We start from the raw sequence: 57,671 nt of genomic DNA on the forward strand, positions 1-57,671 counted from the left end.
GCCCGCTGTTCGAGGGTCTCCGTGCTCAGGCTGCCGTAGGGAGAGAAGTCCGGATCCATGGCCAGGACGAGGTCCGCGTCGGGAGCGAGGTGGAAGAGTGCATCGGCGGTGCCGAGGAGTCCGAGTCCGGAATCGAGCAGACCGATGCGCGTCATGAAGCGTCCTTCGGGTAGGCGAACTCCCGGATCTCTTTGAGGTGGGCCTTCGTCAGGCCGTGGGCGAAGTGCGGGGCGATGAGTTTGAGTCGGTTCGTCGAATACCGGCTGAGGAAGTATTCGCGCGTGACCGGCCAGGCCAGGTCGTCGTCGATCCAGATCGCGCGGCCGTGTTCGTGCGTGGACAGCCAGTCCTCCATGGCGCGGGCCTTCCACCACTGCTGCGGATCGTGAGCGAAACGGTTATGGGTCTCATCGGGCATTTCGATGACGTCGAAGGAGTTGCGCAGACCGAATTTCGGTTCGAGTTCGGACTTGCACCGCTTTGACCAGGTCGAGAGCCAGACGACGTCGACGTCATGGGTTTCGACGATGCGATCGAAGAATTCGACGACGGCCGTTCGGTAGTGGAGCTCGTAGTTCCACGCCCGCAGCTTCTTCCGGCCTTCGGTCATGATGCGCAGTTTGGGCACCGGATAGGAGTTGAGGACGCCGTCGACGTCGAGGAAGACGGTGACATGGCGTGCTCGCCGGCGAGCCGAGACCGGCGACGGGGATGCGGCAGCCATCATTCCTTCCTGTTCGCTTCGCCGTCCGGCCGGACGCGAGACGAGCGCGCTATTCTGGGGGCAGACCGCTTCCGCCCGCACCAGATTTCGTCTCCGAGTTTACCGCCGACCGCCGAGGAGAGCCGAGTCCGTGTACCGACAGACCCACATCCCCCGCTTGCAGGCGAGCCTGTGGGTCTCGATCGGGCAGACGCCGGGGGAGTCGCTCATCGTCCCCGACGGATGCATGGACCTCATCCGCATCGGACCGACGATCATCATCGCCGGCGCCGATTCGACCGCTCGCGGCTTCGCCGGCACCCCAGAACCCGTGATCGGACTCCGCTTCGGTCCGGGTGTGCTTCCCCAACTGCTGGCCACCTCGGCGGCGGAGCTGGCCGATCGCGTCACCCCGCTCGAGGCAGTCGTCGCCCCGGGCATCGTCGCCGCCGCCCAAGCACGCGCGGCTGGGATCGACGAGCCGGGTTCGCCACGACGGCGGGCGGGGGAGGCCGCAGCTGAGCCGATGAGTGCGCACGCCCGTGAGCTGCTCGCGATCGCGACGGTCCTGACAGACCGCACCGTCTTCGACCGGCGCCCCATGGATATGGCCGGCCTCCTCGGTGCCGGGATGGCCTCACCGGCAAGGACCGTCGCCGAGGTGGCCGCGGACTTCGCGTACTCGCCCCGACAGCTGCGCAGGCTCTCAGCGGAGTGGTTCGGGTACGGGCCGAAGCATCTGACGAAGGTCCTGCGCTGGCAGGCGGCTCGCGCATTCCTCACTGCCGGCCACACCCGCACCGCGGCTGCGGCGCGCGCCGGCTACGCGGATGCGGCGCACCTGTGGCGCGATGAGCGCTCCCTGCTCGGGCGGTGACGGGGCCGGCGCGCCTACCCGAGACTCGCGAAGAGGTCGACCTTGTTGCCGTCGGGGTCGGAGACCACGGCATAGCGCTGTCCCCAGAAGGCGTCCCAGGGTTCGTGGACGACCCCGGCCACGGCGGGCCCCGCCGCTTCGCCGGTGAGTTCGGCGAAGGTCGCGTCGACAGCCTCGGGCGTGGAGCAGTCGAAGGCCAGGGACATCTTGTGGCCGCCGGTCGGCCACGTCCAGTCGGGGTCGATGCTGTGCATGACCGCCTCGGTGTCGAGGAGGATGCGGAGGCTGCCCGAGGAGAATTCGGTGTGTGGCGCCTCCGGACCGCCGTCGGTGAGCTCGAGTCCGAGCGCGGAGTAGAAGGTGACAGCTGTGGGCATATCGGCAGTGATGATTGAGATCGCGTCGAGTTTCATGCCTTCAGGCTATGCGGGAGCGCGGCTGGTGAGCATGAACAGATCGGCCATGTTCGCACCATCACGGTCCGTGTGGGCTCGAAGCGCCCGGGCAGTCTCGGTGAACCTCGGGCGAGCGGAGCAGTCGCCGCTGCGGCGAGGCTCAGTCCTGCAGGTACTCCCCGAACACGGCGCGCAGATCGGACGTCAGCGGGGTCGGTTCGGAGGTGTCCCGGTCGATGTGGACGAGCACGCAGTCATGGTCGAAGACCTGACGTCCATCCTGGTCTCCCCGGGTGTTGACGGTGAACGAGGAGTTTCCGAGCTTCTTCACCGTCACGGTCATCGTCAGCTTCGGTCCGTACATGACGGGCACGAGGTAATCGATGGACTGGTGGGCCACGAGCAGACCCCCGCCGGTGATGTGACCGGCCCGGATCCCATGCATCCACCGCACACGGCACTCTTCGACGATGGTGATCAGCCGTGCGTTATTCACGTGCCCGAGCATGTCCTGATCCGACCAGCGGACCTCGGGCGAGTATTCGAATGTCTTCACGCATGCCTCCATGTCCGCTGCGGCAGCCGTGAGCGCAGCGGTGCTCGAACTGAACGATCGTTCCACAGTTAATCAGGAGAGAGTTCCGAATGGGAAATCCCGCCTGGCCCGTGACGGCCCACATGGAGGAAGCGAGCCTCAGCCTCGGCGGTTGCGGATCTCCTCGTTGACGGCGCCGACGACCTCATGGAGATCGCCGATGATCGCGTAGTCCGCGCGCTGGACCATGGTCGCCTCTTCGTCGGTGTTGATCGCAATGAGGGTCTTCGCGCCCTCGATCCCGGCCATGTGCTGGATGGCCCCGGAGATCCCGCAGGCGATGTAGACATCGGGTGAGATCCGGCTGCCGGTCTGCCCGACCTGCTCGGCGTGCGGCCGCCAGCCGAGCCCCGTGACCACCCGTGAGACGCCCAGAGCTCCGTCGAGGTGGTCGACGAGTTCGAGGACCTCGACGAAACCGTTCTCCGAACCGACCCCGCGTCCGGCACCGACCACGGCCCGTGCCTGAGTCAGTCCGGAGGTGTCGTCGGCGGCCTCGGCCTCGGTCCGTGTCGCTCGGGTGCGCAGGTCCTCCTCGGTGACCTCGAGCTCGTAGTCGTAGATCTGCGGTGTCGTCGGCGCGGTCTCCTCGGGAGAGCAGGCGTGACCGGCGACCGTGAGGACCTGCAGGTCGCCGTCGAGCCGGAGCCGTTCGAACGCCGTCCCGCCGTAGACCTGCCGCAGCAGCCCCTCCTCGTCGACGGCGATGACATTCGCCGCCATCCGCTCACCGGTGCGCACCGCGACGTGGGCCATGAGCTCCATTCCTCGAGGTGTTCCCGAAGCCAGCAGTGTGCCGGACTCAGGGGCGATGTCGACGATGGCCTGCGCCCAGGCCGCCGCCGAGTACTCCTCGAGATCGGGATGCTGGAGGTGGTGGATGACGCTCACCCCCAGCCGCCCCAGCTCGTCGACGGCGGCGTCGCTGAGCGGCCCCACCACCACCCCTTCAGGACTACCCGACGGCGTCCCAGATACCTCGCGCGAGGTTGCTGCGCCGCCGTCGGGTAGCAAGGAGGTGAGGGTGGCGGCGTGGATGCGGGCGAAGGTGACCGCCTCGGCGGAAGTCAGCTGCACCGCACCGGTCTCATCTGTTTCGACGAATACGAGAGTCATCACCGAAGCACCCCGATCTCTTCCAGAACATCGACCAAGGCGGGTGCCGCATCGGGGCCCTCGCCGAGGATGGTCACCGCACTCGTCTTCTCCGGCGGCAGCTCGAGCCTCATCCGTGGATTGCCCGCTCCGGGATCGGGTGCGTCGTATTCGGCGATGGGCGCCTTCTTCGCCTTCATCCGCCCGGTGATCGAGGGGTAGCGGGGGTCGACTCCGCCCTCCTGGACGGCGATGACGGCGGGCAGGTCGACGGAGAAGAGCTCGGCACCGGCCGGCCCGATCCCGCGGGCCTCGATCCCGCCCGAGGCGGCCGAGCCATCCGTGGGGCTCAGTGTCTGGATGCTCGTGAGCACCGGGTATTCGAGTTCGTAGGCGAGCCGGATCGGCACTTGGAAGTCGCCGGTGTCGGCAGCATCATTGCCCAGCAGCACGAGATCGAACTCCTGGCCCTGTTCGGCACGATCGCGGACGACATCGGCGATGACCTGGGCGATGTCCTCGGGTCCGAAGGCATCGGGATCGGCCGTTTCGATGAGGATCCCGTCGTTCGCACCCACGGCTGCCGCCGCACGCAGCTGTTCGACCGCCTCGGCAGGGCCCAGGGTGAGCACGGTGACCTTGCCACCGGTGGCCGCGGCGGTCTGGATGGCGAGCTCGACGGCGCATTCCTCATGGGAGGACATGGTGTGGCCGAGACCGGATTCGTCGATGCCGGTCTCCGCACCGTCAAGGGTGACCTGCCCGGCGATATCGGGGATGCGTTTGATGCACACGAGGATGTTCATGGCTATCTCCTGATGCACTCGTTGTCGGGGTCGAACAGCGGCGTCGAATCGACCGCTGCCACGGTCACCGGGTAGAACTCCTCCATGTAGACGACCTGGAGACGGTTGCCCAGCACCGCCTCGGCGGGTGGGAGGAACGCCACGAGGACGTGCTTTCCGAGGCTCGGAGCCGAACCCGCCGAAGTGACATAGGCCCGGCGGCCGTGACCGTCGACCAGCGGCTGGCCGTCCGCGGAGACGATGGGTTCGCCTCCGAGCATGTAGCGCTTCTCACCGCTTGAACTCGTGTGATCGTCGACGGTGAGTGAGCAGAGCACGGTTTGCGGGTCCTCCTCGCGGTGGCGCAGGTGGGCGGCCCTGCCGATGAAGTCCTGGGACTTGACCTTCGGCCTGCTCATACCGACTTCGACGACGGTGCGTTCGGAGTCGAGTTCGGCGCCGAAAGCCCGGTAGCCCTTCTCGATTCGGCCGGTCGTACTGTAGACGCCGAGACCGACGGGCACGAGCCCGTGCTGCCCACCGACTTCCATGAGCGCGTCCCAGAGCTTCAGCCCCGACTCCATCGGCACATAGAGCTCCCAGCCGAGGTCGCCGACATAGGAGATGCGGGAGGCGAGCACCTCGAGCGAACCGACCTCGATGGTTCGTGCGGTACCGAACCTGAAGCCCTCATGAGAGACATCGGCAGTGGTGAGCGCGCCGAGGATGTCGCGAGAACGTGGCCCCCACAGTCCGATCGTCGTCCACGAACTCGTGAGATCGGCGATCTGCGCGCCGGTCTCGGGCAGCCGGTCGGAGAACCACTTCACATCGACCATGCCGTGGGCGGCACCGGTGACGACGCGGAATCGGTCGTGGGCCAGGCGCATGATGGTCAGGTCCGAACGGAAGCCGCCGCCCTCATCGAGGATGGGGGTGTAGACGACGCGACCGACGGATACGTCCATCTGCGCCAAGGCGATGTGCTGGACCGCATCGAGAGCGGCGGGTCCGAAGACGTCGAAGATGACGAAGCTCGAGAGATCGACGAGGCCCGCGCGTTCACGCATGGCCAGGTGTTCGGCGTTGATGATCGGTGACCACCAGCGGGCGTCCCATTCGGCCGTGCGCTCCATGACGGCGTCACCGAACTCGTCGAGCAGCGGCGCATTCGATTCGAACCACTGCGGTCGCTCCCACCCGCCGGCTTCGAAGAAGACCGCTCCGAGGTCCTTCTCCCGCTGCCACATGGGCGAGCGGCGGATATTGCGGTCGGAGGCCCACTGTTCACCGGGGTGGACGATGCCGTAGGTCTTGTTGAACGCTTCCGAGGTCCGGGCCCGCACGTGTGCGCGGGTGCGCTGGTGGGAATGGAAGCGGGCGATGTCGGCGGCTTGGACGTCGATCTCCGGCAGCCCGGTCGTCATCCATTCGGCGACGGCCCGACCGACTCCCGGTCCTTCCTTGACCCAGACGGCAGCCGCCGACCACAGGCCCTTGACCTGGGGAGATTCGCCGAGGATCGCGGGACCGTCGGGAGTCAGCGAGAGCAGTCCGTTGATGGCATAGCGGATCTCGACCTCAGGGTTCGACAGCACCTCGGGCATGAGTTCGAGTGCCTGCTCGAGCTGCGGATCGAAGTCCTCGTCGGTGAAGGGCATCTCGGTGGGAGAGAGCTTCGCGGCCTCGATCGAGGGGATCTCATCGGGCTCGTGGAGGATCGCGCGGTGGGCGTAGGAGCCGATCTCCATGTCCGAGCCGTGCTGACGTTCGTAGCAGAAGGTGTCCATGTCGCGCACGATCGGGAAGGTGATCTCGCCGGAGGTCTCGGCCAGCTGCGGCACCGGGCCGACACTGATCATCTGGTGCACTGCGGGCGTGAGGGGGATAGCGGCGCCGGCCATGGCCGCGATGCGCGGACTCCACACACCGCAGGCGACGAGGACGCGGTTCGTCTCGATGGCGCCCTTCGACGTGTGCACGCGGACGATCTGACCGTCCTCGACTTCGATATCGGTCACCTCGGTGTTGGGCGAGACAGTCAGGGCACCCTTGGCCTGTGCGGATTCTCGCATCATCGTCCCGGCACGCACGGAGTCGACGACTCCGACCGTCGGCGTCCAGAAGGCGCCGACGATGACATCGGGGTCGAGGAACGGCACCTTCTGAGCGACCTCGGCGGGGCTGACCAGCTCGGATTCGATTCCCCACGCTCGCGCCGAGGCCATGCGCCGTCGCAGTTCCTGCATGCGCTCTTCGGTGCGGGCGACCTCGAAGCCGCCGGACTCGGTGAAGACGCCGAGCTCCTTGTACTGGCGCATGCTGTCGAGGGTGAGGTCGGTGATCTCCCGAGAATGGTCGACGGGAAAGATGAAGTTCGAGGCATGCCCGGTCGATCCGCCGGGATTCGGCAAGGGACCCTTGTCGACCTGGACGATGTCGGTCCAGCCGAGTTCGGCGAGATGATGGACGAGACTGTTGCCGACGATGCCGGCTCCGACAACGACGACGCTGGCTTGGGCGGGGACGGAAGCCATGGGCTGGCTCCTCTCTGAAGGCTACTCTGCCTTCACCTGCGATGTTGCGAACTGTGCAACTTGATGCGCTATGTGGAACTTCGTACCCTGATCGTCCCCCTGCCGAGACGAGCCTGTCAAGGGGTCGCGTTGACTCATAGAAAACCTCCGCGTAACCAGCATCGTTGCCTCATTTGAAAACCTCCGGCACGGACGAGTCGTTGACTCAATGAAAAACCTCCGCCACCGGAGTGGCTCCACACCATCGGCGTCGATGACGAGTACGCCTGATTTTCATGGAGTTGACAATGAAGCAACGACAAGCCGTGACGAAGAAGAAGGCCCTCGCCTACAAACACGCCGACCGTGCCGGCAAGTCCCGGATCCTCGACGAACTCGTCGACCTCACCAGTTGGCATCGTGACTACGCCCGCGCAGCGTTGAGGAACGCGCTGACCCCGACAGTCGTCAAACCCAAACCCGGCCGGAAACCGGTCTATGGCCCCGACCTGATGCCAGCACTGATCACGTGCTGGGCCGTGCTGCGAGCACCAGCAGGACGTCTCCTGGCCGCGATGCTACCGACTCTGGTGCCGATGCTGCGTCGCGACAAAGAACTCGACATCACCGACGACCAAGCAGACCTGTTGATGAAAATGAGCGCGGCGACCATCGATCGCAAGCTCGCCGGCGAGCGGAAGAAGATGCTGCCCAAGGGCCGGTCCCACACCAAACCCGGATCCCTGTTGAAGTCACAGATCCCGATCCGCACGTGGGCCGAGTGGGACGACGCAGTACCCGGATTCGTCGAAATCGACCTCGTCGGCCACGAGGGCGGAAACGCCGCCGGCGAGTACTGCTTCACCCTGACCGTCACCGACATCAGCACGGGCTGGACCGTGAACAGGTCGGTGAAGAACAAGGCCGCGAAATTGGTGTTCGAAGCCCTCGAGCACGTCATCAGCGTCTTCCCCTTCCCGATCATCGGCATCGATTCCGACAACGGGTCAGAGTTCATCAACGAACACCTGTTGGTCTACTGCACCGAACACGAGATCACGTTCACCCGGTCGAGGGCGGGCAACAAGAACGACGGTGCCCACGTCGAGCAGAAGAACTGGACCCGAGTCCGCGAACTCGTCGGCTACCTCCGCTATGACACCCCCGCCGAACTCGAGCTGCTCAACCAGATCTGGGAACTCGATCGGGTGTTCACGAACTATCTGCTACCACAACAGAAGCTCATCTCCAAGACTCGCCACGGAGCTAAAGTCTCGAAAAAACACGATCGACCGAAGACACCCCACCAGCGAGCGATCGCGCAAGAGAACATGCGCAAACGCCCGATCATCACGATGAATGCGGCGTTCAAACGGGTCAAGCCAGCGGCCCTGGAGCGACAGATTCTCGACCTCACTGGTCGGCTCGAGGCACTATCGGTGGCGAAGAGCCCGGCCCGGACCAAGCCTGTGCCCCACCGGTTCTGGGAGCACGGGTAAGCCTCCGGAGATTCTCCCATGAGGCAACGACCCTGCCGTGCCGGAGGTTTTCATCTGAGGCAACGATGTTTCTTTCCCGGAGGTATTGCAATGAGGCTTCAGGGGGGGGGTCCTCCGGCGGAAAGCGCGGTGCGTTTGGAGCGATTATGTGCCTCGAAATTTGCTTAAGAAAGGCGCTCGACGAGATCTGAGTGTTTAGTTTGCTCGCAGTCCTTGCGATAGTTTCGTATAGTCGCGTTGATAGAACCCAGTGTTGTTTGATCGGAGTCGCAAGTGGATATACATCGAATTGAACCATGGGATCCTCCCCGCCCGCCAAAGCGAAAAATGAAACGAGAGACCTGGGGTAAAGCTGTCGCAGACTCGCCGGATCATGGACCTCGGGCTGGTGCGCTTCCCGAGGATCTGGATGGCCTTATTGGCCGTGACCTGGAGTACCTCTTGATCAATGTGGAAAGTGAAATTCTTACTGCCAAGATCCTTTCGAGCGATGAAGACAAGGTGTCGGCTTTTCTGAAGAATCCAGGAATCGCTCTGTTTGGCGCAATGATTCCCCTGGCAATCGCTGGCGCATCTTCTAGCTTGATTGCTTTGACCGGCATGGCTGGGCTAGTGCTCTTTACGATCGGATCGCTCAACATCAGAGTAAGTAAGCGTGAAGCGGCCCTTCAAGCGCGCAACTTTGATCGAGAGCGCATTTTACGAGCAATTGAACGCAAGGACGGCGAGAGCGGGTCTTCAGCTGAGCGCAGGGGCGGTCAGGCCGGGCCGACCGAGTGAGACCTTTGAAAATCATTGCCGAACGAAGTGCATGCGGTCGATTGCGCTCGTTCTAATTATCGGAAGTTGTAGTTCGGCAAAGACTTATCGTCCGCTTTGCGGATCAGGCAGAGATGCCTGCCGAGTAAATTGAAGCTCGCTGTCAGCGTTCGCGCCAGCCGAGGCGGGTGGAGATGTCGGCGGCGGCCGAGGTGAGGAGCTCCCGGGCGGAGCGGACCTTCTCCTCGGTGAAGCGGAAGCTCGGCCCCGAAGCCGAAATGGAAGCGATGACATCGCCATGCGCATTGCGCACGGGAGCGGAGACTGCGGTGAGCCCGACCTCGAGCTCATCGATGACGACCGAGGACCCCCTCTCGACCACCTCGGCGATCTCTGTCATCAACCGGGGCAGCGAGGTCACGGTCTGAGGTGTGTAGGACTGGAGCCGGGTGCCGAGGACGGAGCGGATGCCGGCTTCGCTCAGGCCCGAGAGCAGGACCTTGCCGTTCGAGGTCGCGTGCAGGGGAATGCGCTGGCCGACCCAGTTGTGGCTCTGCACCGAGGACGTGCCTGAGGCCTGATCGAGATAGAGGGCGGCGCCGTCGGAGAGGACCGCGATGTTGATCGTCTCCCCGGTCTCCTCGGCGAGCATCTTCGTGATCGGTCTGGCCTCCTGGACGATGTCGAGGCGCGCGGTCGTGGCACCGGCCAGCCGCAGGATGCCCAGGCCGAGTCGGTACTTGCCGCGCAGCTGATCCTGCTCGACCAGTCCCCGGGCCTCGAGGGTGGAGACGATGCGTGAGGCCGTCGACTTGTGGACGCCGAGTTCCTTGGCGATCTCGGTGACTCCTGCCAGCCCGGTGCGGGCGATGATCTCGAGGATCGTCACCGCCCGATCGACGGACTGGACGGAGCCCGGCGCCGAGGTGGGAGTGGGCTCGGGTGCGGGGTCCCGGCGAGATGCGCTGTTGCTCATTTCGAAACTGTAACGCACGTGGCACAACCCGAACAGACTCCTGCGGGCGTGGGGTAGGGTGAGTGCGGTCGGCAGGACGAGAGCCCGCCGGCCTACTTTCCCCGACGGAGTTGAGCACGATGACCAATGGGACCCAGTCGATCGACCGGGCGGCAGAGATCCTGTCGCTGGTGGTGAAGGCGGACGAACCGATCTCCTACACCGAGGTGGTGGGGGCCACGGAGCTGGCCCGTTCGACGGTCTCCCGTCTGCTCTCCGCGCTCGAGCGCAATGGTCTGGTCGAGCGTGACGGTGACGGCCTCTATCGCGGCGGCTCCCTCTTCGCCACCTATGCCTCGCGTTTCGATCGTGTGGAGAACCTCGTCTCCGCCGCCGATCCGACCCTGCAGCGCCTCAGTGAGGAGACCGGCGAGACGGTCAACCTGGCCGTGCCGAGCGCAGACGGGGTCGTGCAGATCGCCCAGGTCGATTCGACCTTCGTCCTCGGTGCGACGAACTGGGCCGATGTCGATGTTCCGCCGCACTGCTCAGCACTGGGGAAAGTCATGTACGCCTTCGACATCATTCCGCTGCCGACCGGTCGGCTCGAGCGTCGCACCGAACGGACCTTGGGTTCGCGCAAAGAGCTCACCGATGACCTCGCCGAGGTGCGCGAGCGCGGATACGCGATCGTGCACGAGGAGTTCGAGATCGGCCTCGACGCCCTGGCGGCACCCGTGTTCGGTGTCGACGGCGACGTCGTCGCGGCCGTGGGGATCTCGGGGCCGACGATGCGCATCGCCGAGCACCATGACCGCCTCGGCGCTCTGCTCGCCGACGAGGCGGGGCTGCTGTCCCGCAGCCTCAAGCGCAAGGTCACCCACCATTAAGAGGGCGGCGCAGCCGATCCGACCCGCATCTACTGCAGGCTGGTGAATTCCTCTGCCCCTCCGAGGGGCGCGAGCTGCTTGCGCCGCCAGATCTCCGTGTCCTTGATCTGATTGAACGTGTAGATGTGCAGACCCGCCACGCCCATGGCCGGGTCATCGAGAACCGGAGCGAGCTTGTCGAGGAACTTCCGCGGGTTGTAGCCGCCGGGCTTGGCCATCCGTGTGAAGGTCGCGGTGTTCTTCCGCAGGAACCGCGTGGACTCGCCCACCCCGATCTTCGTCGCCACCCGAGCGAGCTTCGTCAGCTCGACTTTGCCGGCGATGCCGAGCATGAGCGGCAGCTCGATGCCGCGCGCCCTCACTCTGGCCACCCATGATGCGACGACCGCCGGGTCGAAGCACAGATTCGACACGAGGTGCGTGGCGTAGTCGCGCTTGTCCCACATCGCCTGGATGGTCACGTCATCGGCGATGACCGGATGCGATTCCGGGTAGGCGCTGACGCCGATGTGCTGGAACGGGGCGGCCATGCTAGAGAGGTCGACGAGGAGGTCGTGCGCTCCGACGTACCCGCCGGCCGGGGGAGTGGCGTCACCGGCGGGGACGAAGATCCGGTCGACCCCCGCCTCGGCGAGTCGATCGACGATCTCGGTGAGCTCGGATCGGCCCTGGATCATCCGTGCGGCGATATGGGGGACGGCGCGAAAGCCGAGGGCCTGGAGCTGCTCGGCCGTCGACAGGGTCGCTTCGAGGGTCAGCCCCGTCGATGCGGTGACCGTGATCTCGCGGCCGGGCGCGACGTACTCGCCGACGCGTTCGACGATTCCCGCCGTGGGCAGTATCTCGTAGCGAGCGGTGCTGAGAAGTGTGCGCAGCGTTTCCTGTGACATCTTCGTCTCCTTCGCGGAGGTCGATTCATGAAACTCGGATTCCGAGTCCCTTGCGTCCCGGTGTCTTCGATCCTACACTCATTATACCCATGATATGGGAATTGAGTTCCATAATATAAAACTGTGCGAGCAGGGGGAACACCATGGACAACAACGTCCCCACAGTGGACCAAAGCGACAGACAAGTCCCGATCAACCTACGTCAATCCGGCCCGACCCCGGTCGAGATGCTCATCGACACCCGCGTCCGCAAGTCCCCGTACTGGGAACTGTCCATGCAGCAAGGATGCTGGCGGGCATCGATCTACAACCGGATGTACCACCCACGTGGCTACATTCCCCGCGAAGAGGGCGGGATGATGGCCGAGTACCAGTCCCTCGTCAACGATGTGACCTTGTGGAACGTGGCCGTCGAACGGCAGATCCAGGTCAAGGGTCCCGACGCCGAGGCGTTCGTCAACTTCGTCATCACCCGTGATGCGACGAAGATCCCCGTGATGCGTGCCCGCTACGTCATCCTGTGCAATGAGGCAGGCGGCATCCTCAACGATCCGATCCTGCTGCGGGTCGCGATCGACGAATTCTGGTTCAGCCTCTCCGACACCGATCTCATGCTCTGGCTGCAGGGGGTCAACGTCGGCCACCGCTTCGATGTCACGATCCAGGAGATCGACGTCGCGCCGGTGCAGGTCCAGGGTCCGAAGTCCGTCGACGTCATCGCCGATCTCGTCGGCGAGGAAGGACGGAACCTGCCGAGCTACGGCCTCATGGAGGCCCAGGTCGGCGGCCACGACGTCATCATCTCCCAGACCGGGTTCACCGGGGAGAAGGGCTACGAGATCTACCTCAAGGACGCGACGAAATACGCCGAGGACATGTGGAACGCCGTGCTCGACGCCGGTGAACCCTACAACCTCAAGGTCGTTGCGCCCAGCCACCACCGCAGGATCGCCGCCGGCATTCTGTCGTGGGGCCAGGACATGGACTTCGAGACCCTGCCGTTCCAGGTCAACCTGTCCTACCAGGTGCCGCGGAAGAAGGAGGCCGGCTACATCGGCAAGACCCGCCTCGAGGAGGTGCGTCGGCTCATCGAAGCCGGAACTCCGCCGTATCGCACGCAGCTGGTGGGTCTGCTGGTCGGTGGGAAGCCGATCACGGACTATGCGCCCGACTTCTGGCACGTCAGTGCCAGTGCCGAGGGTGAGGCCGTCGGCTACGTGACCTCACCGTGGTACTCACCGGAGCTCGAGGCGAACATCGCGATGGCGCATGTGCCCGTCGAGGCGTCCGCGCTCGGCACCGAATACTGGGTGCATCTGCCGGAGCCGTTCGCAGACACCCCGGGGGTTCCGGTCCGCGCCGAGGTGGTCGAGATGCCCTTCCGCCCGAGCGTCAACCCCAACCAGCGCGAACGTCTGAAGATGCGCGGCCTCGACGCCGCCGTCTGAGGCGACTCTCGCTCTCGAGACCGAACGCGGTCGCCGTTGCGCACAGCCGGCGGCCGCGTTCGCATGCCAGCAGCCCCTTCATCGCTGCCGCCCAGCACCACTGGCAGACTGCGACTCCGCGACTTACTTGCCGCGCAGGGCCTTGACCTTCGCGAGGAGTTCGTTCTCCGCGTTCGGGCCGGCCTTGATGCCGGTGGGCAGCCGGAACATGAACCAGATGCCGACGAGGAGCCAGACGGCGAAACCGACCCACGACTGCCATTCCAGCTGTGCGGAGACCGGGGTGATCGGGATGTAGAGGATGAACAGGATGAAGGTGAGCACGGAGGAGATGACTCCGATGACCAATCCGCCGTTGCGCGCTCCGCCGATGCGCAGCGGACGTTCCATGTTCGGCTCGCGCTTGCGCAGGACGAGGAAGCCGATGCTGACGAGGAAGTAGGCGATGACGATGGCGGGTGAACCTGCGTCGACGATCCAGCCGAGCGCCGCGGTGCCGAAGAACGGGGCGATGGCGGAGAGGAGACCGATGAAGATGATCGCATTCGACGGGGTGCGGTACTTCGGGTGGAGCTTGCCGAACCACTTCGGGATCATGCCCGCGGCGGCCATCGCCCACATGAGTCGCGAGGAGCCCATGAGGAAGGCGTTCCAGGAGGTGATGATTCCGGCCAGGCCACCCGCGATGACGATCTTGCCCCAGATGGCCGAGCCGAACATGACGGAGAGTGCATCGGCGGTGACCAGGTCGTGCGTGCCGAGCTGAGCGGCGGGCATCGCCATCGACGTCGTCCCGATGATGATCACGTAGAAGGCGATGGCCATGACGACCGACAGCACCACGAGCTTGCCGATCTTGGCCGGTGGGAGTTTGACCTCCTCGGCGGACTGCGGGATGACATCGAAGCCGACGAAGAGGAACGGAACAACGGCCATGACGCCGATGAAGCCGGCGCCGCCTCCGGTGAAGAACGGTTCGGTGTTCTCGATCTTGCCGCCGACGAAGCCGCCGGTGAGAAGCATGAGGCCGACGATGATGAGGAACCACACGACGAAGGTCTGCACGAGAGAGGCGACCTTGACGCCGCGGATGTTGATCCAGGCGATGACGATCGCGGTGATCGTGCCGACCAGAGCCCACGTGAGGTAGACGTCGAAGCCGGCCACGTTCCAGAGTTTGATCTGCTCGAGGTTCGGGAACAGGTAGAGGGCGGTCTTCGGCACCGACACCGCCTCGAACATGACGACGCTGATGTAGCCGCCGGTGATCGCCCAGGAGCCGAAGAGGGACACGCGTGGGCCCATCGCTCGGATGAGGTAGTTGTGCTCGCCTCCGGCGTGCGGCATGGCGGCCACCATCTCGGAGTACACCGTGCCGACGAAGCACATGATGATGCCGCCGACGATGAAGGCGAGGATCGCGCCGAGGGTGCCGGCGCCGTTGAGCCATTCCCCGGTGAGGACGACCCAGCCGAATCCGATCATCGCGCCGAAGCCGATGAAGAGGGCATCGACCGTGCCGAGCGCTCTGACGAACCCGTGGCCTCTGTCGTCCGTTTCAGTGTGGGTCTGACTCATGGCACGCCTCTCGCAGTCCGTCATTACTGAGATGCACAGTAGCAGGATTCTGAGCGTTTCCGGTCAGTGAACTTCACACTGTCTCATTGGACGAAAGCGCACCGGTCGCCTCGGAGCAGACGTGGTCTCTGCCCCGAGGCGGATGCTCATCAGTCGCCGAGGTCGACGACCTCGAACTCGAGGAGGTCGGCCTGCTCGGAGACCGGCTTCTTCCCGATGGATTCGTGGGCCGGAGAACGGTTGGCCCTCCAGTTCTCGAAGTCCTCACGGGTCGCCCACTGGGTGTAGACGAAGTACTTGTCGCCGCCGGCGACCGGGCGCAGCAGTTTGAAGCCTTCGAAGCCCGGGGCCTCATCGACGGAGTGTTTGCGGTCGGCGAAGCGCTTCTCGAGTTCGGCGCGGGCCGGTTCGGGGACGGTGAGGGCGTTGATGGCGACGACTGACATGGGTGCTCCTTTTCAGCAGTGTCTGCAGAGACGTCATTTGTCGGCGAGCCCGGGTGCTCGAAGGCTGCGATGGACGAGACGCTTCGGATGAGCATCGAACTCACTTCGACCCTACGACGTCGACCCGAGTCCCGGCTGAGCAGTCCGGCAGTTCGCACGGGCTGTCTCAGGAACGGTGCCGGAACGCGGACCGTCGGCGCGCAGAGAGCAGCCGCGCAGGTCCGCTCGGAATCCATCACGGATCGACCGAAACTCCACGGCCAGTCCTATTCGACGACCTCGAGCTGAGTGAACTGCAGGCCGGGAGAGTGGATCTCGGCTGCGCGCCGGATCCGTTCGGCGGTGAGTTCGCTGATCGTCGGGAAAGCGCGGTCGGCCTTGTCGCCGCTGTCGGGTGTCGCCCGGCCGCCCGTAGAAGCAGCCCTGCCCGCAGCACCAGTCTCACCCGCATAAGCAACCTCAGCAGCAGAAGCGGCCTCACCCGCAGCCACCACGGCGCGGGCGTTCTTCGATCGCAGCGGCTCCGGCGTCTGCACGAGCACGAACGACCGCGACCCGGAATCCCGTTCGTTCGCGGCCATCACTGCCTGGGCCGTCGTGCCGGACCCGGCGAAGAAATCGAGAACGATCGCCTCGGGATCGAAGAAGGTCTGCGAGGCGACCAGTGCCTTCACCAGCTCCACCGGCTTCGGATAGCTGAACACCCCGCCGAGGCCCAGAGGCTCCAGGTCGTTCTGCCCGCCGAGCGCCTTGATGATCGAATACATCTTCGAGCTCGCCTTCTCGGCCGGAGTCACTCGCACCACCGCGTGCTTGCCCGCCTTCCCCCACGGCCGCAGGATGTACTCGCCCGATGCCAGCTTCGCGTCCACCTCGGCGAGCTTCTTCGCACCCTTGACCTCGAGGATGTCCTCGTACATCAGCCGCCGCTCCGAGCCTCGGGCGTAGCGGCCGAATCCTGCCCGCAGCACATCGGTCTCGACGAGCATGCGCCGGCCGTCGATCATCTCGAGCTTCGCAGGTGACTTCTTCTCCGTGAGGAAGGGCCCGACCCGGCTCGCATCGCGCCCCCACACGTGGATGTAGTCGTGCCCGCGCACGAATGACGGAGCATTGCCCCCGCCCTTGGCGCGCTGATGGATGAGCGTGCCCAGCGCATTGTCCTCGCCGAAGATCTCGTGCCCGAGCAGCTGCGCCCACGCGCTTTCGACATCGTCGAGGTGGAGGAAGAGCACCCCGTCTTCGCGCAGCAGCTCGCGAGCCAGCAGCAGCCTCGGCGCCATGAAGGACAGCCAGCTGGCATGGTCGTGCCCGTGGTCCTTGTACGTGTGCGCATTGCCCGTGTTGTACGGCGGGTCGATGTAGATGACCTTGACCTGCCCCCGATGCGTGGCGAGCAGGGCGGTGAGGGCCGGCAGATTGTCGCCGACGAGAAGGAGGTTCTCACGCAGATCCGGGGTCCGAGGGGTGCCGTCACCGTCGCGCAGCTGCGCACCGCGATCACCGGCGCCGAGGCGGGGGCCGGGTCGTCGTGTGCCCTCGGCCGACGAACCCTCACCGAGGCTCCTGCTGGTGCCCTCGGAGACGAGGCGACGGCCGAGGGTGAAAGCCGCGTGCTTGCCGGGCCAATCCAGGACGGTCGTCATCCTTCTCCTTCGTCTCGAACGGTGACAAGATTGCTGTATGAGTATTTCACGAGTGGCCGTCGTCGGCGCCGGCATCCTCGGCGTCGCCACGGCGAGGGAGATCGCAGCGCGGTTCCCCGACGCCGAACTCACTGTCATCGACAAGGCGGATGACGTCGCTGCACATCAGAGCGGTCACACCACGGGAATCGTCGACTCGGGGCTCGACCGGATTCCCGGATCGGCCGAGGCCGAACTCGCGCACCGAGGCGTCGAGCTGCTGGTCCCATTCGTGTCCGAACGCGGCATCCCCTACCGCGAGTGCGGGCAGCTCATGGTCGCCCAGAACACCGACGAGGCCGATCGGCTCGAAGAGATCTTCGCTCGCGCGAAGGACAACGGCATCCCCGGAGTGCGGCTGCTCGAGCGCAAGGAGATGAGCGAGGTCGAACCCGAGGCCAGGGGCGTGCTCGGACTGTACTCGCCGCACGCGGCAGTCACCGACTTCGGTGCCCTCACCGGGGCGCTCGCCTCCGACGTCAGCGCCGCCGGCGGCACATTCCGCTTCGCCACCGAGGTCACCGGATTCGACATCATGAGCAATGAGGTGCGGATCAGAGGGCGGGCGACGGCTGCCGATGAGCAGGTGGACGAGGCACCGCGGACCTACTACGGCAATGAGGATACGCGACCGGTCGTCGACTTCGGCGAGGAGCTGCGCAGCCGGTTCGGAGGCCAAGACTGGTTCCGGCAGGTCGAGGGCACCCTGCACGACTGGACGGAGAAGTTCTCGAGCTCCTGGTCCGGTGGCGGACGCGGTGAGGACCATCGGGGCCCGGCTGACCAGGACGGATCCGGCGGGGGAGCAGGCGCCGACACTCGAGGCTCCGGAGACGATTCGACCGGATCGGGCAAGAGGGCGCGCCGCGAGATGCCCGAGACGACGATCGGCACCTTCGACCTCGTCTTCGTCTGCGCCGGACTGCAGGCCGACCGCCTGGCCGCAGCCGCAGGATTGGAGGCCGATCCGCGCATCGTGCCCTTCACCAGCGACTATTACGAGATCCCGGCGGCCTCCGCCGAGGCGGTGCGCGGCATCATCGGCTCCGTTCCCGATCCGGATGCGCCCTTCGCCGAGACCGGGATGGTCAGAGGGGTCAACGGCTCGCTGATGCTCGGGCCCAACACCTTCGTCTCACTCGGTCGGGAGAAGTACGACAGGCGCGGCTTCGACCTCGGCGATATGGGGTCGACCGCGAAGTTCACCGGCTTCTGGAAGTTCGCTGCCCAGACCGCGCGCACCGCCGCGCACGGGGCGAAGACGACAGTCAGTCGGAAGGCATTCATCGACAGCGTCGAGAAGTACGTGCCGACGATCGACGGGGACTCCGTCGAAACCGGGCCGCGCGGCGTCCGGGCGCAGGCGATGAACTCCGATGGCGAGCTGCTCGATGAACTCATCATCGCCACTCGCGGGCGGCTGACCGCGGTCAGGGCAGTCCCACGCTGGGGAGCCACCTCGGCGCTGGCCATCGCCGAACGGATCGTCGGTGAAGCAGCGGGGGCACGCGGGCGCTGAACGTCAGGGTCTGCTGGGAGCGGACGAGCGCAGGTCGCTTCTATCAGCCGACCGATGAGGAATGGCGCGGACTGCGCTCGGTCTCGGCCCTTGCTCTGCCGGAGCTCGCGGAGCCGATCGCCGCGAAGCTCGAGAAGTCGACGAAGCGATGATGGGCAGACTGTGCTCCTGGACCGATCACGGCGATGACTGGTCGCTGCGCCTGAGCCTGCCCGCAGGCGCGGACATCGCCGAGGCGAACGCCCCGTCTCTGAGGTCCGATCAGGACCTGTTCGCTGCTCTCAACGGCATCACCGACCGTCGGCGTGTGCCCGAAGGAGTCATGGCGTTCGAGCAGACGGACAGCGGTCCGGCCCACATCGTCGACCTCCGCGTCCCCCGCGGATTCCGGGGCAGTCTCACCTTCATGCCCGTGCCCCGCGGCATCGAGATCGCGGACCGGGACACATGGCTGGCAGCCTACGGGAATGCGTTCCTCCCGGCCGGCACCGGGCTGCGCACGGTTGCAGACCTGTTCGGACGCCCCGTCTTCGAGGTCTCCGCACCCGATGCCAAACCCCTCATCTGGACTGCGGAAGCGGCCCCTGACGCCGAGGCGGCCGACGGAACTTCGGGCGGCGACGGGAGGCCGCCCCACCTCGGCGAACGGATCGAAGTGCTCGACGGCACCGCCAGGCGGGTTCTCACGTACCAGCCGAAGCGGGCATCCGCCTCGGCGCCGGTGCTCGTCGTCTTCGACGGGAAGGCCTTCGTCGACGGCGGTCTGCTCACCACGATCGACGAACTCGTCGGCCCGCCCTCGCTCGTCATCGCGGTCGATCACGCACCGATCGACACCGCAGCGGACAGCGGGGCCGACCGGGGTGAGGCGTTCGCCTTGCGGGCCTCTGACCTGGTGATGAACCCGAGATTCTGCGACGACGTCCTCACCCTCGTCGCTTCGCTGGCGCCGAATGCCCGCGATCGGACGATCGTGGCCGGGGCCTCCTACGGCGGACTGGCCGCGACCTACTTCGCCCTGAGGCATCCGGAGGCGTGCCGCGCGATCAGCCTCTCACCCTCGTTCTGGGCCTCTGATTCGGAAGAGAAGCGAATCTGGGAGCACTTCCGGACAGGAACCAGTCCCGAATTCCTCATCCACCACGGCGCCTTGGAATCGGAGATCGCCCGTTCCGTCACCGAGGCGAGAGCTGAGTTCACCCGTCGCGGGCTCAGCCCACGATGCGACACGTTCTCCGGAGGCCACGAGTACCTGTGGTGGAGAGAGCTCCTCCCCGGCCACCTCGCCGAGCTGCTCGCCGAAACCCGGGATATGAGCACACTGTGAGCCGCGGCCGCGTTCAGTCGGAGTGCCGTTCGAGGAACTCGTAGACCTCGGTGTCGTCGACGCCGGGCACCGCACCGGGCGGGACAGCGGCCAGCAGCGAGGCGTGCATGCGCGCTGACGGAAGCGCCTGATCCTCCCATTTCTCCGCGAGGTCTGCCGGTGCCTGCCGGCAGCAGGAGGGGTCCGGGCATTCGGACTTCGAGCGGATCGATGATTCGCGGCCTTCGAACCACCGGACGTGGGCGAACGGGACGCCGACGCTGATCGCGAAATCACCGCCGGGCAGAACGCGGGCAGTGCACCAATACGAACCGTGCGGAGTGTCGGTGTACTGGTAGTAGGGGCTGAAGCGGTCGGCGACGCGGAAGACCGTGCGTGAGGTGAAGCGTTTGCACGCGAACTGACCCTCGATCGCGCCGAGCGGATCGGTGGGGAAGGGCAGGCCGTCGTTCGAGTACGCCTTGTGGATCGTGCCCGAGTTGTGCACCTTCATGAAGTGGACGGGCAGGCCGAGGTGTTCGGTGGCGAGGTTCGTGAACCGGTGGGCGGCCATCTCGTAGCCGACGCCGAACATATCGCGCAGGTGCTCGACCGAGAGCACCCGCTTCTTCTTCTCCTCTTCGAGGATCGGCACGGCCGCAGACTCGGGCAGGAGGATTGCGGCAGCCAGATAGTTCGCCTCCACCCGCTGCTGGAGGAACTCATGGAAGTCCTTCGGGGAGTCATAGCCGAGCACGTGCGGGGCCAGACTCATGAGCAGGTGGGAACGCGGGTCGAAAGCGGCATCGGAGTTGGGCAGGTAGAGCCGTTTGTTCGCGGTGTCCGAGATCGACCGGGTCGACTCGGGCAGATCCGAGACGTAGTGGAGGCTGAATCCGAGCTTCTCGGCGATGAGCGCCGTCTGCCGCTGCGAGACCGTGCCCGATTCGTAGCCGACGAGGTCGAGCAACTCGGCGGCGGTGGCCTCGAGCTCGGCGAAGTAGTTGTTCTTCTCCTTCATCCGATCGCGCAGCTCACGGTTCGCCCGCCGCGCTTCTTCGGGGGTGGCCGCGCGACGTTCGAGGACCTCGCCGAGCTGACGCTGCAGACCGACGATCGCCTCGAGCGCATCCGCCGGCAGCGATTTGATCCTCACCTGCGGAAGTCCCAGGGAGGAGTACATCGGCGAGGCCTGATTGCGTTCGGCTTCGAGTTCGAGAGCCTGCCGGTCGTCGATCGGGGCGGGATCGATGAGGTCGGCGACATCGGTCTTCAGGGCCTTGGCGATGGCGGCGAGGAGCGTGACAGAAGCTTCTCGCTTACCGTTCTCGATCGTCGAGATCTGCGAGGCTGCACGCCCGACTTCCTGTCCCAGCTCATTCAGTGTCAGCCCGCGTTGTTTTCGAAAAAACCGTATTCTTCTGCCGATGCTCAAGGGATCGGTCTGCTGTTCCTCGTCTTCGACTTCCGCTCTAATGCTGACCAAGGCGGCTCCAATCGTTTCTGTGCGCTGGTTCACATGCGTGAAAATCAGTATGACAGAACGAGGAAATTTCTGAAACCGGAAATTTCGCACTTATTCATCCGAAAATCCCCTACCTGAACCCTTGCGGCCCCCGCAGACTGGATACATCAACAACCCCGAACGAAAGGGAAAGTGAAGGACAATGACTGAGAACACCACGCAGAACAGCTTGCATGATGCTGAGGCGATCCGCCGCGACTGGGCGACCAACGCCCGCTGGTCGGGAATCGCTCGCGACTACGAGCCCGAGGACGTCGTCAAACTGCGCGGGTCTCTGATCGAGGAGCACACGCTGGCCCGTCACGGTGCCGAGCGCCTGTGGAAGCAGATCAGCTCAAGCGACATCAAGTCCGGCGAATACGTCAACGCACTCGGTGCGCTGACAGGCAACCAGGCCGTCGAACAGGTCAAGGCCGGTCTCAACGCCATCTACCTCTCCGGTTGGCAGGTCGCCGCCGACGCGAACGCAGCCGGCCAGACCTACCCGGATCAGTCGATCTACCCGGCCAACTCGGTTCCGCAGGTGGTTCGCCGCATCAACAATGCGCTCATGCGTGCCGACCAGATCGAGACCTCGGAAGGCAACAAGCAGGTCGATGACTGGTTCGCTCCGATCGTCGCCGACGCGGAAGCAGGCTTCGGCGGTTCGATCAACGTCTACGAGCTCATGCGTTCGATGATCAATGCCGGCGCGGCCGGTGTGCACTTCGAGGATCAGCTCGGTTCTGAGAAGAAGTGCGGCCACCTCGGCGGCAAGGTCCTCGTTCCGACCTCGCAGCACATCCGCACGCTGAACGCGGCGCGTCTGGCTGCCGACGTGGAGAACGTGCCCAGCCTCGTCATCGCCCGCACCGACGCCGAGGCGGCCACGCTCATGACCTCGGACATCGACGAGCGCGATCAGCAGTTCGTCACCGGTGAGCGCACCTCCGAGGGCTTCTACAAGATCCGCAACGGCATCGAAGCAGGCATCGCCCGCGGTCTGTCCTACGCTCCCTACGCGGATCTGCTGTGGATGGAGACCTCCACCCCGGACCTCGCCGCCGCGAAGGAATTCGCGGATGCGATCCACGCGGAGTACCCGGACCAGATGCTGGCCTACAACTGCTCGCCGTCGTTCAACTGGAAGAAGCACCTCGACGATGCGACCATCGCGAAGTTCCAGCGCGAGCTCGGAGCCATGGGCTACAAGTTCCAGTTCATCACCCTGGCCGGCTTCCACGCCCTGAACTACTCGATGTTCGATCTGGCCCACGGCTACGCCCGCGAGCAGATGAAGGCCTACGTCGAGCTGCAGGAGCGCGAGTTCGCCGCCGAGGATCGCGGCTACACCGCAACCCGCCACCAGCGCGAGGTCGGCACCGGCTACTTCGACCTGGTCTCGACCGCGCTCAACCCGGAGTCCTCGACGACGGCTCTGGCCGGTTCGACCGAGACCGCTCAGTTCAGCTGAGTCCGACCGGCTCTTCGGAGCCCCGCCCGCCCGGGCTTCGCGGCCCGGGTGCGGCACCGGCCATTGGCCGCTTGGAACCCGGCGCGGATCGGCAATGTTTTCACGGGGTTTGCATTGTCGGTCCGCGCCGTCACACCCACCGATGGCAGCGACCACTTACTACACGGCACGAACCCCCACAGCACCACACAAGCACCGCATCACTTCCACTGCAATGACACCTTCCGGCAGCACTGACACTCCGGCAGCACACTACGACGGGTGAGGAGAAGCCCATGTCTTACATCAAGATCAACGCGCCGCTCGAAACCGGCTTCGGCACCGTCCTCTCGGAGCCCGCTCTGACGTTCATCGCCACACTCCACGACGAGTTCGCCGGCACCATCGCCGATCTGCTGCGGGCACGCCGCAATCGCCAGGCCGAGATGAACGGCGGAACCCTCCCGCGCTTCAAGCCGGAGACCGCCCGCATCCGCGCCGACCGGTCCTGGACCGTCGCCGGCTCGGCAGGAGCTCCCGGACTCGAAGATCGCCGCGTCGAACTCACCGGCCCGGTCACCGAGACCGAAGTCGTGGCCGCGCTGAACTCGCAGGCGAAGGTGTGGCTGGCCGACCTCGAAGACGCCACGAGCCCCACCTGGGCCAACATCATCGGCGGTCAGCTCAATCTCTACCGCGCCATCCGCGCCCAGCTGCCCGGAGTGAAGAACCCGAACCAGCAGCCGACGATCGGGCTGCGTCCCCGCGGCTGGCACCTGCCGGAGAAGCACCTGCTCTACGTCGACGACAGCGGCAGCGAATTCGCCGCCTCCGGTGCACTGGTCGACTTCGGTCTGTACTTCTTCCACAACGCCCGCCACCTCATCGACGCCGGCTCCGGCCCGTACTTCTACCTGCCGAAGCTCGAGTCCTCGCAGGAAGCACGTCTGTGGAACAAGATCTTCGTCCGTGCGCAGAACATGCTCGGCATCGAGCAGGGCACCATCCGCGCCACCGCTCACATCGAAACGATCACCGCGGTGTTCCAGATGGAAGAGATCCTCTTCGAACTGCGCGAGCACTGCGCCGGTCTCGAGGCTGCCGGCTGGGACTACCTGTTCTCCGTGGTGAAGAACCTGCGCAACGCCACCGACTACGTGCTGCCCGACCGGGAGCGCCTGACGATGGACCTGCCGCTGATGAAGGCGTTCACCGATCGTCTGGTGGCGACCTGCCACCGTCGTGGTGCGCACGCCATCGGCACGATGTCGAACCTCATGGCCGACCATCCGGACGAAGCGTTCGTCGCTGCCGAGTTCGAACGCATGCGTGAGGACAAAGCTCGTGAGGCCTGGCAGGGCTTCGACGGCACCTGGGTCGCCGACCCGGCGCTCGTGCCGGCCGCTCTGGCCGTGTTCGACGCGGCTCTGGGCTCGAAGCCGCACCAGCTGGAGAACATGCGTCCCGATGTGCAGGTGACCAGTGAGAACATCCTCGACGTCACCGGTCTCGAGCCGATCGTGACCGAAGAGGGCGTGCGGGTGAACATCCGTGTGGCCATCGGGTACATGAACGAATGGCTCGGCGGCAACGGTCACGTGGCGCTGGAGAACCAGCTCGAGGATGTCTCGACCGCGGAGATCTGCCGCTCGCAGATCTGGCAGTGGATCCACCATGAGGTGACTCTCGACAATGGGCAGAAGCTGACCCGTCACCTGGCTGAGCGCTACCTCGGCGAGGAGCTGGCGGCGATGGATCGTCGTCCCGATGATCACCTCGACGAGGCAGTGGAGATCTTCCGCACGACGGCCCTCGACGAGCCCTTCGCGGAGTTCCTCACGATGCCGGCCTACACCGAGCACCTGGTCGACCGGGTGTCGAAGAAGGCCGCGACCGAGGCCTCCGTAGCCTGACCAATTACTACCCGACGGCGGCCCAGCAACCTTGCGCAAGGTTGCTGGGCCGCCGTCACGTAGTTCTGGGAGGGGCGAGTGGGGGCGTGAGCACTCAAGTGAGGGCGTCAGTGACGATGAATCTGACCTTGCGATGGTCCCGAAGTGAACGAATCATCGGAGAGTCCATATACTGGGGGCCATGACGATTCTCATTGGCTACCTACCTGCTCCCGAGGGTGAGGCTGCTCTGCGTGCGGGTTTCGCGGAAGCCAAGCTGCGGTCGAGCACTGCCGTCGTGATCAACTCGCAGCGACGAGGTGCCAGCGGGACGCCGACGGAGATCGGTGAGGACGAGATCAAACGGATCGTCGACCTCGGCAGGGAATCCGATATCGACGTCGAGGTGCTCCAGCCCGATCACGAGGACGATCTGCCGGGCACGCTCAACGATCTCGCCGTCGAACACGAGGCTCAGCTCATCGTCATCGGGCTGCGCAAGCGCTCGGCCATCGGCAAGTTCATCCTCGGTTCCCAGGCTCAGCGCATCCTCCTCGAAGCCGAGGTCCCGGTCCTCACCGCGAAGGCCTGAGCGCACTTCGCCGAGGCGGCGCCGCCGTAAGCGTCGAATCGACCATCCGCGTCGCCGAGGTGCAGATCCGCTCTCGCCGAGGCGGCGCTTCGCCCGCGCTAACGGCGCGGTTCCAGCCCCCACCCCCAGGCGATCAGCTCGGCCAATGACACGCCTTCGGCGTCGCTGAGATCCGTGATCTGAGTCCGGCACGAATACCCGTCGGCGAGCACGACCTCCAGCCGTGAGTCGTCCGTCCCCGCTTTGCCGCGCTTTCGCAGCGCCGGCAACAGTGCCACCTCGGCGACGGCGACCGAGGTCTCGTAATGCCCTTCCTCGACGCCGAAGTTCCCGGCCAGGCCACAGCAGCCGCCGATGAACTCGGTGCTGGCGCCGGTCCGGGCCAGCAGCTCTCTGTCCGCAGCGGTGCCGAAGATCGCCGACTGATGGCAGTGCGGCTGAACGAGTGCGTCGACCCCGGACAGATCCGGCAGTTCGGCACCGATGCTCAGCAGATACTCGGCAAGGGTCTGCACGCGCGCAGCCACCCGACGCGAGGTGTCATCGGCGAGCAGCTTGGCCGAATCGTCCTTGAGCGTGGCCAGACAGGAAGGTTCGACGCCGACGATCGGGACATCACCGGTGGCGTCGAGGGCAGTGATCGTCTCCGCGAGATTCGCCTTTGCCGCATCGAGCTGCCCGGTCGAGATGAGCGGCAGGCCGCAGCACACGGTCTGATCGATCACCCGCACTGTGACGCCGGCGTGCTCGAGCACGGCCACGGCTGCGGCGAGGATGCGCGGAGCAAAATGGTTCGACCAGGAATCAGCGAACAGGATCACCTCGGCGTTCGGACGCGGCACCAACCGCAACTCGTCCGACTGCGCACCCGATGACTGCGCCCCGGATGACTGCGCACCCGAATTCTGGGCCTTCGCGCTGGGCGCCGCGTCCGCGCCCGAACGCGACTCCGCCTCGGCGCTGGACGTCCACCATCTGCGGAACGTCGTGGCCGCGAACTGCGGAATCGACCGGCGCACATCGATGCCGGAGATCCGCTTCGCCACGGTCGACAGACCCGGCAGCCCCGACACCCGATTGAGCACCGGCGCCACCGGTGTGACCAGGCGCGCAAGCTGCGGAAGGAACCCGAGCGAGTAGTGCTTCATCGGCCGCAGCTTGCCCTTGTAGGACTGGTAGAGGACCTCGGCCTTATACGTGGACATGTCCGTTCCGGTGGGGCACTCGGTCCCGCAGGCCTTGCACGACAGGCACAGGTCAAGAGCTTCGTGCACCTCAGGCGAGTCCCATTTCGGTTCGAGCAGATCGCCCGAGACCATCTCCTGCAGCACCCGAGCGCGTCCCCGGGTCGAATGCCGTTCATCGCGTGTGGCCTGGTAGGACGGGCACATGATGTCGCCGGCGGCCGCCGAATCCGCGCGGCATTTGCCGACGCCGGTGCACCGATGCACCGCCGAGGCGAAGCCCGCGGACTCACCCTCATAGGCCATCGCCAACTGTCCCGGAAGCTCCTGCCGCAACGGCAGCTGCGTCAGTCGGAGCGACTCATTGAGCGCATCCGGGTCGACGATGACACCGGGGTTGAGCAGATGCTGCGGATCGAAGAGCTTCTTGACCTGGGCGAACAGATCGATCGCCGCCGGTGTGTACATGAGGCTCAGCAGCTCCGAACGTGCCCGACCGTCACCGTGCTCACCGGAGACCGAACCGCCGTAGCGGGCGACGAGCTTCGTCGCCGCGACCATGAAGTCGCGCATCACCTGCGGTCCGGTCGGGTCCTCGAGCGGGAAGTCGACCCGCATGTGCAGGCAGCCGTCACCGAAGTGACCATAGGGGATCCCCCAGAGGCCGTGTTCGTCGAGCAGAGCCATGAGATCGTGCAGATAATCGCCGAGGTGGTCGACCGGGACCGCTGAATCCTCCCACCCGGCGTGGGCGTCGCGACCATCGGGGGTGCGCGAGACCAGACCGGCGCCGTCGGCGCGGATCGCCCACACCTCGGCGGCGGCCGCGGCGTCGAGGACGGAGGAGTCCAGGGCCTGCGACTCGGCGATGAGGCGCTGGGTCTCCTGCTCGATTTCGGCTTCGTCCTCACCGGTGAGCTCGACGACGAGCCAGCCCGCGCCCTCGGGCAGCGTGGGGACCGCCTCGGCGCCCTTGGTGTCGATGACTCGGTTGAGCATGCGTGAGTCGAGGCCTTCGCACGCGGCTACGGGGAAGTCCTTGAGCAGCGGCGCATCATGGGCGGCCGCGACCATGTCCTCGTAGCCGAGCACCACTGCTGAGGTGAAGCTCGGGTCTTTGACCAGGCGTATCTTCGCGGCGAGGATGACACCCCAGGTGCCTTCCGTGCCGGCGAAGGCACGGCGGAGGTCGAAGCCGTTCTCCGGGAGGAGCGACTCGAGCCCGTAGCCGGAGACCTGTCTGGAGAAGGTGCCGAAGTTCGTGCGGATGGTGCCGAGGTTCTCGGCGACGAGTTCGTGCAGACGCGGGAAGGTCGCGGAGGCGTCCGCGTCGTCGAGGGTGACGACGGTGCCGTCGATGAGCATGACCTTGAGCGCGAGGATGTTGTCGCCGGTGCGTCCGTAGCCCAGGGCGCGGGGGCCGCAGGCGTTGTTGCCGATCATTCCGCCGATGGTGCAGCGGGTGTGCGTCGACGGATCGGGACCGAAGCGCAGACCGTGCGGTTTGGCCTTCTCCTGCAGGTGGGCGTGGATGCAGCCGGCTTCAACCCAGGCCGACTGTGCGTCGGGGTCGAGGTCGAGGACGGTATTCATATGGAGCGAGAAGTCGAGGACGATGCCGCGGCCGATGGCATTGCCGGCGATCGAGGTGCCGGCTCCGCGGCTGGTGATCGGCACGCCGAGGCGGCGGGCGATCGTGAGGACGCCACGCACCTCCTCTTCGTCGTGGGGAAAGACGATGGCGGCGGGCACAAGCCTGAAGAGCGAGGCATCGGAGGAGTAGGCGGCACGGTCCGTGTCGTCGATGCTGAAGTCGCGGATGCCGACTGCGCGGAACTCGGTCGCGAGGGTGGCGGGAAGCGTTGTCGTGGACTCGTCTTCGTCGACGGTCGCCCGATTCGCTCCGGTGGGATGGGCCATAGTCGTCATGTTCGCATTGTGCCACTTGGGTTGCCGGAACATCGAGACCCTTTCACTCTCGAGATCCTCCGCCCACACCTGCAGGGTCGTCAGGGTCATCGGGCAACACCGGAACCGTTATCGTTTCGTTATCAGACAAGCTCAGAACGACGGCTTTGTGGAGTTTGAGTTCCTATATCCGGGAATTCTTGGTGTATTGACATATTCGTGGTATCTAATGGGACTACACCAATTCGTGGCAAGGGGCCACTACATGAATGCAAGGGAAGAAGCCATGTCTCGTCGAGCTCGTGAATTGACAGTAGATCAGGCCGCATTAGTCGGGGCGGTCAGAAAGGTCGCTCGGCAGCGATCGAAAATCAACACCGACTATGTGATGGCGATTCTTCGGGCGCGCGAAGAGGGCGCGACTTTCGGGGCGATCGCCGAGGCGGCCGGCACCTCCTCGCAGGCGGTGCAGGAGATCGTGCGTCGGCACGGACCGGTCAAGCGCAGCGAACCGAAATCGGAGGTCGCAGACCCCGTCTGAGCCCGGAATCAAGGGGTCGAGGCAAGAAGCATCGACTCCCCGGACCTTCATTCTTCCCGCGCTCGAACAGGGGCGGTGATCCATCGGCGAGATGGGGTCACCGCCCTTGTGTATTGCATGGGCGGTACCTGACCGTTGTATGGCCGATTCTCGGAGCCGTTCGGCGACAGGAATTTTCATTGTGCTGACAATGGGGCAGGTGGTGTGTAATGACGGGAACCGGCAGTTCGGCCCATATGGATAATCATGTTTTGATTCGCTCGATCTGTCGATGCGAAACTGAAGTTCCCCGCGACCGACACCGGCAGCTGCGGGCGGGTTCGTGGGCAGGTCAATTGGTGAGCTCCCACGGCATGATGCGGCTATCAGCGGCTTAGATACAAGAACGACATACTCGCCGCAGTATTGCAGTCTTGTTACAGGCGGACCGGTTGTTCACGCCCCGATAGCGGGCGTTCGGCTGCACCGCGGGTCCGGGGCGTTCGGCGTGCGGCCGACCGGACTCCGGACCCGCAGGCGTGGTGAGAGGCGTCTTGTCTAGAGTGGCGATATGAACTCCGAGCCCGAATCACTGCCCGCTGAGATCGTCGACCTTCCCCTCATTCGCATCGCGTCCGACCTGTCTGTCATGGCCTGGGAGCAGATGCTCGCCTGGAGGTCACTGCTCGGAGCGAGCCTCGATGCGCGGGTCGTCGACACGAAGACCTCGCCGAACGACCTCGTCACCAAGGCCGATGCGCAGATCGAGGCACTCGTCCGCGGGTACCTCTCGCGGGTCAGGCCCCACGATCTCATGGTCGGCGAGGAGGGGGCGGACGCACTCGACCCGGTCGAATTCTTCTCGGCCGATATCCTTCGCCGGCTCCATGCCTACGATGCCGAGGCGCGGCTGCTCGCCGACCTCAGCGACGACGGCCCGGCGCTGGAGTGGCATGTCGACCCCATCGACGGAACCGTGAATTATGTCCGGAACATCGAACACCATGCTTTCTCTGTCGGTGTCTGCGAGAAGCCGGACACCGATCCCGGTCTCGGTCTCGGCGGCTGGCGCATCGGGCTCGTTGCCTCACCGGGGCTGGGTGCCACTTGGCTGGCGGCCGAGGGCCTCGGCGCCTACCGGGTCGAGGGTCGACTGGCCGACTACGGAACGGCCGCCTCGGCGAATATTCCCGCCCGCCGGCTGCGGGGTACGCCGAGCGGGCTGTCCGGACGGCTGCTCGCCACCGGGTTCGCCTACACCGGGAACAATCGCGGCCCACAGCTGGCCAAACTCGAGAACCTTATGAGCGGTTACGACGATCTCCGGCGCTGCGGCGCGGCCTCCATCGACCTGTGCATGGTCGCCGAAGGCCGCGTCAACGGCTACGCCGAACGGGGCCTGGGCATCTACGACTACGCCGGCGGTGCGGTCATCGTCGAAGAGGCAGGACTCAAGGTCAGCCGCGGGGGAGCAGGCGGTCCGACCGCCGCAGCCGACGCCCAGGCCGAGGTCGATCGGCTCGTCGCCGCCATCTGAACCGACCTCGCCCCGCCCGCGCCGGCCGAGCCGCGCTGGGCTCTCTGCGCCGCAAACCGCTCATCAGGTGTGATGCAGATAACGTCATATTTCTTTGACTTTATTTTCAAAGCATAGGCTAAGCTTACTTTCAGTGTGTGCACACGTTTCTCTGATTCGTTCATCCCAGGAAGTAGGACCCCATGGTTTCGACTCGCCTTCAACTGAGCGCCCTGGCAGGCGTTGTCGCTCTTGCTCTGGCCGGCTGCGGCTCCTCTGATTCCGATTCGGCACAGGCCGACGGCGCTGACACCACGATCGAGGTCGAAGACAACAACGGCAAACAGACCGTTGACTCCCCGCCGGAGTCCGTCGTCGCCACCGACAACCGCACGTTCCAAACTCTCAGCGACTGGGGCGTCGAACTCAGCGGCGGAGCCGTGTCCCTCATGAGCGACGACCTCGACTACACGAAGGACGAGTCGATCCTCGACCTCGGCAACCACCGCGAACCCGACCTCGAGAAGGTCGTCGAAGCCAAGCCCGACCTCATCATCAACGGCCAGCGCTTCGCCCAGTTCCACGACGATCTGGCCAAGCTCGCCCCTGAGGCGGTCGTGCTCGAACTCGATCCCCGCGACGACGAGGACTTCGACGACGAGCTGCGCCGTCAGACCACGGTGCTCGGCGAGATCTTCGGCAAGCAGGACGAAGCGAAGAAGCTCGTCGATGATTTCGACGCTTCCATCGACCGCGCCAAGTCCGCCTATGACGGTGATGACAAGGCCATGGGGCTGATCACCTCGGCCGGTGACATCGGCTATGCCGCTCCCTCGGTCGGACGCACCGTCGGGCCCGTGTTCGACATCCTCGACCTCGCCCCGGCCCTCGAGGTCGAGGACGGCACCGAGGACCATCAGGGCGACGATGTCTCCGTCGAAGCGATCGCGAAGTCGAACCCCGACCTCATGATCGTCCTCGACCGTGATGCCTCCTTCGCGCCGGAGAAGCGCGATGAGGGCTCGGCCCCGGCCGCCGAGGTGCTCGAGGACTCCGAGGCGCTCAAGGACGTCCCCGCGATCAAGGACGAGAAGATCGTGTACTTCCCCGAGGACACCTACCTCAACGAGAGCATTCAGACCTACACGGAGTTCTTCAACGACTTCGCTGAGAAGCTCGAAGACCAGAAGTGATGACCATCGCCGAGGCGGCCCGACGTCGGAAGGACTCCCGAGGCAACCGGCCGGATGAGTCTCCACGTGGGGCCGCCTCGGCGAAGGGACCCCTCTTCGGATGGCCGCTGCTGCTGGGCGTCCTCGGGGTCGCCCTCCTGCTCGCGGTCTCGCTGTTCACCGGTGTCTACGACATCTTCGGCGGTGACGGCGGTGCTCAGATGTTCCAGATCACGCGGATTCCGCGCACCATCGCCCTCGTCCTGGCCGGAGCGGCCATGGCGATGTGCGGGCTGGTCATGCAGCTGCTCACCCAGAACCGCTTCGTCGAACCGACGACGACCGGCACCACCGAATGGGCGGGCCTCGGGCTCATGCTCACCGTCATCGTCTACCCCGATGCCTCGATCGTCGCGCGGATGGTCGGAGCGATCATCGCCGCCTTCGTCGGCACCCTCGTGTTCTTCCTCTTCCTCCGGCGAGTGTCACTGAAATCCTCGCTCATCGTGCCCATCGTCGGCATCATGCTCGGCGCCGTCGTCGGTGCCGTGTCGACCTTCGTCGCCGTTCAGACCGATATGCTGCAGAGCCTGGGCATCTGGTTCGCAGGCAGCTTCACCTCGATTCTGCGCGGCCAGTACGAGACCCTGTGGATCGTCGCGGCCGTCGTCGTCGCGATCTTCATCCTCGCCGACCGCTTCACCGTGGCCGGCCTGGGCAAGGAGATCGCCACGAACGTCGGCCTCAACTACAACCAGATCCTGCTGCTGGGAACCGTCTTCGTCGCCGTCGCCACAGGCGTGGTCACCGTCGTCGTCGGCAACCTGCCGTTCCTCGGACTCATCGTGCCCAACATCGTCTCACTCGTCCGCGGCGACGACCTGCGCTCGAATCTGCCGTGGGTGTGCCTGCTGGGCATCGCCATCGTCACTGTCTGCGACCTCATCGGTCGGATCATCGTCATGCCCTTCGAAGTCCCCGTCTCCCTCATCCTCGGCGTCGTCGGCGCTGCCGTGTTCGTCGCCCTGCTGCTGCGTCAGCGGAAGGTCGGGTGAGTGCCGTGCGCGCAAAGGACGAAATCCCCGCAGACCCCATGACGAACACCGACGCCGAGGCGGCCGGCCGGGCCGCTGCGGACGTGCGGGACGGTGAGCCGCCTCGGCGAGGTTCCGCCGCTGCTCAGGGTGCCTCTGCTCAGCGTGCGTCCGGACCGCTGCCGACGGCCAGGTCGGTGCGCCGATATTGGACGATGATCATCGTCCTCGCGCTCGCCTCGGCGGGTATCGCCGGCGGCATCCTGGCGTGGGACAATCCCATGCCCATCAACGACCCCGGCTTCTGGCTGATCGCGAAGCTGCGGCTGACGAACCTCGTCGTCATCGTCATGGTGGCACTGTGCCAGTCCTTCGCGACCGTCGCCTTCCAAACGGTGACGAACAACCGGATCATCACGCCCTCGATCATGGGATTCGAGTCCCTGTACGTGGCGATCCAGACCTCGGCGATGTACTTCTTCGGGGTCACCGCGATCGTCGAACTCAAGGGGCTCGTCCCATTCGTCGTCCAACTGGCGCTCATGGTCGGGCTGTCGCTGGCACTCTACGGGTGGCTGCTGTCCGGTCGGCACTCGTCGGTGGCACTCATGCTGCTCATCGGCGTCGTCATCGGCGGGGGACTGGGCTCGGTCGCGACATTCATGCAGCGGACGCTGACGCCGAGCGAATTCGACATCCTCTCCGCACGGCTCTTCGGATCGATCTCGAACTCGGATTCGAGCTACCTGCCGGTGTCGATCCCACTGTGCGTGCTCGCGTGCCTCGGCCTCTACCTCAGCTCGTCGCGGTTGAACGTGCTCGCGTTGGGTCGGGATATGACGAGCAACCTGGGGCTGAACTTCAAGGGCGAACTGCTCAAAGTGCTCTTCTTCGTGTCCATCCTCATGGCGGTGTCCGTGTCGATGATCGGCCCGATGGTCTTCCTCGGATTCCTCGTCGCGATGCTCGCCTACCAGTTCGCCGACACCTATGACCACAAGCGGCTCTTCCCGATGGCGGCCCTCATCGGGTTCGTCGTCCTGGGTGGAGCGTATTTCGTCATGAAGAACATCTTCTACGCCGAGGGGGTCGTGTCGGTCATCATCGAGATCGTCGGCGGCGGCGCCTTCCTGCTTGTCATCCTGCGAAAGGGGCGCCTGTGATCACGCTGGACTCGGTCCGCAAATCCTACAGCGACGAGGTCTCGATCGGGCCCGTCGACCTGCAGATCCCGGCCGGAGGAGTGACCGCTCTGGTCGGCCCCAACGGCGCCGGAAAGTCGACGCTGCTGACGATGATCGGCCGGTTGCTGGGCTTGGACTCGGGGTCGATTTCGGTGGCCGGTTTCGACGTCAGTTCGACGAAGTCGAAGGACCTGGCGAAGATCGTGTCCATCCTGCGTCAGGAGAACCACTTCATCACCCGTCTGACGATCAGGCAGCTCGTCGGGTTCGGGCGCTTCCCGCATTCGCAGGGGCGTCTGACAACCGCCGATGAGGAGATCATCTCCCAGGCCATCGACTTTCTCGAGCTCGGTGAACTGGAGAACCGGTTCATCGACGAGCTCTCCGGAGGGCAGCGGCAGCGGGCCTATGTGGCGATGGTGTTGGCGCAGGACACCGACTATGTGCTGCTCGACGAACCGCTGAACAACCTCGACATGAAGCGGTCCGTGCAGATGATGCAGCACCTGCGCCGAGCCGCGGCCGAGATGGGCCGGACCATCGTCATCGTCCTCCACGACATCAACTTCGCCGGTCACTACGCCGACCACATCTGCGCGGTGAAGGACGGCGAGGTCGTCGAGTTCGGCACTCCCGAGAAGATGATGACCGCCGAGGTGCTGTCCGGGGTGTTCGACACCCCGGTCGAAGTCATCGACGGTCCGCGCGGGCCGCTGGCCGTTTACTACTGACACGTTCGGCCGGTCTGGCCGGTTAGCTGGCTGGTGGCTGGTGGCTGGTGGCTGGTGGTTGGGTGGGGCGATCCACAGCGGGGCGGAGTGTCACCCGGCGTCGGACGGCGACGGGACGGAACGTCACCCTGCAGCGGGCCGCACCGTCACCCAACGACGGACGGCGACGACGAGCGTGGTGACGAGGCCGATGATGAGGAGCCCGTCGGCGGCGATGTAGAACAGGTGCAGGGCCGATCCGCCGTCGTCGGTGCCGGCGAGCACGGCATTCGTGCGTTCATTGAGCAGGGGGCGGATGACGATGACCTTGATGATGAGGATGCCGATGAGACCGCTGGTCAGGGCTCGATAGACACGGTCGACACCGGTCTTCAGCATCGCCCACAGCAGGATCACCGCGATGACGAGCTCCACCCAGTTCATCGCCCCGAAGACCAGACGCCCGATGCCCAGCCCCAGCGGAATCGTGATCCCCGGGGCGGTGAACTTCAGCGGCGCCTCGATGAGCGAGATACCGATGATGAGCCCGAGCCACACCGCCGGCAGAAGGATGCGTGCTCCCGCCGCGAGCCGGGTGTCCTGAGTGCTGAAGAAGTTGGCCATGCCCAGCATTCTACTCCCGGTAGAAAGGCTGCTCGTGGGGGAGCTGAGGCGGCACTTAGACTGGTGCCCATGCGTCTGTTCTCCAACGCCGTTGTGCGCACCTTTGCGCCCGCCGCTCGCCCCGACAGTGCCGATCCCCACCCGGACGATGCCGCTCGCCCGGACGAATCCACTCACCCCGCGACCGCCGGCCACCCGGATAATGCCGCCCACTCCGACGATACCCGCCCATCCGTCGCACCCGATGCGATCCTCGTCGACGGTGAGACCATCGTCGCCGTCGGCACCCGGGCCGAACTCCTCGACATCGCCGCCGCGGAATCGTCGACGACGGCGGCGCTCGCCTCGGCGGGCGGGGTCGGAGCGACCACGGTCATCCCCGGCCTCGAAATCGACGAGATCGACTGCGGCGGGCAGGTCATCCTCCCGGGATTCGTCGACGGGCACATGCACTCGATCATGTACGCCGATTCTCTGACCGACCTCGATCTGTCCCAGACGAAATCCCTCGCCGAGGCGGTCACCGCCATCCGCGAACGAGCAGATTCCCTCCCCGTGGGCACTTGGGTTGTCGGCTCCGGCTGGGACCTCAACAAATGGGACGACCCGTCCTGCCCGGACCGGACGCTGCTCGACGCCGAGGTGCCCGACCATCCCGTGGCGATGTGGTCCCTCGACCTGCACACCCTGTGGGCCAACGCCCACGCCCTCGAGATCGCCGGCATCGACGCGTCGACCGAAGATCCCTCAGGCGGCAGCTTCGTCCGCGACGATGACGGGCAGCTCACCGGCCTCGTGCGCGAAGACGCCACCGACCTCGTCGCCCGCTTCATCCCCGAACTCAGCCGTGAGGAGCAGGTCGAACGCCTCGCCGTCACGCAGAAGCTGTTCCTGTCCCAGGGACTGACCGGCATCCACGACTTCGACGGCATCGCCTCGACGCTGGGATGGAACGACCTGCGCGAAGCCGACCGGCAGGACATGCGGGTCACGCTCTTCCTGCGCGGACCCGAAGTGCCGTGGGCGATCGAAACCGGCTGGCACACCGGCGACGGAGACGACTGGCTGCAGAGAGGCGGGCTCAAACTCTTCTCCGACGGCGCGCTCGGCTCCCACACCTCGCACATGTCCTCACCGTTTCCCGAAACCGACGGTGAGGCGGAGAACTTCGGCATCGCACAGATGACCGAGGACGAACTCTTCGACCAGGCCCGCATCGCCACCGAGGCGGGCATCTCCGTGGCCATCCACGCCATCGGCGACCAAGCCAACCACCACGTGCTCGAAGTCTTCGAACGTCTGCGCGAGATCACCGCGGCCGCCGAGGAACGCTTCGACCGGCCGTTCCGCCACCGTGTCGAACACGCCCAGTTCATCCAGCCGGGCGACGTCGCCCGCTTCGCCGAACTCGGAGTGCTCGCGTCCATGCAGCCCCGGCACTGCATCTCCGACCTGCACCTGCTCCACCTCATCGACGAATCCGCGCAGCTGGCCGCTTATGCTTGGCCGGATCTGCTCGCTGCGGGTGCCCAAGTGATCTTCGGCTCCGATGGGCCCGTTGAACCTGCCAACCCGTTCGCCGCGATCTACGCGGCGATGACCAGGGCGAACATCTCAGGGGACGCATCGACGAGCTTTCAGCCCGCGCGTCGGCTCAGCGCCGCCGAGGCCATCCGTCTGCACACGCAGGGGCCGGCTTTCGCCGCCGGTTTGGAATCGCGGCGCGGCTATCTGGCACCGGGCATGGACGCGGACTTCATCGTCGTCGACACGGATCCGTGCGCGGCCGACGGGCTCAACGCCGACTCCTGCCGGGCCGACGGGTTCAACGCCGACTCCTGTGCGGCCGAAGGGGTGAGCGCCGAGGCGGCTGTGCAGGGAACATCGACACGACCGGATCGGGCGGAGGTCGACGGAACCGACGGGCTCCTCGGCTACGATTCCGAAGAAGCGCTGTTCGCCCACGCCGAGGCGATCCGCGACACCCGTGTCGCGCTCACCGTCGTCGGCGGCGAGATCAAATACGAAGCCTGACCGCTGGCCCGGCCGCCCACGCCGAAACCGGCCCCGCCCGGCCGGGCCACTGATTCGGCCAGGCCGAAACCGGCCCCGGCCGCTGACCGTGAAGGATCCCCGCTCATGCCTCGTTCGTTTCTGGCTCAGGCTCGCAAGGTCGATGAGGCCACCCCGGATACCCGCAGCCGCGAAGTCGACTTCCTCCGCGCGGCCGCGATCACCGTCGTCGTCCTCGGGCATTGGACGATCATCGCCGTCAGCGTCGGCGGCGGCATCAACCCGCATGGTCTGCTCGATCAAGCCCGTTGGACGCACCCGCTGACCTGGGTGTTCCAGGTGATGCCGATCTTCTTCCTCGTCGGCGGCTACTCCAACGCTCTGTCGTGGCGCTCGGCGAGGCGGCGGAACATCGGGTATGCCGAGTGGCTGCGAGCTCGCCTGCGCCGCCTCGGCCTGCCGCTCATCCCGCTGCTGCTCGTGTGGTTGGTCACCTGCGTCATCGCCGTGGCCGCAGGGGCCGAGCCCGCGGCCGTGCAGCTGGCCTCCCAGATGGCGTTGGTGCCGACCTGGTTCCTCGCCGCGTACCTGCTCGTCGTCATCGTCGCCCCACCCTGCCTGATCCTGTGGGAGAAATGGGGATGGTGGTCGATCATCGTCGGCATCGGCCTCGCCGGAGTCATCGATGTCATCAGCATCGCCACCGAGAGCACACTCGCCGGCTACCCGAACTACCTGCTCGTGTGGGCGAGTTTCCACCAGTTCGGCTACGCCTGGCTCGATGACCGCCTGACCAGCCTCAAACGCTGCGCGGCGCTCTTCGCCATCGGCGCGATCGGCCTCGGGCTCCTCGTCGGATTCGGCCCCTACCCGGTGTCGATGATCACGGCAGGCACCGATGCCATCTCGAATTCCTCGCCGACCCGCGTGACCATGGCCTTCCTCGGCATGGCCCAGGCCGGCATCGTCCTCATGCTGAGGCGCCCACTGGCGGCACTGCTGCGCAGCCCCGGTCTGTGGTTCGTCACCGTTATGGTCAATCAGCGCATCATGACCTGGTTCCTCTGGCACCTGACCGCGCTCACGGCACTGGCCAATGTGCTCATCGGCCTCGACGCCGACGCTGTGCTGCCCGAACCGCTGACCGGGATCTGGTGGCTGACCCGGCCGCTGTGGGCCATCGCGCTGCTGGCGATCACCGGAGTGCTCGTGGCGATCTTCGGTCGCTTCGAATCACCGCAGCCCGACGACCGTCCCGCACCCCCGACATGGATGCCGATCGCCGCTTCGGCCGCGATCTGCGCGGGCCTGGCGATCATGGCCGATACCGGGATGGTCGACGGGCACGGTGTGACCTGGATCTGGCCGCTGCTGCCGATCGTCGGCATGCTCGCCTTCGGCGTCGTCCGCCTGCCCGGCCGGCGGACCGCCGAGGACTGAGCACAACGAGACTGATTTCGCCGAGGCGGGACCGAACGTCGCCCCGCCTCGGCGAATCTCAGATGTGGCGGCCGCCGGAGATCTCGGTGACCGTGCCCGTGAGGTAGCTGGACAGGCCCGAGGCCAGGAACAGCACCACCGAGGCGACCTCCTCGGGTTCACCGGCACGCCCCAGCGGAATGTCGGCGAGCTTCGAATCGATGGCGTGCTGGGGCATGGCCGCGGTCATCGCGGTGTTGATGAAGCCGGGCTGGATCGCGTTGATGCGGATGTTCTTGAACGCGACCTCCTTCGACACGGCCTTCGTCATGCCGACGATTCCGGCCTTCGCCGCCGAATAGTTCGACTGTCCGGGGTTGCCGACCTTGCCGCTGATCGAGGACACGTTGATGATCGACCCGCCTCGGTCCTGTTCGCGCATGAGCGCCGTGGCGACTTTGAGGCCGTTCCAGGTGCCGCGCAAGTGGACGGAGATGACGTCGTCGAACTGTGCCTCGGTCATCTTCCGGATCGTCGAGTCGCGGGTGATGCCGGCGTTGTTGACCCAGATGTCGACGCCGCCGAAGATGCTGGTGGCCGCCTCGGCGAGTTTCTCGACGGCATCGAGGTCGGACACATTGCACACGACCCCGGCCGCGGAGCCCTCACCGCCGAGTTCGGTCACGGCCGCCTGCAGGTTCTCTTCATTCATATCGCCGAGGACGACCTTCGCGCCCGAGTCGACGAGGCTGCGGGCCATCGCCAGGCCGAGCCCCTGCCCGCCGCCGGTGACGACGGCGACCTTCCCGGTCAGCAGGCCGGGAACGGCGGTGACCCCGCCGGTTTCGGTGACGGTGATGCCGGTGCTCGCTGCGGTGGTGGATTCGGTCATGGTGATTCCTTTCGTCAGAGACGGGCTCGATCAGAGGTTGAACTGGGGCTTGTGCGCGCCGCTCAGCAGCTGCCGGGCGACGACGACGCGCTGGACTTCGGAGGTGCCTTCGTAGATGCGGAACAGCCGGGCGTGGCGGTAGAAGCGTTCGACCGCGGACTCGCGCATGTAGCCCATTCCGCCCTGGATCTGCACGCCCGTGTCGGCGATGCGGGCGAGTGCTTCGGAAGCGAAGAGCTTCGCCGAGGAGGGGCCGAGCTTGCGATCGGTGCCTTCGTCCCAGCGCTGTGCGGCCGAGAGCACGAGTGACTTCGCTGCGGCGGTGTCGGTGTAGATATCGGCGAGCATCGCCTGGACGAGCTGGAAGCGAGCGATGGGCTCCCCGCCCTGTTTCGCCTCGGCGGCGAAGCGGACGGATTCGTCGAGGATGCGGATGGACTGGCCCACGCAGATCGCGGCGATGTGCAGCCGGCCCTTGTTCAGTGAGGCCATGGCCGCGTAGAAGCCCTTCTCCTCTTCCCCGCCGATGAGGTTGGCAGCGGGCACGCGGACATCGTCGAAGAAGATCTCCGAGGTCCAGGCGCCTGCCTGACCCATCTTGTGGTCGTGCGGGCCGACGGTCACGCCCTCTGCCGTGGTGGGAACGAGGAAGACGGAGATGCCCTTCGACCCGGTGGCGTTCGGGTCGGTGCGGGCGAAGACCATGAGCACGTCGGAGGCCTCGGCGTTGGTGATGAAGCGCTTGGAGCCGTTGATGATGTAGTCGTCGCCGTCGCGCACGGCCTTCGTCCGCAGGCCCGAAGGATCGGAACCGGCCTCGGATTCGGTCAGCGCGAAGGACGCGACGACCTCGCCGGAGGCCAGGCGGGGCAGCCATGCGGACTTCTGTGCGTCGGTGCCGTAGTTGACGAGCACCTGCCCGGCGATGCCGTTGTTCGTGCCGAACAGCGACCGGAACGACGGCGTCGTGTAGCCGAGTTCCATGGCCAGGAGGGCATCCTGTTCGGCGTTGAGTCCGAGGCCTCCGTACTCCTCGGGCAGAGCCCAGCCGAAGAGGCCCATCTCGGCGGATTCTCTGATGATCGCCTCGGGGAACGCGTCCTCGTCCTCGACCTGCGTCTCGAGCGGGACGACCTTCTCGCGGACGAATTCGCGGACTGCGGCGAGGATGTCATCGAGTTCTGTGGTGTCCATGAGTGTGTCTCCTTCGAACGGTGGTCGCTGCGGTGCGGGTGTGTGGAGCTGCTGGTGTGCCGGGCGGGGTGCCGTCTAGAGGGTGTCGAGCCAGTAGCGGATGCGGTCGGAATCGGCACCGAGTTCGGGTGGGGCGAGATCGTAGGAGACCTCGGACTTCGACAGGGTGATCGGATTGCGCACCGTCGGGATGATGCGCTCGCCGCTGCCGGTCTCCACGACAGGTTCGAGACCGAGACTCTTCGCATGTTCGACGCCTTCGGCGATCGTATTGATCGGGGCGCAGGGCAGGCCCGCGGCCGAGAGCTTGTCGAACCATTCCTGTGCGGTGTGGGCTTGGAGGGCCTCGAGCAGTTCGGGTTCGAGGGCATCCCGGTTCGCGTTGCGGTTCTTTGCGGTGGCGAACCGCGCATCGTCGCACCAATCGGGTCGTCCGACCACCTCGGCGAGGATGGCGAACTGGCCGTCATTGGCCGCGGCGATGATGAGCTCACCGGACTTCGCGGCCATCGGCTGATACGGGTACAGGCTCGGGTGGGCGTTGCCCATCCGGGTCGGAGTGACACCCGCGGCGGCATAGGCGCCGGACTGGTTGACCAGGCCGGACATGGCCGAGGACATGAGGTTGGTCTCGACGAGCTGGCCCTCGCCGGTCAGCGTCTTGTGTGCGACGGCCGCGAGGACGCCGATCGTGGTGTGCAGCCCGGTGATGACGTCGAAGACAGCGACTCCGGCGCGGTAGGGCGATCCTTCGGGGTTGCCGGTCACCGACATGAAACCCGACAGTGCCTGCATGAGCAGATCGTAGCCGGGAAGCGGATTCTGCGGGCCGAACCCCGTGACCGAGGCGAAGATGACGTCCGGATTGGACTCCGTGACGCTGTCGTAGTCGAGTGCGAACTTCTTCAGACCGCCCGGTTTGAAATTCTCGACGATGATGTCGGCACGGGCCGCCAGCTTCTGAGCGACCTGGAGATCTTCGGCGTCGGCGAAGTCGAGGACGATGTCGTACTTATTGCGGTTGACCGACAGGTAATAGGTGGCATCGTCGTCGCGCACCGGCGGCGCCCAATGTCGGGTGTCATCGCCCTTGGGCCCTTCCACCTTGATGACTGTCGCCCCGAGGTCGGCGAGCATCATCGTCGAGTAGGGGCCGGCGAGGACGCGGGAGAAATCGACGACGAGTTGCCCCGACAGCGGCCCGGACCCGGCGCGGGGGAGGAACTCCTCGAGGCGGTCGTGGGCAGAGCCGTGGGCAGGGGAGCGGCGGTGATCGTCTGCGGTGGTGGTCGACTGCTCCATCGGCGAATGTCTTCCCGTCTGTCGTGGTCTGGCGGAACCGGCCGCGACCGGCGTTCGGGCGGTGCCGGGTTGCAGCCGGCCGCGTTCGGTGTCCGGGCGACCCCGGGCGGTGCCGGGGCCGCACTGATATGTGGCACTGCGACGTCTGTGGCGTGTGTTCGGCCTCATCATATAACGAAAACAGCAATAATGTACATGCATTACTGCTGATTAGAGTATTGACGGTGTGCTGGTCAGGAGTCGCTCGGGAGTCTGAGTGGGCTCCGGCAAGAGTCCGTCTGGTCAGGGGATCCGGCAGACCTGGGAGCCCGGCAGCCCAGGGAGCCCGGCGGGGCCCCGGCAAGCCCAGGGAATGGACCGATTCCGACCGCCTCGGGCGCGGTCGACCGCGAATCAGGGCGGCCAGCTCCAGGGAGAATTCGCAGGTGATTCGTATGATGAATGTGTGGACGAACAACCGAGCCTGACCGAACAGCGAGTTCTGCTGGTGCCTGGGACGCTGATGTCGGCGAAGTCATACGACGCGGTGAGGGCCCATGCCGATCTTCGCGCCGACGGGCTCGACGCCGACGGCGTCGAGTGGATGCTCGACGTTCCCCACTGCGACATCCCTCGTGCAGCAGACTGTGTGGCAGAGAGGATCCGGAGCGGCACAGGGCCGGCGATCCTCGTCGGCCATTCGACCGGCGGCACCATCGCCGCGGTCACGGCACTCAACCACCCTGAGCTGGTCTCCGGGCTGGTCCTCATCAACTCGGGTCCGAATATGATCGGTCACGGCGCTGTGGACCAGATCCTTCAGACACTGCGCGAGAGCCCGACCGACGAGGTGTGGGAGCGCTTCGCGCTCAAGAACGTGGCGCCGGGAGCGCCTCGGCGCTGGATCGACGACATGATCGAGTTCAGCAGGCGCGCCGGAGCCGCCACGGCGGCCTCGATCCTGCGCAGTCAGGCGCAATTGGACCTGCTCGCCAGTGGTCAGTCGAGCGATCTGGTGGTCGAGGTGCTGCACGGCAGGCTCGATGAGAAGCGGACTCCGGCCGACGCCGAGGAGTGGGAGCACGTCTTCCCGAAGGCTGCGGTCACAGTGATCGACGACTGCGGGCATTCTCCGCACTTGGAGGCGCCGAGCCAGGTGGTCGCGGCCGTTCGCCGTGTCGTCGGGACTCTGCAGCGGACCGGCGTCTGAGCCGCGGGCGCCGGTGTGGGGTTCAGCTGCGTCTGTGACGATCCAGGGTCGAGGAGAGCAGCTGCTTCATCCCCTCGGCGTACCGTGCGGCCATCATCCGCTGCGCCGCGACCGAAAGCGGGGAGAAAGCTCGGAGCAGCGGATGCCCGGGAGCGGAATCCGAGGTGATGGTCACGCCGAGGCGGCCTTCCTGCCCGATGGCGACGAGGAAGGCTTGCTCGCCCGATTCCAGATGTCCGGGCAGAGTTCGGTAGACGAAGCCGGCCCGAGTCCCCTCGTCGACGACCTCGACGACGATGCACGACCCCACCGGGAGCACGCGATCACGCCCCCGCCACCGCAGTGGCGCCGAAGGCCATATCGGGTTGAGCCACAGCTCGACGATCTGTCCGGGATGGACGCGACGCGAAGGGCGAGCGATGACGCCCGCGGATTCCTGGAGAGTCCAGGTGAGGATCGCCTCGCGTGCCAGGGGGGAACAAGTCGGCGTCGCCGAGGCCGAGGTGATGCTCAAGATGGTTCACTCCACCATTGTCCCCGCAGTCGGCGCCGGGCGCGTCCGAGCATGCGCCAGGTTCTCCTTGTCTTCGGTCGCAGACCTGCATACGATGAGACCAGGTCACTGAACGAACGCTCGCTTCACTGCGAGGGCCGCTCGTCGTCTACAGGAACATTGGAGTTCATCTATGTCAGATCGCACCGAAACCTCACCCCGCTCGGGCCGCCGCTTTGAGGGACAGGTCGCCCTCGTCACCGGAGCCAGCCGCGGAATCGGGTTGGGCATCGCGCAGCGCCTCAACGACGAAGGCGCCACGGTCGTCCTCACCGCCCGCAAGCCCGAGGCGCTGCAGGAGGCGGTCGCGCAGTTCCCTGAAGGCACCGCGATCGGCATCGCCGGCAAATCCGACGACCCGGCGCACCGCGCGGAGGTCTTCGACACGATCGCCCAGAAGTTCGGCCGCCTCGACGTGCTCGTCACCAACGTCGGCATCAACCCCGTCTACGGTCCGCTCATCGACCTCGACCTCGACGCCGCTCGCAAGATCCTCGACGTCAACGTGCTCGGCACCCTCGCATGGGTCCAGGGAGCCGTCCACCACGAGAAGCTGGGATTCCGGGAGAACAAGGGCCGGATCGTGAGCATCTCCTCGGTCGCCGGTGAGCGCCCGAGCCCAGGCATCAGCTTCTACGGAATCTCCAAGGCCGCCGTCTCCCATCTGACGAGGTCCCTGGCCGTCGAGCTCGGGCCCGATATCCGCGTCAACGCCGTGGCTCCGGCCGTGGTCAAGACGAACTTCGCCACCGCCCTCTACGAAGGACGCGAGGAGGAGGTCGCCTCGGCGTATCCCGTCAAGCGTCTCGGTGCGCCCGAGGACATCGCCGCGGCCGTGGCCTACCTCGCCTCGGCCGATGCCGACTGGATCACCGCCCAGGTGCTCACCGCCGACGGCGGCGTCATCACCGCCGGCGGCAGCGCCTGACGCTGCGGGCGTCTGACACACGGGTGCCTGACTCGGGGGCTTCTGACGGCGGGGACGTCTGACGTCGCGGACAGCGCCTGAGGTCGCCATTGCCGGGTCGCGGAGGCACTGAAGACTCAAACAGTGGTCGCAATCGGATACTTTCAAGGGCTGAAATGTATCCGATTGCGACCATTTCTCTCTGTGGCTGGCAGCTGCGAGGGTCAATTCATCGGCGAGTCCCCAAGCTCTTGCTTCGTCTTACTCCGCCGGCAGTCCGGCTACTCCTCCGGCGGTCCGGTTACTCGGCCGGCAGTTCGGTTACTCCGCCGGCAGTCCGGCTGCATGGGCGCAGATCTCGCCGTAGCGTTTCGCCACCCCCGCCGGTTCGAGTTCGCCGTCGGGGCGATACCACTGAGACACGCCCGTGCAGATCGTCGTGATCGCCTGAGACGCATCGCGCGGGTGCTCCGTTGTGAAGGTACCGTCGGCGACGCACTCTTCGAGCACCTCGTCGAGCAGCTTCTGCTGCCGGTCACGGGCCGCGATGTGTGCCCGCCGGTGCTGACCCTGCAGGGCGCGGATCTCGCTGAAGGCGATGAACGCCAAAGCCGACTGGTGGGCGTGGAAGAGCAGCAGGCATTCGACGAGTCGGTCGAACCTCGCCAGCGGGGTCTGCGGACCATCGGCCAAGGCTGCGATGCTGCGTTGCCACAGGTCCTCCATGGCCAGCCGGTCGATCTCGGCGAGAATCGCATGCTTCGACGCGAAGTGATGATAGAGGCCGGGCACCGACAGGCCGGCGGCTCCGGCGAGCTGTCGGATGCTCGTCCCGTGGAATCCTCCGGTGACGAATCGCTCGAGTGCGGCGTCGAGGATCGGCGACAGCAGCGGTGTGTCGTAGTTGCGCCAGTGGGTCGCGGATGTGTCGCTCACGAGTCGTCCTTGCTCATCAAATGCATCGTCTGAAGTCATCTCTAATCTACGGGCAAATCAGCGGGGAGATGCCCAGTGGATCCCCGAATAGGTGCCCAGCAATCCTCGCACAGGCTCTCGCCTGATCGTCGCGACTGATTCGCGCCCAGCTAGTCGACCACACGCCCGCCTATTCGACATGCGCTTGCTCCGTCCGCCACGTGCCTGCCCGCTCGGTCGCCTCTTGCGCCCGAAACGTTTCGTGACCTACGATACATTCAATACCGAGCGAGCGATCGGTCGGGTGGGTCAAAGTGCCGGAAGAGCACCACCTGCCCGAGTACGACGAGGTACGAAGGACGGACACCTGATGGCAGTCGAAGACACCGCCTCCACGGCACATGTGTGGACGCGAATCTATCCCGCCGGAGTCGGCCAAGACCCGGAGATCCACGACGAATCCGCAGCCCACGCGTGGCGCGCCCGGGTCGCGGCCTCACCCAACCAGCGTGCCGTTCTCTACCGAGGTCGAACCTTCACGACTTCCGACATCGACCGCGAAGCCGAAGCGCTGGTCAGCGGATTCCTCGCCCGTGGTCTGCACAAATCGTCGATCATCGGCATCTACCTCCAGAACGTCCCGCAGTTCGCCGTGGCACTGCTGGCGGCGTGGAAGGTCGGCGTCGTTCCCCTCGTCCTCAACCCGATGTACCGCGGCCGCGAACTGCGCGCACTCATCGACGATTCGGCCGCCTCGGCGATCATCTGCGACGAAGGCGACCTCGACCAGGTCCGGACAACGCTGACCGGCAGCTCCGTGACCTGGGTGCTCACGACGAACGACGACGAATACGCCGGCGACACCACCGTCACCTCGACCGATGCAAGCGCGACCCCCGCAACGTCCACCGGCGCCGAGGCAGCCGGCCCCACTACCGGCGCCGAGGCGGCCGATCCCGAACCCGGAATCACCGTCGAGGCGTGGTCCGACGTCCTCGCAGCCCACCGCGCCGACGCAGGGACCCACCGCGCTGACCTGCTGCCCGGCCTCGACGATGCCGGCCTGCTTACCTATACGTCCGGGACCACCGGCCCGGCCAAGGGGGCGATCGCCACCCACCGCAACATCCTTGCTGTGGCACGTTCGTACGGGGCGTGGATGAGCCTCGGCGAGGGTGACGTCATGCTCGCGATCGCCCCGCTCTTCCACATCACCGGAGCCGTGGCGTGTGCAGCGACCTCACTCATCCACCCGATCACGCTCGACTTCATCGGCCGCGTCAGTGCGGAGAAGATCGTCACGGCCATGCGTGAAGACGAGGTGACCGTGACGATCGGGTCGATCACCGTCTACAACGCTCTGCTCGAACACGAGACCGCCACCGCCGACGACCTCAGAAGCGTCCGCTACCTCTTCTCCGGCGGCGCCCCGGTGCCCCCAGCCACCGTGGAGCGGTTCCGGAACCGATTCGGCCTTTACATCCACAACATCTACGGCATGACAGAAACCGCCTCGGCGGTCATCGGTGTCCCACCGAACACCGAGGCACCCGTCGACCCCGCCACCGACACCCTGGCCATCGGGGTGCCTTTCCCGGGGCTGGAAGCGCGGATCGTCGACGTCGCCGACGGGTCCGTCATCACCGATACCACCGCCGGCGAACTCGAGCTGCGCGGACCGCAGGTCACGCCCGGCTACCTCGGCCGAACCGAAGCCAACGAGGCGGCCTTCGACGATGGCTGGCTGCGCACCGGCGACGTCGGTGTCATGGACGACGCCGGCTGGATCTACCTCGTCGACCGCATCAAGGATCAGATCAACGCCTCCGGCTACAAGGTGTGGCCGCGCGAAGTCGAGGACGTCCTCTACGAACATCCGGCCGTGCTCGAGGCCGCCGTCGTCGGCCAACCTGACGACTACCGGGGCGAAACCGTCGTCGCCTACGTCTCCCTCCGCACCGGTCAGCAGGCCGCCCCCGAGGAGCTCATCGCGTTCACGAAGGAACGCCTGGCCGCCTACAAATACCCGCGCATCGTTCACGTCATGTCCGACCTGCCGAAGACGCATACCGGGAAGATCCAGCGCAGACTGCTGCGCAATTCCGGCACCGAGGCGGCCCCGCAGAACTGAGAACCGTGCCGACGCCGAGGCAGCCCGCCCCGCCGTCACTGACAACCAACCACCCCCACCGGCCGTGACCGGCAGCCACCGACAGACAACCCGCAACACAGGAGAATCTATGAGCGAACACGTGACCGGACGCCGTTTCGAGGGCCAGGTCGCCCTCGTCACCGGCGCCAGCCGCGGCATCGGCCTCGGCATCGCGCAGCGTCTGCAGGCCGAAGGCGCGACCGTCGTCCTCACCGCCCGCAAGCCCGAGCCCCTGGCCGAGACCGTCGCTGAGTTCCCCGCCGGCACCGCCGTGGGCATCGCCGGCAAATCCGATGACGCGGCCCACCGCGCCGAGGTCTTCGACACGATCGCCGAGAAGTTCGGTCGCCTCGACGTGCTCGTCACGAATGTCGGCATCAACCCCGTCTATGGGGGCACCGTCGATATCGAGCTCGACGCGGCTCGCAAGATCCTCGAGGTCAACGTGCTCGGCACGCTCGCCTGGATCCAGGGTGCGATAGGCCACGACGGACTGCACTTCAGGGAGAACAAGGGCCGGGTTCTGTCCATCTCCTCTGTCGCCGGACAGAACCCGAGCGAAGGCATCGGTATGTACGGCGTCTCGAAGGCCGCCGTCGCCCACCTGGTCAAGACCCTCGCCGTCGAACTCGGACCCGATATCCGCGTCAACGGCATCGCCCCGGCCGTTGTCAAGACCCGCTTCGCCACCGCCCTCTACGAAGGCAGGGAAGCTGAGGTCGCCGCCGCGTACGCGGTCGGACGGCTCGGAGCGCCCGAGGACATCGGTGCCGCCGCAGCCTACCTGGCTTCGTCGGATGCCGACTGGATCACCGCCCAGATTCTCACCGCCGATGGCGGACTCATCACAGCAGGAGGCACAGCATGAGCCGGATCCCGACAGAGGTCGAGCAGCTGCGGTCCCGCACCCGCACGTTCATCCACGAGGTCGTCATCCCCGCCGAGCCCCACCCCGGCGACTACCTCGACGAGGCGGTCCTGGCTGAGCTCAAGGCCAAAGCGAAGGATGCCGGTGTCTTCGCCCCGCATGTGCCCACGGAATGGGGCGGCCAGGGAGTGCCGACCGAATTTTGGTCCCCGATCTTCCAGGAAGCCGGATACTCGCCGATCGGGCCCGCCGTGCTGGGCTGCATGGCACCCGACGAAGGCAATATGCACATGCTCGCCCAGATCGCCACACAGGAGCAGAAGGAACGCTACCTCGCGCCCCTGGCAGGTGGCGATGTGCGGTCCTCCTTCGCGATGACCGAACCCCACCCGGGCACGGGTTCCGACCCCTCGGCACTGACTACTCGCGCAGTGAGAGACGGCGACGACTGGGTCATCACCGGGGACAAGCGGTTCATCTCCGGAGCCGAGCTGTGCAGCTTCTTCATCGTCATGGCCGCCACCGACCCCGAGGATGCCGACGGCTCCGCGACCGACGGATCCGGCGCCGCGCAGGCGAAGAAGGGCCAGGCGGCTACGATGTTCCTCGTCGATCGAGACACCCCGGGGGTGACGGTCGGTAAGCCGATCCATACCGTCGACCGCACGATCGCCGGCGGCCACCCCTACGTCCACTTCGACGAGGTGCGCGTGCCCGCCTCGGCGATCCTCGGCGAAGCCGGCAAGGGATTCACTTACGCGCAGGTGCGACTCGCACCGGCCCGGCTCACCCACTGCATGCGCTGGTTGGGATTGGCCCGCCGCGCCCTCGACACCGCCCTCGACCGGGCCGAGCACCGTGAAGCCTTCGGCGACATCCTCGCCCGTCAGGGGCTCGCGCAGGAGCTCATCGCACAGTCGGTCATCGACATCGAGACCTCCGAAGCGATGATCACGAAGACCGCCGAGGTACTCGACACGGACGCGAAGGAAGCGAACTCCCGGTCCTCCATCGCGAAGGTCTACTGCTCAGAGGCCGTCTACCGCGTCATCGACCGCGCCATCCAGCTCACCGGCGGTGACGGGGTCTCCGACCGGCTGCCGCTCATCCAGTACCTCAATGACGTCCGCCCGTTCCGCATCTACGACGGAGCGACGGAGACGCACAAGTTCGCGATCTCCCGCCGCGCCTCGTCGAAGCGCCGTCGGCAGGTCGCAGCCGGAGCGCCGCGCCTCGACATCGTAGAGGAGGCCCGATGACCGAGAAGCTCATCGACGTCGTCGCCACCGTCGCCGAGGCGCGCGCACTGTCGGCTCCTCCGCTGCTCATCGTCGACGTCCTCACCGACTACCTCGACGCCCACGGCATCGGGACCGGCCCCGTCCGCTGGGACCGCATCGGCGAAGGCCAGTCGAATGTCACCTTCCGGATCCGCCGCGATGACATCGACGTGGTGCTGAGACGTGGACCCAGGCCGCCGATTCCGAAATCAACCCATGACATGGTCCGAGAGGCGAAGATCCAGCAGGTGCTGCGCGGCCAGGGCGTGGCGGTGCCGACGATCCACCACGTGTGCGAGGACGAATCGGTTCTCGGCGTGCCGTTCTACGTCATGGATTTCGTGCCGGGCACCGTCGTCACCGACACCCTGCCCGACTTCCTCGCCGAGACGGCCGACCGGCAAGCGCTGAGCGAGGCCCTCATCGACCGCCTCGTCGATCTCCACTCCGTCGACGTCACCGTTCCCGAAGTGGCCGCGCTCGGCCGCCCCGACGGCTACCTGCAGCGTCAGGTGAAGCTGTTCTCTGCCCTGTGGGAGAAGAACACTCAGCGTTCCCTGCCGCAGGTGAGCCGCCTCGGCGAGTGGTTGGCTGCGAACATTCCGGTCACTCAGGCTCATGCGGTCGTCCACGGCGACTATCGGGCCGGGAACGCCATGATCGAGTCATCCTCGCCGGTGAAGGTAGCGGCGATCCTCGATTGGGAGATGTCGACTCTGGGTGATCCGCTCGCCGATCTCGGATACTTCCTGGCCACGTATACGGATCGCGAGCATACGCGCACGGTCATGGACCTGACCCCCGTGACCGCGGAAGCGGGCTTCCTCAGCCGGGCCGAACTCGCCGCCCGGTATGCGGAGAAGACCGGGCTCGACCTGTCCGTGCTGTCCTGGTATGAAGCCTTCGCCCTGTGGAAGGCCGCGATCTTCAGCGAAGCGATCTACACCCGATGGCTGGCTGGGGAGGCGCCAGCGGCCGGCGGATTCACCGGGGCGTTGGAGACCGGAGTGCCCGAACTCATCGAGGCGGCCGACGCCATCGCAGGCGCCATCGCTTAGAAAAGAGCAGATCAGAGCAGTTCAGAACTACCACCCCGAAGAAGCAGTGGAAAGGAAGCCATGACCGTCACGACCGCAGAGACAAAGGTGCCTCTGCAGCTCAAGCGGCGATCCGTCGTCGCAAGCACCATCGGCAACGTCCTCGAATGGTACGAATGGAGCGCCTACGCGGTGTTCACCCCGTTCATCGCGGCAGCGATGTTCAACAGTGAGGACAAGGTCTCATCCGTCCTCGCAAACGCTCGGTGTCTTCGCCGTCGGATTCCTCATGCGGCCACTCGGCGGCATCGTGTTCGGCAGGATCGCCGACGTCAAGGGCCGGAAGTTCGTCCTCATCTTCACCATGCTCATCATGGCCGGCGGCTCGTTCCTCATCGCCGTCCTGCCCGGTTACGGACAGATCGGGGTCTTCGCCTCGCTCATCTTCCTCCTCGTGCGGGTGGCCCAAGGCTTCGCCCACGGCGGCGAATCGGCGACGGCGAACTCCTATATCGCCGAGATCGCCCCGGCACGCCGCCGCGGATTCTGGGGCTCCATCGTCTTCGTCGCCATCTACGGCGGCTCGGTGCTTGCCTACACGGTCGGCGGGGTCATCACGAATGTCTTCTCCGAGGCCGCTGTCAGCGACTGGGCATGGAGGATCCCGTTCGCGCTCGGCGGCCTGCTCGCTCTCGTCGCCCTCTGGATGCGCCGCGGCATGGTCGAAAGCGACGTATTCGAAGCCGATGATCAGGCGGAGGCCGTCGCGCCCGTGCCCGTCGACCGGGGGCGGGTCGCCCGCGCCATCGTCCTCGTCGTGCTCATGACCTCCGGCATCACCGCCGCCCACTACACATGGACGTCGTATGCCTCGACGCTGGCGATCACCGAACGCGGCATGGATGCCCAGACCGCCTACTGGGCGACAGTCGGGGCGCAGATCATCGCCCTCGTGTCGCTGCCGTTCTGGGGACTGCTGTCCGACCGGATCGGCCGTCGCCCGGTGCTCATCGGCTTCGGTGTGCTCATGGCGATCCTGCAGTATCCGCTCATGGGCATGATCACCGCCGCCGGCTGGTCTCTGTTCATCGCATCGACGCTGGCGCTGCTCGTCGTCTCGATGGCGGGCGCTCTGCTCTCGGCCGTGCTGTCCGAAGCCTTCCCGACGAAGGTGCGAACCCAGGGAATCGGCTTCGCCTACTCGGTGTCCGTGGCGGTGTTCGGCGGAACGGCGCCCTACCTCAACGGGCTGTTCAACTCGCTTGACCTCAGTTGGCTCTCCAGCGGCTGGGTGATCCTGCTGTGTCTGGCAACGATCGTCGCCGTGGTGAAGCTGCCCGAGACCAAAGGCAAGGACCTCAACGCGATCTGAGCCGGTCGTGGGCAGACGACACCTCTGCCGACAAACGGGTTGATGACCGAAGCACTCGTGCACGCATGCGTTTCTCGGCACTCACCCCGTTTCTCGGCGAGTGGGCGGGGCGCAGACCCGTTTGTCGGCGAGGGGGCGGGGCGCAGGCCCGTTTCTCGGCGAAAGGCCTATGCGCAGATCCGTTTGTTGGCGAGCAGACCCGTGCTTCGGCGCTCGCCCCGTGCCTCGCCCCGGGTCTCGGCGAGCGCCGATGCGCGGGCGATGCGCGGGCGGGCGGCGCCGCCGACCAGCGCCTGGACTCGAGGTTTGTCGGGGGTGATTTCATTCACTAGAATCAGAGGCGCAGAGCCAGCAGGCGCGGTTCCACACGGACATCGCCGCGAGTCCTGACCGGTGCTGCGCAGATCCGTGCAGGTTCTGCACACAACTTCATACGCCGCTAAGACATGACGTGGGAGAGCTGCCGGGCAGCCGCGACTGCGCGGGAACGGGCACGCCCCAGCCATCGCTGGAGCACCGGCCGACGCAGAAGCAGCAGACACCGAGCAGCGCCGTAGGTGCAATTCCCTCCCCGGGAAACTCTCAGGCCCAGTACCACCGATTGCAGGCAATTCTGAAGGAGCCGACCGGCCACCTCACCGAGGCGACACTCGCGAACGCGACACGTTGTCGACAAGACGACAGGCAGGCAGCAGCTCCGACAGATCGGGGAGGACTCTCAGTGATCGCTGCGTCCTCCGAACTCGGTGGGCGCGACACCGACCCTAGGACGGCAATTGACCAGTTCACTCGCCCACACGACGCAGGCAACAGGGGACACCGCACGCCCCTTCTCCGACCGCCACATCGGCCCGCGCACCGACGATGTCACGGCCATGCTCGCCGAACTCGGCTATGACTCCCTGTCCGCGCTCTCCAGTTCCGCCGTCCCGGACTCGATCCAGAACGAAGAGCTCGACCTGCCTGAGGGCCGCTCCGAATTCGACGTCCTCAATGACCTGCGCGACCTCGCCGACCAGAACGTCATGCGCACCCAGCTCATCGGCCAGGGCTACTACGACACGATCACCCCGGCCGTCATCCGCCGCAACCTCGTCGAGAACCCCGCCTGGTACACGGCCTACACCCCCTACCAGCCCGAGATCTCCCAGGGGCGGCTCGAAGCGCTGCTGAACTTCCAGCAGGTCGTCCAGGACCTCACCGGCCTCGACATCGCCAACGCCTCCCTCCTCGATGAGGCCACCGCCGTCGCCGAGGCGGTCCTGCTCATGCGTCGAGCCGTGAAGAAGGGGACGACCGTCGTCCTCGACTCCGAACTCCACCCGCAGACCATCGCCGTCGTCCGCGCCCGCGCCAAGGCCATGGACTTCCGCATCACCGTCGCCGACCTCTCCGAAGGCCTCGTCGGCGAAGACATCTTCGGCATCGTCTGCGCTCAGCCCGGCACCACCGGTGCCATCCGCGACTTCTCCGAGGCGGTCACCGGCGCTCACGACCGCGGTGCGCTCGTCACCTTTGCAGCCGACCTGCTCGCGCTGACCCTGCTCAAGGAGCCGGGCAGCCAGGGCGCCGACATCGCCGTGGGCTCGGCCCAGCGCTTCGGTGTGCCCCTGTTCTTCGGCGGACCCCACGCCGGCTTCATGGCCGTGAGGTCCGGTCTCCAACGTCAGCTGCCCGGCCGGCTTGTCGGAGTCTCCAAGGACGCTCAGGGCAAGCCCGGCTACCGTCTGGCACTGCAGACCCGTGAACAGCACATCCGCCGCCAGAAGGCGACGAGTAACATCTGCACCGCCCAGGCCCTGCTGGCCAATGTCGCCTCGATGTACGCCGTCTACCACGGCCCCATCGGCCTGACCCGCATCGCCTCCCGCATCCACCGGCTCGCCCGCGCGTTCGCAGGTGCCGCGGATACCGCCCCCGGCGCCGAGGTGGCCACCTGGGAGTTCTTCGACACCGTCGCCCTGCGTGTGGCCGATGCCGAAGCTGCCCGCGCCGTCGCCGACCAGGCCGGATTCAACATCCGCGTCATCGACAGCACGACCGTCGGCGTCTCCTTCGGCGAACCCCACACGGTCGCCGATGTCAACGGTCTGCTCGAGGCTCTGGGCATCTACGCCCGAGTCGATGAGTCCGAGTTCGAAGCCGCCTCGGCGGGGACCTTCGGTGCCAACGCCGTGCCCGAACCCGCATTCGACGCGAAGTTCCACCGCGACACCGAATTCCTCACCCACCCCGTCTTCAGTGCCCACGGCTCCGAGACCTCGATGATGCGCTACCTGCGCACCCTCGCCGACCGGGACCTCGCCTTGGACCGGACGATGATCCCGCTGGGCTCGTGCACGATGAAGCTCAACGCCGCAGCAGAGATGGAATCCATCACCTGGCCGGAATTCGCCTCCATCCACCCATTCGCCCCGGCCGAGCAGACGCAGGGCTGGCGCACCCTCATCAGCCGCCTCGAGGACTCGCTCGTCGCGGTCACCGGCTACGACCGCGTGTCTCTGCAGCCCAATGCCGGCTCCCAGGGCGAGCTGGCCGGACTGCTCGCCATCCGCAGCTACCACGTCGCCAACGGCGATGACGCCCGCACCGTTGTCCTCATCCCGCAGTCGGCGCACGGCACGAACGCCGCCTCCGCGGTGCTCGCGGGACTGCAGGTCCAGGTCGTCGGCACCGCTGACGACGGATCGGTGGACATGGACGATCTCGATGCGAAGATCTCCAAGCACGAAGGCAAGATCGCCGGCATCATGATCACCTACCCCTCCACCCACGGTGTCTTCGAACCGCAGGTGCGCGAGGTGTGCGAGAAGGTCCACGCCGCCGGCGGCCAGGTCTACGTCGACGGTGCGAACCTCAACGCCATGGTCGGACTCGCCAAACCCGGTGAGTTCGGCGGCGACGTCTCCCACCTCAACCTGCACAAGACCTTCTGCATCCCGCACGGAGGCGGCGGGCCCGGTGTCGGACCGGTCGCCGTGCGCGAACACCTCGCCCCGTATCTGCCCGGCGACGCCACCTCCGCCGAGCTCGTCGCCGGGGATCCGAACGCCAAGGAACTGCCGATCTCCGGATCGATGTTCGGCTCCGCCGGCGTCCTGCCCATCAGCTTCGCCTACCTCGAGCTCATGGGCGCCGAAGGCCTGCGCGAAGCCTCCCGGGCCGCGCTGCTGGGCGCGAACTACCTCGCGAAGAAGCTCGGCGACGTGTACCCGATCCTCTACTCGGGGGAGAACGGCCTCGTCGGCCACGAAACGATCCTCGATCTGCGCGCGATCACCTCGGCGACGGGAGTCACCGCCGAGGATGTGGCCAAGCGTCTCATCGACTTCGGCTTCCATGCTCCGACGCTGGCGTTCCCGGTGCCCGGCACCCTCATGGTCGAACCGACCGAATCCGAGGACAAGGCCGAACTCGACCGCTTCATCGAAGCCATGCGCACCATCCGCGCCGAGATCGACGAGATCGGCACGTCGTACTCCTACGAGGAATCGCCGCTGGTCGGAGCCCCGCACCCGGCGACCGTCGTGATGGATGACTGGGACGGCAAGTACAGCCGTGAGACCGCGGTGTTCCCGGCACCCGGGCTGCGCCTGACGAAGTACTTCCCGCCCGTCAGCCGCATCGACGGAGCCTACGGCGACCGCAACCTGGTGTGCTCCTGCCCGCCGCCAGAGGCCTTCGAAGAGTTCGAGGAAGAGGACAAGTGATGACTGAGAACACGCAGGGCGCCAACGCCCAGACCAAAGAGACCCCGCTGCACGCGATCCACGCCGAACTCGGTGCCTCGTTCACCGACTTCGGCGGCTGGGACATGCCGCTGAAGTACGGTTCGGAACTCGCCGAACACCGTGCCGTGCGCGAGGCCGCCGGCCTCTTCGACCTCTCCCACATGGGTGAGGTGCGCATCAGCGGTGCGGACGCCGCCGCCTTCCTCGACTACGCGCTCGTGGCGAAGTACTCGAAGATGAAGATCGGCAAGGCCAGATACGGTGTCCTCGTCAACGAGGGCGGGTACATCCTCGACGACCTCATCACCTACCGCATCGGCGAGGAGGAATTCCTCATCGTCCCCAATGCTTCGAACACGCCCGCCGTGGTCGCAGCCCTCAAGGACCGGGTCCAGGCCTTCGTCCGGGACGAGGCCCCCGGCGCCGATGTGCATCTCGTCGACGAGTCCGATGCCACCGCTCTCATCGCCGTGCAGGGACCGAACTCGGAAGCGATCATCCTCCGCGCCCTCGACGAGAGCGCTCATGGCGAATTCGGTCCGCGCACCGGGGCGGGCGACCCGGCGAAGGCCGAGGCCACCGGCGATGCCGAGGGGTCAGCCGCCTCGGCGGAGGCGGACACGGTCACCATCGGTGAGGCCGTGCGCGAACTCAAGTACTACGCGTGGATGCCGCTGACGATCGCCGGGATCGACCTCATGCTCGCTCGCACCGGGTACACCGGTGAGGACGGGTTCGAACTCTATGCCCCGAACATCGGCGCCGCCCGCCTGTGGGAGACCCTGGTGACCTCGGGCGTCGACTACGGGCTCGTGCCGTGCGGGCTGGCCGCACGCGATTCGCTGCGCCTGGAAGCGGGCATGCCGCTCTACGGCAACGAACTCGACGAGAACACCACGCCCTACGACGCGGGGCTGGGCCGGATGATCGGGTTCAAGACGAAGGAGAACTTCTTCGCCCGTGAGGCTCTGGCCGCGCTCGGGCAGACCGAACCGCCGCGCGTGCTCGTCGGACTGACCTCGGAGGGACGCCGAGCCGCACGCTCCGGCGCCGCCGTGTCCGTCGACGGCACCGAGGTCGGCACCGTCACCTCCGGTCAGCCCTCGCCGACCCTCGGCCACCCCATCGCTCTGGCCTATGTCGACCGGTCCGCCGCCGAGGTGGGAACCGCTGTGACCGTGGACATCCGCGGCAAGGCGCACGACTTCACCGTCACCGAACTGCCGTTCTACAAACGCCCGTCGAACTGAGTTCACTCGGGCGAAGCCGGTGACTCGTACACTGGTCTCACCTGCCACAACAACGTCGCGGCCCCCGCTGTCTGCCGGGGGCCGCAGAGAAGGAAGAAACATGGCACAGCTGCCCCCACTCCCTGAAAAATACACCTACTCGGCCGAGCACGAGTGGGTCGACGGCGCCGCCGATGCGCTCGTCGGCACGACCGTCAAGGTCGGCATCACGGCGGTCGCCGCCGACGCCCTCGGCGAGGTCGTCTACGTTGACCTGCCCGAGGTCGGCGACACGATCACCGCTGGTGAGACCTGTGGAGAGGTCGAATCGACGAAGTCCGTGTCCGACCTCTACACCCCGGTGTCCGGTGAGGTCGTCACCAT

Annotated in this window: 49 protein-coding genes (2 of these 49 running past the window's edge); 28 read left to right on the forward strand and 21 right to left on the reverse strand. The window is 66.0% G+C overall.

Features of this window, described 5'->3' with window-relative positions; genetic code table 11:
* Together EB836_RS11875 and EB836_RS11880 are read right to left on the reverse strand one after the other, a co-directional pair.
* Positions 1–155, reverse strand: partial view of an aspartate/glutamate racemase family protein gene (locus EB836_RS11875; RefSeq protein ID WP_135540649.1) — the 5' end (the start) only. It extends 637 nt beyond the left edge of the window; only the first 155 of its 792 coding nucleotides appear in the window; its start codon is at positions 153–155; its stop codon lies off the left edge, out of view.
* Positions 152–724 (reverse strand): HAD domain-containing protein, encoded by a 573-nt coding sequence (locus EB836_RS11880; protein ID WP_135540783.1) that lies wholly within the window; start codon positions 722–724, stop codon positions 152–154. Before EB836_RS11880 ends, EB836_RS11875 begins: the two co-directional genes overlap by 4 nt.
* Positions 725–854: 130 nt before the next feature.
* Here EB836_RS11880 and EB836_RS11885 point away from each other — a divergent pair, with 130 nt between their 5' ends.
* Positions 855–1,580 (forward strand): helix-turn-helix domain-containing protein, encoded by a 726-nt coding sequence (locus EB836_RS11885; protein WP_135540651.1) that lies wholly within the window; start codon positions 855–857, stop codon positions 1,578–1,580.
* A gap of 14 nt (positions 1,581–1,594) precedes the next feature.
* Here EB836_RS11885 and EB836_RS11890 read toward each other — a convergent pair whose 3' ends face one another.
* From EB836_RS11890 to EB836_RS11910, 5 genes are all read right to left on the reverse strand, one after another.
* On the reverse strand, positions 1,595–1,993 hold the full coding sequence (locus tag EB836_RS11890) for a VOC family protein (RefSeq protein WP_135540653.1): 399 nt from the start codon (positions 1,991–1,993) through the stop codon (positions 1,595–1,597).
* 142 nt (positions 1,994–2,135) lie between these two features.
* The gene (locus EB836_RS11895) at positions 2,136–2,531 is read right to left on the reverse strand and encodes a thioesterase family protein (RefSeq protein WP_135540655.1); all 396 of its coding nucleotides are present in this window, start codon (positions 2,529–2,531) and stop codon (positions 2,136–2,138) included.
* 138 nt (positions 2,532–2,669) lie between these two features.
* Entirely contained in the window at positions 2,670–3,686 is a 1,017-nt protein-coding gene (locus EB836_RS11900) for an electron transfer flavoprotein subunit alpha/FixB family protein (protein WP_240689923.1), read from the reverse strand.
* Complete coding sequence (locus tag EB836_RS11905) at positions 3,686–4,471, reverse strand: electron transfer flavoprotein subunit beta/FixA family protein (protein ID WP_135540658.1); 786 nt, start codon at positions 4,469–4,471, stop codon at positions 3,686–3,688. Before EB836_RS11905 ends, EB836_RS11900 begins: the two co-directional genes overlap by 1 nt.
* A 2-nt stretch (positions 4,472–4,473) precedes the next feature.
* Positions 4,474–6,987 carry an FAD-dependent oxidoreductase gene (locus EB836_RS11910; RefSeq protein WP_135540660.1) on the reverse strand — a complete coding sequence of 838 codons (2,514 nt, stop codon included), beginning with the start codon at positions 6,985–6,987 and terminating at the stop codon, positions 4,474–4,476.
* Between the two features lie 287 nt (positions 6,988–7,274).
* On the opposite strand from EB836_RS11910, the gene EB836_RS11915 reads away from it, so the two are divergent.
* Positions 7,275–8,465 carry a DDE-type integrase/transposase/recombinase gene (locus EB836_RS11915; RefSeq protein WP_135540662.1) on the forward strand — a complete coding sequence of 397 codons (1,191 nt, stop codon included), beginning with the start codon at positions 7,275–7,277 and terminating at the stop codon, positions 8,463–8,465.
* A 327-nt stretch (positions 8,466–8,792) separates the two neighbouring features.
* A complete protein-coding gene (locus EB836_RS11920; RefSeq protein ID WP_135540664.1) occupies positions 8,793–9,245 on the forward strand; it encodes a hypothetical protein in 453 nt (150 codons plus the stop codon).
* Between the two features lie 142 nt (positions 9,246–9,387).
* Here the strand turns inward: EB836_RS11920 and EB836_RS11925 are convergent, their stop codons facing one another.
* The gene (locus tag EB836_RS11925; RefSeq protein ID WP_135540666.1) at positions 9,388–10,200 is read right to left on the reverse strand and encodes an IclR family transcriptional regulator; all 813 of its coding nucleotides are present in this window, start codon (positions 10,198–10,200) and stop codon (positions 9,388–9,390) included.
* Positions 10,201–10,319: 119 nt separating this feature from the next.
* Between EB836_RS11925 and EB836_RS11930 the strand changes: the two genes are divergently transcribed.
* Entirely contained in the window at positions 10,320–11,069 is a 750-nt protein-coding gene (locus EB836_RS11930; RefSeq protein WP_135540668.1) for an IclR family transcriptional regulator, read from the forward strand.
* 29 nt (positions 11,070–11,098) lie between these two features.
* Here the strand turns inward: EB836_RS11930 and EB836_RS11935 are convergent, their stop codons facing one another.
* Positions 11,099–11,959, reverse strand: coding sequence for a methylenetetrahydrofolate reductase (locus EB836_RS11935; protein ID WP_135540670.1), 861 nt, complete (start codon positions 11,957–11,959; stop codon positions 11,099–11,101).
* Between the two features lie 143 nt (positions 11,960–12,102).
* Between EB836_RS11935 and EB836_RS11940 the strand changes: the two genes are divergently transcribed.
* Positions 12,103–13,407, forward strand: a complete 1,305-nt coding sequence (locus EB836_RS11940) for a glycine cleavage T C-terminal barrel domain-containing protein (RefSeq protein ID WP_135540672.1) — start codon at positions 12,103–12,105, stop codon at positions 13,405–13,407.
* 123 nt (positions 13,408–13,530) lie between these two features.
* On the opposite strand, the gene EB836_RS11945 is transcribed toward EB836_RS11940, so the two are convergent.
* The 3 genes from EB836_RS11945 to EB836_RS11955 form a co-directional block, all read right to left on the reverse strand.
* Entirely contained in the window at positions 13,531–14,985 is a 1,455-nt protein-coding gene (locus tag EB836_RS11945) for an APC family permease (RefSeq protein WP_135540674.1), read from the reverse strand.
* A gap of 149 nt (positions 14,986–15,134) precedes the next feature.
* Positions 15,135–15,431, reverse strand: coding sequence for an antibiotic biosynthesis monooxygenase (locus EB836_RS11950; RefSeq protein ID WP_135540676.1), 297 nt, complete (start codon positions 15,429–15,431; stop codon positions 15,135–15,137).
* Positions 15,432–15,697: 266 nt separating this feature from the next.
* Positions 15,698–17,077: a site-specific DNA-methyltransferase gene (locus EB836_RS11955; RefSeq protein ID WP_135540678.1), complete on the reverse strand. Its 1,380-nt coding sequence runs from the start codon at positions 17,075–17,077 to the stop codon at positions 15,698–15,700.
* A 37-nt stretch (positions 17,078–17,114) separates the two neighbouring features.
* Here EB836_RS11955 and EB836_RS11960 point away from each other — a divergent pair, with 37 nt between their 5' ends.
* Together EB836_RS11960 and EB836_RS11965 are read left to right on the forward strand one after the other, a co-directional pair.
* Positions 17,115–18,635, forward strand: a complete 1,521-nt coding sequence (locus tag EB836_RS11960) for an FAD-dependent oxidoreductase (protein WP_240689925.1) — start codon at positions 17,115–17,117, stop codon at positions 18,633–18,635.
* Positions 18,636–18,696: 61 nt separating this feature from the next.
* Positions 18,697–19,962 (forward strand): alpha/beta hydrolase-fold protein, encoded by a 1,266-nt coding sequence (locus EB836_RS11965; RefSeq protein ID WP_135540680.1) that lies wholly within the window; start codon positions 18,697–18,699, stop codon positions 19,960–19,962.
* Between the two features lie 13 nt (positions 19,963–19,975).
* Here the strand turns inward: EB836_RS11965 and EB836_RS11970 are convergent, their stop codons facing one another.
* A complete protein-coding gene (locus EB836_RS11970) occupies positions 19,976–21,427 on the reverse strand; it encodes an XRE family transcriptional regulator (protein WP_135540682.1) in 1,452 nt (483 codons plus the stop codon).
* 181 nt (positions 21,428–21,608) lie between these two features.
* On the opposite strand from EB836_RS11970, the gene aceA reads away from it, so the two are divergent.
* The 3 genes from aceA to EB836_RS11985 all read left to right on the forward strand — a co-directional run bounded on the left by aceA (position 21,609) and on the right by EB836_RS11985 (position 25,382).
* Positions 21,609–22,919: an isocitrate lyase gene (gene aceA, locus EB836_RS11975; protein ID WP_135540684.1), complete on the forward strand. Its 1,311-nt coding sequence runs from the start codon at positions 21,609–21,611 to the stop codon at positions 22,917–22,919.
* Positions 22,920–23,194: 275 nt separating this feature from the next.
* Positions 23,195–24,811 (forward strand): malate synthase A, encoded by a 1,617-nt coding sequence (gene aceB / locus EB836_RS11980; protein WP_135540686.1) that lies wholly within the window; start codon positions 23,195–23,197, stop codon positions 24,809–24,811.
* Between the two features lie 181 nt (positions 24,812–24,992).
* Positions 24,993–25,382, forward strand: coding sequence for a universal stress protein (locus tag EB836_RS11985; RefSeq protein ID WP_135540688.1), 390 nt, complete (start codon positions 24,993–24,995; stop codon positions 25,380–25,382).
* 98 nt (positions 25,383–25,480) lie between these two features.
* On the opposite strand, the gene EB836_RS11990 is transcribed toward EB836_RS11985, so the two are convergent.
* A complete protein-coding gene (locus tag EB836_RS11990) occupies positions 25,481–28,495 on the reverse strand; it encodes an FAD-binding and (Fe-S)-binding domain-containing protein (protein ID WP_240689927.1) in 3,015 nt (1,004 codons plus the stop codon).
* Positions 28,496–28,862: 367 nt separating this feature from the next.
* Between EB836_RS11990 and EB836_RS18195 the strand changes: the two genes are divergently transcribed.
* The 6 genes from EB836_RS18195 to EB836_RS12015 all read left to right on the forward strand — a co-directional run bounded on the left by EB836_RS18195 (position 28,863) and on the right by EB836_RS12015 (position 34,631).
* Positions 28,863–29,015 (forward strand): hypothetical protein, encoded by a 153-nt coding sequence (locus EB836_RS18195; protein ID WP_167854445.1) that lies wholly within the window; start codon positions 28,863–28,865, stop codon positions 29,013–29,015.
* A 550-nt stretch (positions 29,016–29,565) separates the two neighbouring features.
* On the forward strand, positions 29,566–30,531 hold the full coding sequence (locus EB836_RS11995; RefSeq protein ID WP_135540690.1) for an inositol monophosphatase family protein: 966 nt from the start codon (positions 29,566–29,568) through the stop codon (positions 30,529–30,531).
* 182 nt (positions 30,532–30,713) lie between these two features.
* Positions 30,714–31,703 (forward strand): ABC transporter substrate-binding protein, encoded by a 990-nt coding sequence (locus tag EB836_RS12000; protein WP_135540692.1) that lies wholly within the window; start codon positions 30,714–30,716, stop codon positions 31,701–31,703.
* Positions 31,703–32,737 carry an iron chelate uptake ABC transporter family permease subunit gene (locus EB836_RS12005; RefSeq protein WP_135540789.1) on the forward strand — a complete coding sequence of 345 codons (1,035 nt, stop codon included), beginning with the start codon at positions 31,703–31,705 and terminating at the stop codon, positions 32,735–32,737. Before EB836_RS12000 ends, EB836_RS12005 begins: the two co-directional genes overlap by 1 nt.
* Positions 32,738–32,775: 38 nt before the next feature.
* The gene (locus EB836_RS12010; RefSeq protein ID WP_135540790.1) at positions 32,776–33,879 is read left to right on the forward strand and encodes an iron chelate uptake ABC transporter family permease subunit; all 1,104 of its coding nucleotides are present in this window, start codon (positions 32,776–32,778) and stop codon (positions 33,877–33,879) included.
* Positions 33,876–34,631 (forward strand): ATP-binding cassette domain-containing protein, encoded by a 756-nt coding sequence (locus EB836_RS12015; RefSeq protein WP_135540694.1) that lies wholly within the window; start codon positions 33,876–33,878, stop codon positions 34,629–34,631. Before EB836_RS12010 ends, EB836_RS12015 begins: the two co-directional genes overlap by 4 nt.
* A 123-nt stretch (positions 34,632–34,754) precedes the next feature.
* On the opposite strand, the gene EB836_RS12020 is transcribed toward EB836_RS12015, so the two are convergent.
* Positions 34,755–35,234, reverse strand: coding sequence for a hypothetical protein (locus tag EB836_RS12020; protein ID WP_135540696.1), 480 nt, complete (start codon positions 35,232–35,234; stop codon positions 34,755–34,757).
* A gap of 69 nt (positions 35,235–35,303) precedes the next feature.
* Between EB836_RS12020 and EB836_RS12025 the strand changes: the two genes are divergently transcribed.
* Together EB836_RS12025 and EB836_RS12030 are read left to right on the forward strand one after the other, a co-directional pair.
* Positions 35,304–37,268: an amidohydrolase gene (locus EB836_RS12025; protein ID WP_135540698.1), complete on the forward strand. Its 1,965-nt coding sequence runs from the start codon at positions 35,304–35,306 to the stop codon at positions 37,266–37,268.
* 105 nt (positions 37,269–37,373) lie between these two features.
* Entirely contained in the window at positions 37,374–38,687 is a 1,314-nt protein-coding gene (locus EB836_RS12030; RefSeq protein ID WP_135540700.1) for an acyltransferase family protein, read from the forward strand.
* A 58-nt stretch (positions 38,688–38,745) separates the two neighbouring features.
* Here the strand turns inward: EB836_RS12030 and fabG are convergent, their stop codons facing one another.
* From fabG to EB836_RS12045, 3 genes are all read right to left on the reverse strand, one after another.
* On the reverse strand, positions 38,746–39,558 hold the full coding sequence (fabG, locus tag EB836_RS12035) for a 3-oxoacyl-ACP reductase FabG (RefSeq protein WP_135540702.1): 813 nt from the start codon (positions 39,556–39,558) through the stop codon (positions 38,746–38,748).
* Between the two features lie 30 nt (positions 39,559–39,588).
* Positions 39,589–40,752 (reverse strand): acyl-CoA dehydrogenase family protein, encoded by a 1,164-nt coding sequence (locus EB836_RS12040; RefSeq protein WP_135540704.1) that lies wholly within the window; start codon positions 40,750–40,752, stop codon positions 39,589–39,591.
* A 75-nt stretch (positions 40,753–40,827) separates the two neighbouring features.
* On the reverse strand, positions 40,828–42,054 hold the full coding sequence (locus tag EB836_RS12045; protein WP_135540706.1) for a CoA transferase: 1,227 nt from the start codon (positions 42,052–42,054) through the stop codon (positions 40,828–40,830).
* 445 nt (positions 42,055–42,499) lie between these two features.
* Here EB836_RS12045 and EB836_RS12050 point away from each other — a divergent pair, with 445 nt between their 5' ends.
* Positions 42,500–43,243: an alpha/beta hydrolase gene (locus EB836_RS12050; RefSeq protein WP_167854446.1), complete on the forward strand. Its 744-nt coding sequence runs from the start codon at positions 42,500–42,502 to the stop codon at positions 43,241–43,243.
* 22 nt (positions 43,244–43,265) lie between these two features.
* On the opposite strand, the gene EB836_RS12055 is transcribed toward EB836_RS12050, so the two are convergent.
* The gene (locus EB836_RS12055; protein ID WP_167854447.1) at positions 43,266–43,757 is read right to left on the reverse strand and encodes a DUF1990 family protein; all 492 of its coding nucleotides are present in this window, start codon (positions 43,755–43,757) and stop codon (positions 43,266–43,268) included.
* A gap of 172 nt (positions 43,758–43,929) precedes the next feature.
* Between EB836_RS12055 and EB836_RS12060 the strand changes: the two genes are divergently transcribed.
* Positions 43,930–44,724 (forward strand): SDR family oxidoreductase, encoded by a 795-nt coding sequence (locus EB836_RS12060; RefSeq protein WP_135540711.1) that lies wholly within the window; start codon positions 43,930–43,932, stop codon positions 44,722–44,724.
* 300 nt (positions 44,725–45,024) lie between these two features.
* Here EB836_RS12060 and EB836_RS12065 read toward each other — a convergent pair whose 3' ends face one another.
* Entirely contained in the window at positions 45,025–45,639 is a 615-nt protein-coding gene (locus tag EB836_RS12065; RefSeq protein WP_240689928.1) for a TetR/AcrR family transcriptional regulator, read from the reverse strand.
* A gap of 349 nt (positions 45,640–45,988) precedes the next feature.
* Here EB836_RS12065 and EB836_RS12070 point away from each other — a divergent pair, with 349 nt between their 5' ends.
* The 5 genes from EB836_RS12070 (at position 45,989) to EB836_RS12090 (ending at position 52,327) form a co-directional block, all read left to right on the forward strand.
* A complete protein-coding gene (locus tag EB836_RS12070; protein ID WP_135540714.1) occupies positions 45,989–47,749 on the forward strand; it encodes an AMP-binding protein in 1,761 nt (586 codons plus the stop codon).
* Positions 47,750–47,858: 109 nt separating this feature from the next.
* Positions 47,859–48,638: an SDR family oxidoreductase gene (locus EB836_RS12075; protein WP_135540716.1), complete on the forward strand. Its 780-nt coding sequence runs from the start codon at positions 47,859–47,861 to the stop codon at positions 48,636–48,638.
* Positions 48,635–49,897, forward strand: a complete 1,263-nt coding sequence (locus tag EB836_RS12080; RefSeq protein WP_135540718.1) for an acyl-CoA dehydrogenase family protein — start codon at positions 48,635–48,637, stop codon at positions 49,895–49,897. Before EB836_RS12075 ends, EB836_RS12080 begins: the two co-directional genes overlap by 4 nt.
* Complete coding sequence (locus EB836_RS12085) at positions 49,894–50,976, forward strand: phosphotransferase family protein (RefSeq protein WP_135540720.1); 1,083 nt, start codon at positions 49,894–49,896, stop codon at positions 50,974–50,976. The genes EB836_RS12080 and EB836_RS12085 overlap by 4 nt, the downstream gene beginning before the upstream one ends.
* 208 nt (positions 50,977–51,184) lie before the next feature.
* Positions 51,185–52,327, forward strand: coding sequence for an MFS transporter (locus EB836_RS12090; protein ID WP_240689930.1), 1,143 nt, complete (start codon positions 51,185–51,187; stop codon positions 52,325–52,327).
* A 167-nt stretch (positions 52,328–52,494) separates the two neighbouring features.
* Here the strand turns inward: EB836_RS12090 and EB836_RS18200 are convergent, their stop codons facing one another.
* Complete coding sequence (locus EB836_RS18200; RefSeq protein ID WP_167854448.1) at positions 52,495–52,656, reverse strand: hypothetical protein; 162 nt, start codon at positions 52,654–52,656, stop codon at positions 52,495–52,497.
* Positions 52,657–53,103: 447 nt separating this feature from the next.
* Here EB836_RS18200 and gcvP point away from each other — a divergent pair, with 447 nt between their 5' ends.
* The 3 genes from gcvP to gcvH form a co-directional block, all read left to right on the forward strand.
* Entirely contained in the window at positions 53,104–56,037 is a 2,934-nt protein-coding gene (gene gcvP / locus EB836_RS12095) for an aminomethyl-transferring glycine dehydrogenase (protein ID WP_135540722.1), read from the forward strand.
* The gene (locus tag EB836_RS12100) at positions 56,037–57,308 is read left to right on the forward strand and encodes a glycine cleavage system aminomethyltransferase GcvT (protein WP_135540724.1); all 1,272 of its coding nucleotides are present in this window, start codon (positions 56,037–56,039) and stop codon (positions 57,306–57,308) included. The genes gcvP and EB836_RS12100 overlap by 1 nt, the downstream gene beginning before the upstream one ends.
* Before the next feature lie 100 nt (positions 57,309–57,408).
* Positions 57,409–57,671: the 5' portion of a glycine cleavage system protein GcvH gene (gcvH, locus tag EB836_RS12105; RefSeq protein WP_135540726.1), read on the forward strand. The gene runs 136 nt beyond the window's last position; 263 of the gene's 399 nt are visible here — the first part of the coding sequence; it begins with the start codon at positions 57,409–57,411; the stop codon falls past the right edge of the window.

The organism is Brevibacterium sp. S111 (assembly GCF_004745075.1).
Lineage (GTDB): Bacteria > Actinomycetota > Actinomycetes > Actinomycetales > Brevibacteriaceae > Brevibacterium.

What these genes read in the sequence shown, in the direction of transcription:
- EB836_RS12030 (WP_135540700.1), top strand. Translation starts at nt 37,374, where the DNA reads ATGCCTCGTTCGTTTCTGGCTCAGGCTCGCAAGGTCGATGAGGCCACC.
- EB836_RS11890 (WP_135540653.1), bottom strand. Translation starts at nt 1,993, where the DNA reads ATGAAACTCGACGCGATCTCAATCATCACTGCCGATATGCCCACAGCT.
- EB836_RS11915 (WP_135540662.1), top strand. Translation starts at nt 7,275, where the DNA reads ATGAAGCAACGACAAGCCGTGACGAAGAAGAAGGCCCTCGCCTACAAA.
- EB836_RS11950 (WP_135540676.1), bottom strand. Translation starts at nt 15,431, where the DNA reads ATGTCAGTCGTCGCCATCAACGCCCTCACCGTCCCCGAACCGGCCCGC.
- EB836_RS11920 (WP_135540664.1), top strand. Translation starts at nt 8,793, where the DNA reads ATGAAACGAGAGACCTGGGGTAAAGCTGTCGCAGACTCGCCGGATCAT.
- EB836_RS11930 (WP_135540668.1), top strand. Translation starts at nt 10,320, where the DNA reads ATGACCAATGGGACCCAGTCGATCGACCGGGCGGCAGAGATCCTGTCG.
- EB836_RS12080 (WP_135540718.1), top strand. Translation starts at nt 48,635, where the DNA reads ATGAGCCGGATCCCGACAGAGGTCGAGCAGCTGCGGTCCCGCACCCGC.
- EB836_RS11995 (WP_135540690.1), top strand. Translation starts at nt 29,566, where the DNA reads ATGAACTCCGAGCCCGAATCACTGCCCGCTGAGATCGTCGACCTTCCC.
- EB836_RS11905 (WP_135540658.1), bottom strand. Translation starts at nt 4,471, where the DNA reads ATGAACATCCTCGTGTGCATCAAACGCATCCCCGATATCGCCGGGCAG.
- EB836_RS11910 (WP_135540660.1), bottom strand. Translation starts at nt 6,987, where the DNA reads ATGGCTTCCGTCCCCGCCCAAGCCAGCGTCGTCGTTGTCGGAGCCGGC.
- EB836_RS12075 (WP_135540716.1), top strand. Translation starts at nt 47,859, where the DNA reads ATGAGCGAACACGTGACCGGACGCCGTTTCGAGGGCCAGGTCGCCCTC.
- EB836_RS12070 (WP_135540714.1), top strand. Translation starts at nt 45,989, where the DNA reads ATGGCAGTCGAAGACACCGCCTCCACGGCACATGTGTGGACGCGAATC.
- EB836_RS18195 (WP_167854445.1), top strand. Translation starts at nt 28,863, where the DNA reads ATGGCGATTCTTCGGGCGCGCGAAGAGGGCGCGACTTTCGGGGCGATC.
- EB836_RS12045 (WP_135540706.1), bottom strand. Translation starts at nt 42,054, where the DNA reads ATGGAGCAGTCGACCACCACCGCAGACGATCACCGCCGCTCCCCTGCC.
- EB836_RS12040 (WP_135540704.1), bottom strand. Translation starts at nt 40,752, where the DNA reads ATGGACACCACAGAACTCGATGACATCCTCGCCGCAGTCCGCGAATTC.
- EB836_RS11965 (WP_135540680.1), top strand. Translation starts at nt 18,697, where the DNA reads ATGGCGCGGACTGCGCTCGGTCTCGGCCCTTGCTCTGCCGGAGCTCGC.
- EB836_RS11960 (WP_240689925.1), top strand. Translation starts at nt 17,115, where the DNA reads ATGAGTATTTCACGAGTGGCCGTCGTCGGCGCCGGCATCCTCGGCGTC.
- EB836_RS11935 (WP_135540670.1), bottom strand. Translation starts at nt 11,959, where the DNA reads ATGTCACAGGAAACGCTGCGCACACTTCTCAGCACCGCTCGCTACGAG.
- EB836_RS12060 (WP_135540711.1), top strand. Translation starts at nt 43,930, where the DNA reads ATGTCAGATCGCACCGAAACCTCACCCCGCTCGGGCCGCCGCTTTGAG.
- EB836_RS11880 (WP_135540783.1), bottom strand. Translation starts at nt 724, where the DNA reads ATGGCTGCCGCATCCCCGTCGCCGGTCTCGGCTCGCCGGCGAGCACGC.
- EB836_RS12025 (WP_135540698.1), top strand. Translation starts at nt 35,304, where the DNA reads ATGCGTCTGTTCTCCAACGCCGTTGTGCGCACCTTTGCGCCCGCCGCT.
- fabG (WP_135540702.1), bottom strand. Translation starts at nt 39,558, where the DNA reads ATGACCGAATCCACCACCGCAGCGAGCACCGGCATCACCGTCACCGAA.
- EB836_RS12100 (WP_135540724.1), top strand. Translation starts at nt 56,037, where the DNA reads ATGACTGAGAACACGCAGGGCGCCAACGCCCAGACCAAAGAGACCCCG.
- EB836_RS12020 (WP_135540696.1), bottom strand. Translation starts at nt 35,234, where the DNA reads ATGGCCAACTTCTTCAGCACTCAGGACACCCGGCTCGCGGCGGGAGCA.
- aceA (WP_135540684.1), top strand. Translation starts at nt 21,609, where the DNA reads ATGACTGAGAACACCACGCAGAACAGCTTGCATGATGCTGAGGCGATC.
- EB836_RS11940 (WP_135540672.1), top strand. Translation starts at nt 12,103, where the DNA reads ATGGACAACAACGTCCCCACAGTGGACCAAAGCGACAGACAAGTCCCG.
- EB836_RS11990 (WP_240689927.1), bottom strand. Translation starts at nt 28,495, where the DNA reads ATGACGACTATGGCCCATCCCACCGGAGCGAATCGGGCGACCGTCGAC.
- EB836_RS11900 (WP_240689923.1), bottom strand. Translation starts at nt 3,686, where the DNA reads ATGACTCTCGTATTCGTCGAAACAGATGAGACCGGTGCGGTGCAGCTG.
- EB836_RS11945 (WP_135540674.1), bottom strand. Translation starts at nt 14,985, where the DNA reads ATGAGTCAGACCCACACTGAAACGGACGACAGAGGCCACGGGTTCGTC.
- EB836_RS12010 (WP_135540790.1), top strand. Translation starts at nt 32,776, where the DNA reads ATGACGAACACCGACGCCGAGGCGGCCGGCCGGGCCGCTGCGGACGTG.
- EB836_RS12000 (WP_135540692.1), top strand. Translation starts at nt 30,714, where the DNA reads ATGGTTTCGACTCGCCTTCAACTGAGCGCCCTGGCAGGCGTTGTCGCT.
- EB836_RS12085 (WP_135540720.1), top strand. Translation starts at nt 49,894, where the DNA reads ATGACCGAGAAGCTCATCGACGTCGTCGCCACCGTCGCCGAGGCGCGC.
- EB836_RS11955 (WP_135540678.1), bottom strand. Translation starts at nt 17,077, where the DNA reads ATGACGACCGTCCTGGATTGGCCCGGCAAGCACGCGGCTTTCACCCTC.
- aceB (WP_135540686.1), top strand. Translation starts at nt 23,195, where the DNA reads ATGTCTTACATCAAGATCAACGCGCCGCTCGAAACCGGCTTCGGCACC.
- EB836_RS11925 (WP_135540666.1), bottom strand. Translation starts at nt 10,200, where the DNA reads ATGAGCAACAGCGCATCTCGCCGGGACCCCGCACCCGAGCCCACTCCC.
- EB836_RS12005 (WP_135540789.1), top strand. Translation starts at nt 31,703, where the DNA reads ATGACCATCGCCGAGGCGGCCCGACGTCGGAAGGACTCCCGAGGCAAC.
- EB836_RS11985 (WP_135540688.1), top strand. Translation starts at nt 24,993, where the DNA reads ATGACGATTCTCATTGGCTACCTACCTGCTCCCGAGGGTGAGGCTGCT.